Here is a 56,791-nt window from a genome sequence, read left to right as displayed (position 1 = left end):
CCACGACCCCGCCGGACGGCCCCGTCGTCACGGAGCAGACGCTGCTGGTGCGGCTGCTGGGCGAGCGCCGGCTGGCGCTGGGCGCCACGTGGCAGGCCCGTGCGTGGGGGTGGATCGGCGCCGTGCTCGTGACGCTGGTCGCGGCCGCCACCCGGCTGTGGGAGCTCGGCAGGCCCGGCACGCTCGTGTTCGACGAGACCTACTACGTCAAGGACGCCTACACCCTCGGCAAGGAGGGCGCCGAGAGGCAGTGGCCCGACGACCCCAACCCGGCGTTCGAGGCGGGCGACGTCGACACCTACCTCGACCAGGCCGCGTACGTCGTCCATCCGCCGGTGGGCAAGTGGATGATCTGGCTCGGCATGGAGGCCGGGGGCGGACCGACCGACCCGTTCGCGTGGCGCCTGGCGAGCGCCGTCGTCGGCATCCTCGCCGTGCTGCTGCTGGCCCGGATCGCGCGCCGGCTGTTCTCCAGCACCGTGATGGGGCTCGCGGCCGGGTTCCTGCTGGCGATCGACGGCCAGGCGATCGTGCACTCGCGCACCGCGCTGCTGGACCAGTTCCTCATGTTCTGGGTGCTGGTGGCCTTCGGTTGCCTGCTCCTCGACCGGGAGCAGGCCCGACGGCGGCTGGCCGCCCGGGTGGCGGCGATCTCCTCGGCGGGCGGCCCGGTCGCCGGGTGGCCGCCGGCCTGGCTGGGCGTGCGGTGGTGGCGGCTGGCAGCGGGTGTCTCGCTCGGCCTGGCCTGCGGGGTCAAGTGGTCCGGGCTGTGGTTCGTCGCGGTGTTCGGACTGCTGACCGTGCTGTGGGACATGACCGCACGGCACCGCGCGGGCCTGCGCGGCGGGGCCGCAAAGTCGCTGCTCCTCGACGCCCCCTACGCCTTCGTCCAGATCGTGCCGGTCGCCCTGGTCACGTACGTGGCCTCGTGGTGGAGGTGGTTCGCCAGCGTCGGCTCGCCCACGCCCGCCTACGACCGCACCTGGGCCGCGGACAACCCGGGCCAGACGGCCTCGTGGGTGCCGGACTGGTGGGCGAGCTTCTGGCACTACCACCAGCAGGTGTTCGGCTTCCACACGGGTCTCGACTCGGAGCACGCCTACGCGGCGCACCCGCTGGGCTGGATCGTGCAGTGGCGGCCCACGTCGTTCTTCTGGGAGCGCTCCGCCGCCGGCGAGAACGGCTGCCCGCCCGACGGCGGCGCGTGCGCCGTCGCCGTGACGGCGCTCGGCAACCCCCTGCTGTGGTTCCTCGCGGCGATCGCGATCGTCGTGACGATCGTGCTCGGCATCTGGCTGCGGGACTGGCGCGCGATCGCCGTCCTGTCCGGCACGGTCGCGGGCTGGCTGCCCTGGTTCCTGTACACGGAGCGGACCATCTTCGCGTTCTACTCGATCGTGTTCACGCCCTGGGTGATCCTCACCCTGCTGTACCCGATGGTGGTGGCCCTGGAGCGCACCGGGCGCCGGGCCGGACGCGGCGGCACCGTCGCCGTGATCGCCGGCGTGCTGCTGGCGATCACGGCGGTGTCGGTGGCGTTCTACCCGTTCTGGTCGGCAATGCAGGTGCCGTACGACTACTGGCGCGAGATCATCCGCTTCCAGAACTGGATCTGAGGGCTACCAGGCCACCTGCGGCGTCGGGTGGTACGCCCACCCGGCCGAACGCCACGCCGGCGCCTGCGCCGCCGTCCGCCTCGTGAACCCGTCGAAGTCCTTGGCGTCCCCGGCGGTCCAGGCCACCTCGGCCACGGCACCGAGCCGCGGGAGCAGCATGGAGAACAGCTCGTCGCGGGTGGTCAGCGTCTCGGTCCACACCGCGGCGGAGACACCCTCCACGGCCTCGGCGGGCAGACCGGCGATCACCTCCGTGGGCTCCCACTCGTAGGAGTCCCGCAGCTCCACGAAGCCCGCCCACTGCAGGCCCAGCGGGTGCTCGGCGGTGTACTTCATGTCGAGGTAGGCGTGGTCGCCGGGCGACATGATGAACCGGGCGCCGGCCTGCGCCGCCGCCACGAAGCGGTCGAGGTCCTCGCCCTTCGGCTCCCAGTACTGCAGCAGCGTGCCGGGCTCCACGGGGCCGCGCGCGCCCTCCTGCCAGAAGATCGGCGTCTTGCCGTGCTCGCGCACGATGCGCTGCGCCAGGTCCACGAACCGCGCGAACTCGTCGCGCTCCATGGTGAGCACCTCGTCGCCGCCCACGTGCACCCACGCGCCGTCGGTCATGCGCGCGAGGTCGCCGACGACGTCGCGCACGAACGGCTCGGTGGCGGGGTTGTCGAACCAGAGCCGCGAGAAGCCGACCTCGATGCCGTCGTAGGCGTCGGTGGCGACGCCGTCGCTGGTCAGCCCGCCGTAGACGTGCGTGGCGGCGTTCACGTGCCCGGGCATGTCGAACTCCGGCACGATCGTCACGTGACGCGCCGCGGCGTACGCCTGCAGGTCCCGGTAGTCCCCGACGGTCAGGTAGCCGGCCGAGCCGCCGCCCACCTGGTTGTCGGACGCCTTCTCCAGCTCGGGGCGTGACGGGATCTCGATGCGCCAGCCCTGGTCGTCCGTGAGGTGCAGGTGCAGCACGCGGAACTTGAACGCGGCCACGAGGTCGATCACGGCGCGGATGTCGTCGGGACCGAACCAGTGGCGCACGACGTCGAAGCTCAGCCCGCGCCAGCGGAAGCGGGGAGCGTCGTGGACGACGACGGCGGGGACGGTCGGGTGCGTCCCGGCCGGGGCGCCGTCGGCGGCGCGCACCACGAGCTGGCGCAGGCTGCGCGCGGCGTGCAGCAGGCCCACCGGCTCGGCGGCGGTGGCGCTGATCGCGCCGCCCCCCACCTGCAGCGTGTAGCGCTCGGGGCTGTCCGAGCCCTCCGGACCGGCCGCCGCGTCGAGGCGCAGCGTGAACGGCACGGCGTCCGTCTCGGCGACGGGGACGCCCGCGGCCGCGAACTGTTCGGCGACGAGCTCGGCCAGCGCCGCGTCGGGCGCGTCGATGCGCACGGCCGCCAGCTCGAGGGCGGGTGCGGCGGGCTGCGTGACCTCGGTGGGCCACGGGATGAGGGGAAGCATGCGGGTTCTCCTGGTCAGGGCCCGGCGACGAACAGCGGCGCCGGGTCCGTGGGGACGAGGTCGGCCGCCTGGTCGGGAAGGTAGGTCGGTCCCGCCCAGCCGGTGTGCACCCCGTCGGGGACGTCGTCGGACACGCGGTTCCACACCCATTCGCCCGTGGTCGGCCCGCCGGTACGGTCCGCGGCGAGGACGATCTCGACCGCGTCCGTGGCGGCGGCCACGTCGGCGAGGCGTTCACGGCCGACCACGGACTCGGGTCGCGTCTGGTGCACGACCACCGTCGTCGGGGGTAGACCGTGATTAGTAACCACCCCTTCAATATAGGTGATGACGGCCTCGACCTCGTCCACCGACACCTGCTGCGGCGGCAGCACGCCGTCGGAGACCCGGTCCTCCGGGTGCAGCGCCACCCCGACCCCCGGGCGTGCGAGCAGCTCCTCCAGCGGCTTCACCTCGTCCAGCAGCGCCGAGTCGCCCGCGGCGACGTCGAGCACCACGTACTGGCCCGCCTCCCGCGCCGCGGCGACCAAGGGTGCGAGCTCGGCGACGCGTTCCTCCGCAGGACGCCCCTGCGCCGCACCGGCCTGCACGACGACGGTCGGCACCACCGGTCCGTCGCCCAGCCCCGCGTACGCCTCGGCCGCGACGGCGGCCCGTGCCGTCACGTCGTCCGGCTCCTCCCACGCCTCGGCCTCCGTGGTCACGTAGCGCGCCGGGAGCAGCTGCTGCGTCCCCGTGGGCAGCAGGTCTCCCCGCTCGGCCGCCTCGACCCGCCACGCGAAGTCGGCGGCGTCCCCGAACGTCGGACCCACACCCACCACGGCGAGCGCCTGCGCCAGATCGATCTCCGCGATCGACTCCGGCGAGGCCGCGATGTCGCCCCCGGGCACCTCGTGGTCGACGGCCCCGGCGGCGCGCAAGGTAGCGATCGCCGCCTCCTGGCCGGGCTGCGGGTCCGTCAGCGCCAGCACCTCCCGCAGCCGCACCTCGGCCGGGTCCTGCGGCGCGGGCGACGACGGGTCGCTCGCGAGCACAGCGTCCACGTCGTCCTGCAGGCTCGCCGCCTCGGCCGCGCTCAGCGCCCCCGGCTCCTCGTCGCCGGTGTCCGGCAGTGCGCTGACCCGCAGGTGCACGACGTCGGCACCCGCCGTCGCGGCGGCCTGCTCGGCCCCGCTCAACGCGTCGGGCACCGCGGCGCCGTCGTCGGACCACGAATCGCTCTCCGCGTCGTCTCCATCGACGCGCTCTCCGGCGCCTCCCGCACCCTCCGCCATGCCCGCGCCGGGCGACTCCGGGCTCACGACCACGGCGACCTGCACCCCCAGCCGGTCCAGCTCGTCGGCCACGCCGTGGGCGGAGACCGCACCGCCGACCACCAGGGCGGGAGCACCGAGCGTCTCGGCGGCCGAGGCCTGCGCCGCCCGCACCGCTGCGCCACCGTCGGAGGCACCGTCGGAGGCACCGTCGGAGGCGCCGTCGTCGGACGCCTCGCCGCCCTTCGGCGCACCGCCGTCCGGTGTGCCGCCGTCGGCGACGACCGCCACCGGGGAGCGGTCGTAGATCTGCTGACTGGTGGTCAGCGCGAGCTCGGCGGGGTCCTCGGCGCCGAGCAGCAGGGTGTGGGCCGGCGGCGGGGAGACCACCGTCTGCACGGCCGGGCCGTCAGCAGGGTCGGGAGATGGGTCGTCGGGGCCGCAGCCCGCGACGAACGCGGCCACGCAGACAACAGGAAGGACGAATCGGGCGTTCCGTACACGCACGGGCTCCATCCTCGCGCATTCCGGGCGGAAGGTCGATGCCCCGCTCCGCCTCCCCGTCAACCGACCCGGCGCAGCGGGAGCACGGCGTCGCCGACTGGCGCCGGGCCGGGCGGCTGCTCGTCGGGCACCGGGCGGCGGGAGGGCTCCGGGACCGGTGCCGCTCCCGGAGACCGGGCGAGCCGGGACTCGGCCTCGCGGACGAGCTCCTCCGCGACGGCGGCGCCCGTCACCGACCAGACGACCGACGAGCGCAGCTCCGGCCACACCAGGACGTCGACGGCGCCAGTCGGCTCGGCCAGGTTGGCGAGCACGTGGCGGCGCAGGTGGTCGGCGGACGCGGCGGCCTGGATGTCGTCCATCGGCGGCAGCGTCGCGAGCACGGCGAACCGGTCGCCGTCGACCCGCCCGGCCTCGCAACCGCGCGGCAGCCCGCCGACGAGGCGGCTCGCGAGCTCGACGAGCACCGTGTCGCCCGTCGTGTAGCCGTGGCGGGCGTTGAGCGTGGACATGCCGTGCACGTCCAGCAGCACCAGCACGACCCGGGTCCGGGAGCCCTGCACCAGCTCGCAACGGCGCGCCAACGAGTGCCAGGTGGCGGCCCGCGTGGGCAACCGGGTCTGCGGGTCGTGCGTGGACCGCTCGGCCAGCGCGGCGACGAGCGCGCGCATCAGGTCGGCCGTCCCGGCGCTGAGCCACCGGTCGGCGGCCACCAGCACGTCGTCGTAGCGGTGGGCGTCCGTGCGTTCCATCGCGCGCGTCGCCACGGAGGACACCGGGTCCTGCGGGTGCACCACCATCGGCGACCAGTCGGTGACCGCGGACGTCGGCTTGCGCTCGAGGACGGCGCGCCCGTAGCCGAGCCGCCCCGTCAGCGCGGCCGTGAGCCCGGACCGCATGACGATCCCCGCCCGGCCGGACTCGTCGTCGGAGACCACGACGCAGCTCACGTCAGGGTTGCGGAACATCACCTCGAGCTGCCCCACGGGCATCGTCGAGCCGACGACGTCGACGGGGCGCGCCAGGTCGGACGCGACGCCCGCGAGTCGGGAGCCTCCACGGACCTGCCGGTGCCGGGCCACCTCGGTGATCTCGTCATGCACGGGGCCACCTTGGCGCACCCGGTGCCCGACATGCCGGGCCTGAGCGATATCGACCGGAGCTGTTCGGCCGTCGTTCACGCTGTTCACCGCCCGGACACCGTCCCCCTGGCTGGCGTTCGGCGGATCCTGAGGAGGCCCTGAGGCAGCGTCGCGGTGACCCTGAGACTACGCCGATAGCTTGACAGCAGACGCCCCGCCGGGCGTTATCCCCCGTCTCCGCCCGGCGGGGCGCCGACATGTCCGAGGACGCCGCGCCGGACGCGAGCGCCGCACGGAACCCGGACCGCAAGCAGCCCGAGAGCGCCGGCGCCACCCCCTGCGGCACACCTTGACGGAGTCCTGAGGTTCCGCCAAGGAGCCCCTGAGCACCCGTCGATACGTTCTTCCCAGACGTTCCGCCGGACCTGCCCCCCATGCGGTCCGGCGGAACGTCCCCAGACCGGCCGAGCGCCGCCCCACACCTGATCATCCAGGCGCAGGCAGAGCGCCGCCACCCCCTCGACAACGACGAAGGCCCGGAACCTTGGCGGTTCCGGGCCTTCTGCGGGTGGAGCTAGGGGGATTCGAACCCCCGACCTTCTCATTGCGAACGAGACGCGCTACCAACTGCGCCATAGCCCCGTGGAGCGGTAGCAAGATTAACACCCCGCCACGGCTCCTGACCAAATCGCACCGCCGGTCGGCGCGGTGACGTGCACCGCACCGCCGGCCGGACGAGCCGGCGCCCGACTCTCAGCCGGCGGCGCGGCGACGCGCCAGGATCTGTTCGAGCGGCAGCCCGAGCGTCTCGGTGCGCGGGCGGGGCTCGTCGGCGGTGAGCGAGGCGTCCTGCGGGTCGCGCGCCGCACCCGCCGGGGCGACCGGGGGCGACGCCGCCGACGACGCGGCGGCCGGTCCGCCCTCGCGCACCGGCTCCGGCGGCTCGACGTCACGCGTCTCGTGCGTCGGCACCGTCGTCGCCTGCTCACGCCGTGGCGCCGCGGGCTTGGTGACGTACGTGGGCAGCGGCACGGGCACCGGCTCCCACGGCTCGCCGCCCACCGGCTGCGCCGTCGTGCCCGAGCGCGTGGCCTGCGGTGCCCCCGGCGCACGCTCCGTGTCGTCGCTCTCGCCGGCGCCGTCGCCGGCGGTCCGCGCGCTCGCCGACGCCGTCGGCTCCCGCGAGGTCGCTCCGCGCCCGGCCGGGTTGACGGGCGCGTCGGCAGCCGGAGCAGGCCGCGCGGCGGGCTGCACGCGCGGGATCATCCGGGTGCTGGTGTCGGAGGGGTGCACGGCGCGCCCGGTGATCCGCGCCCGGTTGCGCGGGGCGTACGGCCCACCGTGCGCCAGCGTCCGCTGCTGGGTCGCGCGCTGCTGCTCCGCCCGGCGCTCAGCGCGCCAGCGCGCGTCCGAGCGCCGCGCCGCGAGCACGGCGAAGCGGCCCAGCAGGAGCACGACGGCGAGCACCGCCGACGGGACGGCCGCACCCCACCACAGCAGGTACCCGAGTCCGACGGCGACCCACGCCCCGGCGGTGACGAGCGCGAGCACCAGGGTCACCACCAGGCGACGGCGTGCTCGCGCCGCCCGGCGCTCCAGCACGGCCAGCCGCTGGGTCCGCACCCGCGGCGTGGCGCCCGACGGCGGCCCAGAGGTCCGTGCGCCCACGAGCGGCACGCTGCCGGTCACCGGCGCGATGCCGTCGCGGTCCTGTCGCATCGCACGCTCCTTCCGTCGTCGTCCTGGCCGAGCTCCACCCGCCACGTCCCCGTCCGCCACGGCGAGGACGCGCAGCCCGCCGGAGAAGCGGTCGTCGATCTGCGCGTCGATGAGCTGCTGACGGTGACGCAACCGCTGCGGGACCCAGTAGCCCAGCCACAGCACGAACAGCGCGAGGGCTGCGAGTCCTGCCGGCGACGTCTCCACACGCCGACGGTAGGCGAGGCGGGGCGAGGCGTCCCGCACCGCGCGGCGGCGTGTCCGCGACCTGACCCGTTCAGGCGCCGTCGCGCGCCTGCTGCCACCGCGCCAGCAGACCGCCGGGCACGTCCTCGGTGGTGAGCGCGAAGGTCCGGTGGTCGCGCCAGTCGCCCTGGATGTGGAGGTAGCGCTCGCGCAGGCCCTCGTCGCGGAACCCGAGCTTCTCCACGACCCGCAGGCTCGCCGCGTTCTCGGGGCGGATGTTGATCTCCATGCGGTGGAGCCCGAGCACGAGGAAGCAGTAGTCGGTGGCCATCGCCACCGAGGTCGGCACGATGCCGCGGCCCGCGTACTCGCGCGCCACCCAGTAGCCGATGCTCGCCGAGCACAGGGAGCCGTACTGGATCGAGGACACGGTGAGCTGGCCGACGAGCGCCCCGTCGAGCTCCACGACGAACGGCAGGGTGGTGCCCGCCCGCGCCTGCGCGCTGAGCGCCCGCACGTAGTCGCCGAACGACGTCGCCTCGGGCCGCTCCCCCGGGGTGGTCGCCTCCCAGGCCCGCAACCAGGACGCGTTGAGCTGACGCAGCCGCATCCACTCGCCGCCGTCCCGGCGTCGCAGCGGGCGCAGCACCACCGCGCCCGACGGCGTGTCCTCCCGGAGCGTGACCGGCCAGGGCCTGGTCACCGCCCACCTCTTCGCATCGTTCATCCCGGTTCCCTCGTCCACCCGGCGCGCCGGGTCCCCGTGGCACCGGACCCTGCCACAATAAGGACATGCACGGCGACCTCAAGGCCTCGACAGCGCATCAGCCGTACCCGGTCGTCGCGGGGATGGAACCCGAAGACGCCAAGGACGAGCTGCGGCGCGCGATCCGCCACCACCGCACCGAACGCTCCCAGCGGCTGCGCGACCAGGCGGCGGAGGCGTTCGCCGAGGTCGTCGCCGGGGTCCCCGCCGTGCAGGAGGCGTCCGTCGTCGTCGCCTACGCCGCCCGGCCCACGGAACCCGGCACCCTGCCGCTGCTGGAGCTGCTCGCCGAGCGCGGGGCACGGGTGCTCCTGCCCGTGCTCGGTGCGGGCCTGGCCCGCGACTGGGCGGACTACACGGGACCGGACGACCTCCTCGAGCGCGCCCCGGGCCGGCCGCCGGAGCCCGGCGGACCCAACCTCGGGGCGGAGGTCATCACGCAGGCCGACGTCGTCATCGCGCCGGCCCTCGCCGTCGACACCAGCGGGACCCGGCTCGGACAGGGCGGCGGCTGGTACGACCGCGCGCTGAAGCAGGTGCGCCCCGGCGTGCGGTCCATCGCCATGGTGTTCCCGGAGGAGCTCTACGACGCCGTCGAACGACCGCTGCCGGTGCTGAAGCACGACGTCGCGATCCATGCCGTCGCGACCCCGGACGGCTGGCTGCCGCTCCCGGCGGCGTAGTCGGCGGGAGCGGCAGCGGGCCCGGGTCCGGGCCTACGGCACCAGGGTGGCGGTGTCCTGCGCCGCCTCCTCGACGGCCGGGCGGCTGAAGGGCCAGGGGAACGTCTCCCCCACGGCCCAGGCCGAGAGCTGGTCGGTGTAGTGCGACGAGGCCGGGTGGCCCGACGTCCCGGTCACCGTCACCCAGGTCGAGGCGTCCAGGTCGCCCAGGTCCACGACCATCCGCATCGAGGGGCCCGTGGTCACCCGGAAGCTCCCCGTCGAGGCGTCCCACGACGTCGCGTTGACGATCGAGCTGCCGCCGGGCATCTCCACCGGCCGCGGGTTGACGTAGTCGCGCACCAGCGCCGGCACGGACTCCCCGCCGATCACCGGGTGCTCCAGCGCCAGCGTGTGCAGGGCGCCCCACCGCCACTCCGAGGCGTCCTTGGAGAGCTCCACGGTGAGGTCGCCGCGCGCGGTCACCAGCGCCTGGGTGAGCGCCTCGTCGCGGGTCTCGACCACGTTGACCGTCGAACGGTCGTCCCAGAACGGGTCCTCCGGGCGCTCGAGCATGTCGCGGACCACGACGAGCCAGCGGGACCCGCCGGTGGGCCGCATGCCCACCGGCACGTCGTCCCAGAAGGTGGTGCGGAGCAGGTTGCGCCACACCGCGCTGAAGTAGGCGGCGGCCGCCGAGTCGGTCCCCGTGGTGTAGTCCCACCCGGCCAGCAGCTCCTGGCCGGCCGCGTCGTACGGGTCCTCGATCTCGACGTCGAGCAGCACGGGCACGAGCGCGGCGGCGAACGGCGACCAGTCGTCGTTCTGCAGGGCGTTCATATCCGCGACGGTGAAGGGCCGCCCGGCGGCGACCTGCTCCGTGATCAGCCCCCGGATGCGCTCGGAGCGGAACCCGTGGTCCCAGTCGCGCGAGAGGTCCGGCCCGACGCCGCGGGGCAGCACCGCCTGGTTCGCCGCGACGATGAACCCCTCCTCGGGATCCAGCGCCCGCGGCATCTCCTCCGCGTCGACCCAGCCCTGCCACTCGTAGCGGGGGTCCCAGCCGGGCCGCGGCCAGGTGCCGTCAGCCGGCACCGGCCCGGAGACCCGCCGCCGTTCCGGGATGCGGCCCGGCGCCTGGTAGCCGATGTGCCCGTCCGTCGTGGCGAACACGATGTTCTGGGCGGGCACGTCGAACAGCGCGGCCGCCGCCTGGACGTCGTCGGCGTCGGCCGCCGTGCTCATCGCGAAGATGGCGTCCGCCGTCCGGCCCGGCTCGAGCGCGGTCCAGGCCAGCGACACCGCGTACTCGCCGAAGTCGGTGCCCACCTCCGTCGGGGAGCCGACGACGGCGCCCACGTCGAGCACCGAGGACACCACCGGCCCGTGGTCGGTCGAGCGCACCTCCAGCTCGACGGGCGCAGCGCCCGCGACCCGGATCGTCTCGGTGCGGACGTCCATGGGCACCCACTCCTCGGCGTCCGCGTCGCGCAGCCAGGTGTCGTCGCGCACGCGCTCGACGAAGAAGTCGGTCACGTCCGCGCCCATGTTCGTCAGCCCCCAGGCGAGCTCGGCGTTGTGGCCGATGATCACTCCCGGGAAGCCCGCGAACGAGAAGCCGGCCACGTCGAACGGGCACTCCTGCGACACCTGCTCGCAGTGCAGGCCCACCTGGGACCACAGGCTCGGCACGTCCAGCGCGAGGTGCGGGTCGTTGGCGAGGATCGGCGAGCCCGACTCCGTGAGGTCGCCGGAGACGACCCACGAGTTGGACCCGGCGCCGTCACCGGTGCCGACGAGCACGGGGACCGCGTCCAGCGCCGCGGCGGCGGAGGCGACGGCACCGTCGAGGGCCCCGCTGCCCCAGGCCAGGTCGGTCGGCGCGGTGCGCGAGCCCTGACGCCCGGTCTCCCGGACGAGGTCGCTCTCGGCCAGGATCGGGGTGTTGCCGCCCTCGGCGAAGCTCGGGAAGAGCTCGTCCACGAGCTCGACGTCCTCCAGCGCGCCGTACGCGAGCGCCCGGTCGAGCTCGTCGTCGTAGTTGCCGCGCAGGTCCCAGGCCATCGCCTTGAGCCACGCGAGCGAGTCGACCGGGTCCCAGGGGGCCGGGGCCGCGACGTCGACCGTGGCGCCGAGCACCGTGTACTCGAGGGCGATCTGGTCCGGGCTGCGGTCGGCGAGGTAGGCGTTCACCCCTTGCGCGTACGCCTGCAGGTAGCTGCGCGACTCCGGCGAGATGAGGTTCCACTCCTGCTCGGCCACCTCGCGCCAGCCGAAGGTGCGGATGACCTTGTCCGCGTCGATCGCGGTGGGGACGTCACCGACGAGCTCGGCGAGCCTCCCGGCCGTGACGTGGCGGCGGTAGTCCATCTCGAAGAACCGTTCCTGGGCGTGGAGGTAGCCCTGGGCGGCGAAGAGGTCCTCCGCGGTCGAGGCGTACACCTGCGGCACCCCCTGCTCGTCCCGGTGGACGGTGACCTCCCCGGTGAGACCGGGGACGTTCTGGGTCCCGGAGGTCTCCGGCAGCGGCTTGCGGACGGTGACGACGGTGAACGTCACGGTCGCGACGAGGGCGAGCGCCACGACGACCGCGACCCCCACCGCCGTCCGGCGCAGGCGCGAGCGGGGCGCCGGGGCGGTCTCGTCCTCGCCGGTGTCCTCCGTCGTGGGGGTCTCGTCGGGCTCGTTCGCTGAGGGGAGGTCGCTCGCTGACACGCAGGCGAGACTACCGTCCGCGTATGATTGGCACTCGCATCATCTGAGTGCCAGCCCGACGAGGAGAACCCGTGCCCACCTACGCCTACCGGTGCGCCGACTGCGGCCACGCCTTCGACATCCACCAGGCGTTCACCGACGACTCGCTGACCGTCTGCCCCGAGTGCTCCGGACGGCTGCGCAAGCAGTACGGCTCGGTGGGCGTGACGTTCAAGGGCTCCGGCTTCTACCGGACCGACTCGCGCAGCGGCGCCAAGAGCTCCGGCGGCTCGTCGTCCGGCGACTCGGGCTCGTCCGCCAAGAAGTCCGGCGGCTCCGACAAGGGTTCGTCCTCGAGCTCGTCGGGCTCGAGCACGTCGGGTTCCGGCTCGTCCGGCTCGTCCGGCTCCTCGGGGTCCGGCTCGAGCTCGTCGAAGGCCGCCTCCGCCTGACCCGGCCGGCCGAGGCCACCCCCGGCCGAGGTCGTCCACCGACGAGCGCCACGGCGCCGCGGCTGCCGGCTCGCCGGCCCTAGCGTGCCCGGCATGGAGCCCTCCACCACCTCCCGCCTGGCTCGTCTCGCGCGTACCCTCGCCTGGCGCGGCCGGTTCGTCGTCGCCGCCCTGTGCTGCGGCCTGGCGGCCGGCGCGACCGTCCACGCGGTGCGGCCCGAGGCGCCGCCCACCCGCGAGGTGGTCGTCACCGCCCGGGAGGTGCCGGCGGGCGAGCCCTTGCGCGCGACCGACCTCGCCACGGCCACGGTGGCGGCCGAGCTCGCGCCCGACGGCCTGCTGACCGACCCGGCCGACGCCGTCGGCCGCTCCCCCGCCGTCGACCTCGCCCCCGGCATCCCCGTGCACGCCGACCTGGTCCCGGGCGGCGGCCTGGCCGACCGGGCGCCCGAGGGCACGGTCGTCGTCGGCGTGCGGCTGGCCGAGGCCGCGTGGCTGCGCCCCGGCGACCGGGTCGACCTGCTCGGCACCGACGACGCCGCCGACCGCCTCGCGCGGCGGGCGCTCGTCCTGCCGCGGCTCCCCGCCGACGACGGCGCACCGGGCGCGGGCGGCCTGCTCGGCTCGGCGGCACCCGCCACCGCGGACGCCGCCGTGACGCTGGTGGCGGTGGATCCGGACGAGGCGGCCGCTGTGTCGGCCGCGGCCGGGTGGGGCGCCGTCGCCGCCGTGCTCGTCCCGTGAGCGTGCTCGTACCCTGGTCCGGCGGGAGCGACACGCGCTCCCCCACCTCGGGAGGACACACCAAGCATGCTGGCCGGATTCAAGACCTTCATCCTGCGGGGCAACGTCGTCGACCTCGCCGTCGGGCTCGCCATCGGGGCCGCGTTCGCCGGCGTCGTCACCGGCCTCATGGACGGCCTGCTCAACCCGCTCATCGCGGCGGTGTTCGGCCAGCCCGACATCTCCGGGGTGTGGTCGTTCGAGGTCAACGGCGCGCTGTTCAGCATCGGCATCTTCCTGCAGGCCGTGCTGAACTTCCTGCTGGTCGCCGTGGCGCTCTACTTCCTGGTCGTCATGCCGATGAACAAGCTCGCCGAACGCCGCCGCCGGGTCGAGGACGAGGTCGCCGAGGAGCCGGAGGCGGACCTCGCCCTGCTCACCGAGATCCGCGACCTGCTCGCCGTGCAGGCCCGCCGACCCTGACCTGGCCCGCGCCGGGACGGGTCACCAGTGCGGCGGCACGTCCCGGCGCAGTCGCTCGTCGTTCGAGTCGTGGCCACCTTCGTCGTCGGTGGTGGCCCCCCACACGGTCTCGCGCTCGCTGCCCCGGCGCACGGCGCGCCGCGGACCGCGCCGACCCGCTCGGGGCGTGTCCGGCCGGTCCGGTGTCCCCGGGCTCGCGGGGGCCGTCGTGTCGCTGTGCGGGGTCTCCTCGGAGGGCGTCACGGCCCCATTGTCTCCCGCGGGTCCTTGACGACCTCGTCCGGCTCGTCGTCGGCCAGCACCGGCACCACGACCTCGGGCGGCACCGGCACGCCGCCGGGGGTCCCGACCCGGTCGTCACGGACCTGCTGCACCAGCCGGCGCACGCGGTCCGCCTCGCCCTCCGGGTCCAGGAACGCCGCCGCCGACCACACCTGCGCGACGGTCCAGCCGAGGCCCTCGAGACGCTGGGCCAGCTGCCGGTCACGGACCCGCACGGACGGCTCGGCCACGTACTCGGCGTCGTCGGTGAGCACCGCCACCAGCAGCTCGCCCGGCAGGTCCGGGTGGCCCACCACCAGCGGGATCCGGTCGCCGTCGCCGGTGCCGTAGTCGGTCTCGACGAGGTAGCCCAGCCGCCACAGCCGTTCGCCCAGGTCCATCAGGAGGCGGTCCGGCACGCGGCCCGCGTCGATCCCGTTGCCCAGCTCCACCTGGTCCGCGACGCCCGAGCGTCGCTCGGCCAGCTCGAGCACGTCGCGCAGCAGCCGCGGTCCGGCGCCCCGCAGACGGTCCGGGTCGAGGGCGTCCGCCGGGAAGCAGGACACCACGTGCAGGCGACGCCGCGTCGCACCGAGCGCGCCCAGCAGCATCGCCGCCCCGCCGTCGTCCCCGAGGACGCCGAACCGGTGCAGCACGCGCCCGTGGGGTGTCCGGCCGAAGCCGAGCGAGAGCAGGATCGTGTCGCGCGAGAGCCCGGCCACCCCCGTGATGTCGGCGACGACCACGGGCTCGGCGCGCCGTCCGGAGAAGAACGGGGCGAGCGCCGGGTTGGCGCGCACCTCGGCCAGCAGCGCCTCGCGGATCCGGTCCGCGTGCGCGGCGGTGACCGTGACGATGCCCAGGGTCTCCTCGGGCCGGGTCAGGGCGTGCTCGATGGACACCTCGACGACGCGGTCCACCTCGGCCCGCGTGCTCTCGACGGCCCCGGAGGTCGGGTCCGGCATGCCCGTGCCGTCCACCACGTCGAGCTGGACGAGCGCCTCCGGCCGCGGCAGCGGGGCGGGCCGCAGCAGGCCCTCGTAGCCGTGCGCCGCGAGCAGCCGCGTGAGCTCCGGGTCGCGGCGGTTCTCGCGGGGCTGCAGGGTCACCGTGGGCAGCAGCTGCGACAGCTCGCGCACGCTCGTGCCCGACGCCGTGCGGGGGTCACCGACGACGACGACCTGCCGGCCGCGGGCCAGGCAGGTGACGACGACCTCGATCGGGACGTGCTGGACGGCGTCGAGCACCACCAGGTCGACCGTGCGGTGCGTGGGCAGCAGGTGCGGCACCAGCGTGGGCGTCGCCAGGACCACGGGTCGCAGCCGCCGCGCCACGTCGCCGTAGCTCTCGACGAGGTCGCGCAGGGAGGTCATCCGGCCCTCGATGAGCTCGGCGAACAGCGCCTCGGACCCGGCACGGTCCTCGCGCATCGCCGTCCCGAGGTGCGCGCGGGCTGCCACCCGCGCCGGCTGCGAGAGCGCGGCGAGGTGCCGTGCGTCCAGGTCGCGGAACCGGCGCGCCAGCGCGTCCAGCCCGGCGCCGTCCTGGCCCGCGAGGGTCTGGTCGCCGCCGAGGATCTGCTCGAACACGCTGGTCCACCACGCGAGGTCCAGCTCGGCGGCCACCTGGCCGGCGTCGACCCGGCGCGAGGTGAGCTCGTCCACCAGCTCCCCCAGGCCGGCCTCCCGGGCCCGCCGGAGAAGGTTGGTGCGCTCGGGCAGCGTCTCCAGGGCCTGCGGGTCCTGGGCGAGCTGGTGCAACCGCTCGGCGAGCGCGTCCAGGTCCAGGTCGAGCAGCCGGGCACCGTGCACCGTCGGGCCCAGCACGGGCTCGAGCGCGGTGAGGTCGATGCGCACCGCCTCGTAGGTGTCCTCGATGGTGGCCAGCCCCTCGGGAAGGGTCGGCCACCCGCCCCGGGGCGAGTGCTCGGCCCACACGTCGCGCTGCTCGGCCACCTCGATGAGCGCCGTGTGCAGGTGCGGCACCCGCACGCCCGGTCGCACCATGTCGCGGGCCCGCTTGCGCAGCCGCCGGCGCGTGAACCAGCCCATCTCGACGCCGTGCTCGGTGCGCCACCGGCGCGTCGCCGTCGCCTGCACCAGGTCCGTCGCGGTGCGCTCGAACACCATCGGGTGGAACACGTCCAGCGTGCTGCGCATCCCGGAGAGCATCGCGAGCTGCGTGCCCCACTCGTTGATCGTGGCGGGCGCCTCCAGGCCCGTCACCTCACCCGTGTACGCGATCTGACGGCGCAGCTGCGGCAGCGTGGCCTCCTTCAGCCGCCGCACGCGTGCCAGGGCGTCACGCGCCTCGTCCATGCTGGTCAGGTGCGCGCCGAACCACGCCGTCGAGGACGGCCGGAGGGTGAACGCGCCGAGCGCGGCCGCGCGCTCCAGCTCTGCCGCGAACCGCCGTCGGGCGTCCCCGTCGAGGGCCACGGCCGTGCGCGCGTCCAGGCGCACCGACGTCGACGGTGCGGGGCGCTCCGAGGTGAGGCGCGCCAGCTCCTGCAGCGCGTCGTAGGCGGAGACCCCCCACGGCTCCCGGCGGGCGTGCAAGGCGTCGATGTAGCCCGTGAGCTGTGCACGCGCGCCGATCAGGGCGTCGCGCACCTGCGCCGCGGCCGAGGCGTCCACGGCCTCCGGCTCCGTGGCCATCGCGGAGAGCAGCCGCTCGGCCATGTCCTCGCGCCAGGTCTGGCGTGGGGTGACGTCGAGCGAGAGACCGTCCAGCCCGAGCTCGTCGAGGCGCTGCGCCAGCCGGTCGGCGGCACGGCGATGACCGGTCACGTACAGCACCGACCGCCCGGCGGCGGCCGCCTCGGTGACCACGGCGGCCAACGTCCCGGCGACGTCCGCACCGAGCGGCGCGTCGACGAAGAAGTGCTGCCCGGTGCCCAGGACGTCCACCACGTGGCGCTGGTACGGGTCCAGGTCGCCGACGCCGCGCTCGCGGGCCGGGTCCGCGTCGCCCCGGCGGGGCGCGGGCAGCTCTGCCGTCGACACGCGCGCCACCGCCTGGTCCGCGCCCGCGAGCGCCGCCACCAGCTCGTGCCGGCCGAGCGCCGGGGCGACCTCGTCCAGGTCGTCGACGAGGGCCTGGCCGGGGTGCACGAAGGTGCCGACCAGGACCCGCTTCTCCCAGCGGAAGTCGGCCAGGTGCTCGGCGCCGAGCGCGGCGACCCGGTCGAGCACGTCGTCGGGGTCGAAGCCCGCGGCGGTGAAGGACGCCTGGGCGAGCGCGGCCAGGTCCTCCCGGACGCCCCGGGCGCGCAGGGTGCGCGCCAGGACCGGGTTGATCTCCGCCGTCGGCCCCAGCGTCAGGTCGTAGTCCGTCTCGCCGTCGCCCCGCGGGGCCAGGGTCACCGGCCGCAGCAGGATCGGCACGTGGACCGTCCGCGTGCCGGGCGTGACCTCGTCGGGCGGCGTCGGGCGGCGGGCCGGGCGGCTCTGCCGCCGTGCCACGCTCACCACGGGGATCGACGTCGTCACGGCGGGCGCCGAGTCGGTCGCCGCGTGGTCGGCGACCGCCCGCGCGGCCCGGGCGAGCTCCGCCGGGGACGCGGCGGAGGCGGAGCCGATGTCGTCGGGCGAGGCGGCGGAGTCCGGCCCGGCGGGCGCGGGCGAGGCCGCGCTGGCGCCGCTGGCCACCTCGGCGAGCGCGGTGAGGTCGCGGTGGCGGTCCTGCGCTGTCTCGCCCACCTCGACCGGCTCGGTCCAGGAGGCCACGCCGATCGCCAGCGAGGTCGGGGCCAGCCCGTACTGGGCGGCGTGCTCCGCGGAGCGCACGACGACGGCGCGCGCGTGGCGCCGTGCCCGGGGGAAGGTTCCCGGCTCGCGCACCAGGTTGGACAACCGGGTGGAGCGGCCGGCGAAGAGCTGGGCGACGCCCGACGGGTGCGCGGCCGAGAGGTCGACCACGGCCTCACCCAGCATCCCGACGTCCGTCAGGGTGGAGCCGCCCACCATCTCGGCCAGGCCGGCGCGCCAGCGGCGGACCGCGTCGACCAGCGGGGTCGTCGTGGTCGCGCCGCCCGGGGTATGGCCCGCGCGACCACCGGGCGCCTCGGAGCCGGCCGGGGCGGCGCCGTCGGTACTCGGGTGGTCGGGGCCCGCGTCCGGGGCGCTCCCGTCGGGGCGCTCGCGGGCGTCGTCGCGACCGAAGGGTCGGCGCGCACTGTCGTCCTGCGGCTCGACCGAGGGCTCGGCCGCGGCCGCGGCTGTGGATCGGCGGAGGACTCTCACGCCAGCACGGTAGACCGGCTCGCCGTGGCGACGGCGCCGGGCACGCCGAGTCGACCGGGATCGTCCATGGATCGACCGTGGATCCTCCGGGAGGGGAATCGTCGACGCCCCCTCGGCGGGGGGTCCGAGGAGGCGTCCGACCGGCAGACCGGTCAAGGACAGCGCGCACCGCGCAGGGGGCGGGCGATGCGCGCTGCCACCAGGCAGTCTGCCCCGCGCGCGGCTGACCAGTCAATACTCCGGGCACCTTCCGTAGGCCTTCCTGCGAGAACGCTCCCACGGCTGTGACGTCCGTCGACGTTCGGCACCGAGGTGGCCGCATGCGGCGCGGTCCGCCTACGCTCCAGCGGTGAGGAGAGTGCTCGAGGCCATCGTTCCCGCCCGGATGGGTGTCCCGTTCCGGTGGATGCTCGCCTCGAGCTGGACCAGCAACATCGGCGACGGCATCGCGCTGGCCGCCGGGCCGCTCCTCGTCGCGTCCCAGACCGACTCCGCCACGCTGGTCGCGCTGGCCGCGATGCTGCAACGGCTGCCGTGGCTCCTCTTCGGGCTGTGGGCGGGGGCGCTGGCCGACCGGGTCGACCGCCGGCGGATCGTCATCGTCGCGAACGCGCTGCGCGCCGTCGTCGTCGCCGTGCTGTGCGCCGCGATCGTCACCGGCGCCGCGAACGTCGTCGTCGTGCTCGCCGCGATGCTGCTCATGGGGGTCGCGGAGGTGTTCGCCGACACCACCTCCCAGACGCTGCTGCCGATGCTGGTGGACAAGCGCGACCTCGGCACGGGCAACGCACGGCTCCAGGCCGGGTTCCTCACCGGCAACCAGCTCGCCGGGCCGCCGGTCGGGGCGTTCCTCTTCGCCCTCGGGATGGCCTGGCCGTTCCTGGTCCAGGTCGTGTGCGTGCTGCTGGCGATCCTGCTCATCAGCCGTATCTCGCTGCCCCCGGTGCCCCGCCCGGCCACCCCGGCCCCGGCGCGCCGGGAGATCCGCGACGGGCTGCGCTGGCTCTGGACCCACCCCCCGGTGCGGACGCTCGCCCTGGTCATCTTCTCGTTCAACGCCACGTGGGCCGCCCCCTGGGGCGTCCTGGTGCTGTACTCGCTCGACCGGCTGCAGATGGGCCCGGTCGGGTACGGCCTGCTGATCACCGCCACCGGCGTCGGCGGGGTGCTCGGGACGCTGGTCTACGGGCGCCTCGAGCGGCGGTTCTCCCTGGCGACCCTGATGAAGACGGTCCTGTCGATGGAGGTGGCGTTCCACCTCGTGCTCGCGCTGACCACGTCGGCCTGGGTCGCGATGGCCACGGTGTTCGTGTTCGGCGTCTACACCTTCGTGTGGGGGACGGTGTCGAACACGGTGCGCCAGCGGGCCGTCCCGACGGAATACCAGGGCCGGGTCGGGTCCGTGTACCTCATCGGGCTGTTCGGCGGGATCGTCGTCGGCAACGCCCTCGGCGGCGTCCTGACCGACCTGTGGGGCATCACGGCGCCGTTCTGGTTCGCGTTCGTCGGCGCCGGGCTCACCCTCGCGCTGGTGTGGCGCCAGCTCGACCACATCGCCCACGCCGAGGCCGACTGACGAGGTAGTAGCGGCCCCGCCGAGGTAGTACTACCTCGGCCGAGGTAGTACTACCTCGCGGCGGGCGCCACTACCTCGGCGCGCCCGGCACTACCTCGCGGCGGGCGCTACTACCTCGCGGCGGGCGCCACTACCTCGGCGGCGTGGGGAGCTCGAGGACCGGCCGGCCGGCCTCCCACACCAGCGGCACCCCGTACAGCTCCCGCTCGACGTACGCCCCGTCCCACGCGTGGAACAGGAACATCTCCCCGTCCGGCGTCGGGACCACGTCCTGCCCGCCCGGCCCCCGGTACATCCCTCCGGATCCCACCGTCGAGAGCAACGGCTCCGGGTCCTTGGTCCACGGCCCCGTCAGCGACGGCGCGGTCGCGTGCCCGACGGCGTAGGTGTCGTCGCCGTAGAAGCTCGCCGAGTACAACGCGTGGTAGGTCCCGTCGCGGCGCACGACCGTCGGCGCCTCCACGAGGTCGCCCTCCCACGCCTGGTCCTGGCGGAACAGGCGGACAGGGTCGCCCGCGAGCGACAGCCCGTCCGCCGTGAGCGGGGCGGCCTGGATCCAGGTGTCGTGCCCGCAGCAGTTGCCGTCGTTCTTCCACAGCAGGTAGGTGGTGCCGCCGTCCTCGAAGGTCGCGGCGTCGATCGCACCGCCCTCGGCCTCCGGGCAGACGAGCATGCCGTCGCCGACGGCTTCGAACGGCCCCAGGGGGTCGTCCGACGTCGCCGCACCGAGGCACTGGACGCCGTGCTCGGCGCTCGCCGCGGTGAAGTAGAGGACGTACGTGCCGTCGTCGGCCCGGGTGACCTCCGGAGCCCAGGTCCTGCCGGGGATCACCCAGCGCGGGAGGTCCGGCATGGCGTCGTCGTGCTGCTCCCACGTCACGAGGTCGTCCGACGTCGCGACGCGCACGTTGGTGTGGGGCCCGTTGGTGGCGTACGCGACGTACCCGTCGTCGGTGACGAGCACGTCAGGGTCCGGGAAGTCCTGGGAGATCAGCGGCTCGGGACGCCAGGGCGCGGCTGCGGAACCGCTGTCGTCGGCGGCGCCCTCGGCGCCCGGTGCGCCGCCGCTGCAGGCCGCCAGGCCCACGACGACGGCGCTCACCAGCGCCCCGCACGCCGCCCCGCGCCGGGCCCCGGGCCGCCCGACCGACCGGGACGGCCGCCGCGCACCGGCCGTCACCCCTTGAGCCCCGACCGCGAGACCCCCTCGATGATGAAGCGCTGCAGGAACGAGAACAGCACCATGACGGGCACGCTCGCGATCACGGCGCCGGCCATCAGCAGGTCGTACCGCACCTGGTTGGCGCCCTGCAGGGTCGCCAGGCCCGCGGGCAGGGTGCGCGTCTCAGGGCTGAACAGGACGTACACGGGCCACAGGAAGTCGTTCCAGTTGGTGAGGAACGCCAGCAGGGCGAGCGTCGCCATGGCCGGTCGCGCCAGGGGCAGGACGATCTTGACGAACACCTCCCAGCGGTTGGCGCCGTCGAGCAGCGCCGCCTCCTCGAGCTCGACGGGCAGGTTGACGAAGAACTGTCGCATGAAGAAGACGCCGAACGCGGAGGCCGCCGTCGGCACGATGATCGCGAGCAGGGAGTTCAGCCAGCCGATCTCGGACACGATGAGGTAGTTCGGGATGACGAGGATGACGCCGGGCACCAGCAGCATGGCCACCACCAGCCCGAAGACGATGCCCTTGCCGCGGAACTGCATGCGCGCCAGCGGGTAGGCCGCCATCGACGCCGTCGCCACGACGAGCACGGCGTTGGCCGTGGCCGCGATCATCGAGTTCGCGAACCAGGTCAGCACGGGGGTGTCCGACGCGGAGAAGAGCGTCTGGAACGCCTGCGTGGTGAACGGGTCCGGGATCCAGCTCGGCGTGACGCCGGTGGCGTCGGCCCGCGTCTTGAACGACGTCACCAGCATGTACAGCAGCGGGCTGACGAAGACGAGCGCGAGGGCGTAGAGCGCCACGTAGCGGGCGACCCGCCGTCGGACGACGCTGCCGGCGCGGTGGCCGGCGACCCGCACGGTGCGGTCGGGGACGGGTGCGGTGGGAGGAGCGGCGGTCATCGGCGCACCTTCTTTCCTGTGCGGCGGGCGTCCTTGTCCCGGAAGAGCCAGAAGATCGCGGCGCTGAGGATCATCAGGCAGACGGTCAGGATGTAGCTCATGGCTGCCGCGCTGCCCATCTGGAACGAGCTGAGGCCCGTGTCGGCGATGAGGTAGATCGCGGTACGGGTGCTCCGGCCGGGTCCGCCCTCGGTCATCAGGTAGGACTGGCCGAACATGTTGGCGGAGAGGATCAGCGTGTTGACGACGACGAACATCAGCACCGGCTTGAGCCCAGGGAAGGTCACCGCCCAGAAACGTTGCCAGGCGCTCGCGCCGTCGACGTGCGCCGCCTCGTAGAGCTCGGCGGGGATGTCCTGCAGCGCCGCCAGGTAGATGACGGCGTTGAAGCCGAGGGTCCACCACACGGTGACGCCCACCAGCGCGACCCAGGCCCAGGGCAGGGACGTCAGCCACGCCGTGGCGTCGGGCAGCCCGACGAGGCCGAGGTAGTGGTTGACCAGCCCGATGTTGGTGTCGAGCAGGTACCGCCACAGGACGGAGACGACGGCGACGCCGAGCACGAACGGCGCGAAGTAGACGGCCCGCAGGAAGTTCCGCCCGGGGAACCGCGCGTTCATCATCATCGCGACGAGCAGCGGGATCACCAGCAGCAGCGGGACGCTGGCCAGCGTGAAGATGCCGGTCGCGCGCATCGACTCCCAGAACGGCCCGCTCGCCGTGGACGACGGGTCGATCAGGGCCTGGTAGTTCTCGAGCCCGACGAACGGGTGGTTCGGGAACGTGTAGTCCCAGTCGTGCAGGGAGATCCACACCCCGAGCGCCGCGGGGAGCAGGACGAACGTCCCGAACAGCAGGAGGAAGGGTGCGAGGAACAGCCAGGGCGTGGCCGGGGCCGGGTCGATCGGACTCCGGCGGCGGCGAGCGCCCCGGGCGGACGCCCTCGCCGTGGCGAGGGCGTCCGTCGGAAGGGTGGCGGTCATGCGTCAGCCTCCGAACCTGGCCAGGTTCTCTTCCATCAGCGCGGTGGCGCGCTCGGCCTCCTCGGTGAGGGCGACGTCGGGCGCGCGGTCACCGAGCACGCCGTCGGCCACCGCGACCTCGAGGGTCTCGGCCTGGATCGTCCCGAGGCCGGGGACCGGCGGGAGGAACCGCATGGTGTCGATCGCGTCGGCGATGGGCTCCTGCACCGTGCCGTCGAGCACGCCGCTGGTCCGCACGGACTCCCGGGCGGGGATCATGCCGGCGCCGGCCCACTCCCCCGAGTGCTCGCTCATCCACGCGACGAACACCTGGGCGGCGGCGACCTTGTCCTCGTCCGGGTCGTTCTGGTGCGGCAGGAAGAACTGGTGCGAGCTCGCCCAGGTCGCCTGCTCCCCGAGGAGCGCGGGGACGGGCACGGCCGCGTACGGCAGGCCCGACTCCTCCAGGTCGTTGATCTGCCAGATGCCGTCGAACGTGATCGAGGTCTCGCCGTTCTTGAACGCGACGTACTGGGCGTCGGCGTCGACGCTGGCCGGGCTGTACCCGTCGTCGACCATCGACCGCATCCACTCGAGGGTCTCGACGCCCTCGGCGGAGTCGAAGGTGGCGCTGGCGCCGTCGGCGGCGTACGGCTCGCCGCCGCCCTGCCAGACTCCCGAGAGGAACATGAGGTGGGCGGGCCACCGGGCGGGCATCCAGAACGGGTGCTCGTGACCGGCCTCCTGCAGCGCGTCGAGCGCGGCGCCGAACGACTCGGCGTCCGTCGGCGGCTCGGTGATCCCGGCCTCCTCGAAGTGCTCGGTGTTGTAGTACATCGCGAGCGAGTGGACGTCGAGCGGGACGCCGTAGTGCTGCCCCTCGTACTCGGTGGCGTCCCAGATCTCCTGCGTGAAGTCGTCGGCCGTCAGCCCGATGCCCTCCAGGAGCGGGTCGACGGGGTCGATCACCTGGCGCACGGCGTTCGACGAGAGCTGCTCGATGTGCATGACACCGACGTCCGGACCCTCGCCGGCGGTCACCGCGGCGGGCAGCTTCTGGTAGAACTCCGCCCACTCGATCGTGTTCGACTCGACGGTGATGTTGTCGTGCTCGGCGTTGAACTCGTCCACCATGCTCTGCATGAACGGGCCGTCGCCGCCGGTGAAGCCGTTCCAGTAGCTGAGCGTGACCTCGGGGCCGTCGTAGGTGCCGGTGAACTCGGCTGCCTGCTGCTGGCCCGGGGTGTCGCCGCCGCCGGAGCACGCAGCCAGGGCGAGTGCTCCGGTGGCGGCGAGGGCTGCGGCGCGGACGGTGCGTCCGCGCCCGGTGTGGTTCGTCATGAGTGTCGTCCTCCTCGTCGAAAACGCCTGCGCTCTGCGCGCTGGCGACGAATGTACAGCGCTGTAACGCAGGTTGTCGACCCCCGCCCCCGACGGCGGCCCCGCGGGCACTACGATCACGACAACGAGCGGGCAGCGGCGGCGGGCGAGGGAGGCGGCATGGCACGGGTACGGCTGGTCGACGTGGCCGAGCGGGCCAACGTCTCGATGAAGACGGTGTCCAACGTGGTCAACGGCTACGCCCACGTGCAGCCGGCGACGCGGGCCCGGGTGCAGGCGGCCATCGACGAGCTCGGCTACAAGCCGAACCTCACCGCACGCCGGCTGGCGACCGGCAGGACGGGCATGATCGCCCTGGCCATGCCCGAGATCGACCACCCGTACTTCGCCGAGGTCGCCCGGCACGTCGCCGAGGTCGCGAGCGACCACGGCTACCGCGTCATCATCGAGCAGACGCTGGGCGACGAGACGGCCGAGCGGGCCGTGCTGCGCGACCGGGACGCCGGGCTCGTCGACGGGGTCATCTTCCAGCCGCTGCGCATCGCCACGCTCGACATCGCACGGTTCCACCAGGATCTGCCCCTCGTGCTGCTCGGCGAGGTCGAGGCCCCGGTGACCACGGACCACGTCATGGTGGACAACGTGCGCGGGGCCGCGGACGCCACGTCCCACCTGCTCGCCGCGGGGCGCACCCGGATCGGCTTCCTGGGGCTGGTGGAGGGCGACATCACGGCGACGAACAGCCGCCGCCTGCTCGGCTACCAGGAGGCGCTCGTGGGCGCGGGCGTGCCCCTCGACCCGGGCCTGGTGCTCACCACCTCCGGGTTCGGCTCGGACGCCGCCGCCGTGGCCGTGGACGACGCCCTGTCGCGAGGACTCCGGTTCGACGCCCTCGTGTGCCGCGACGACCGCTTCGCGATCGGGGCGCTCACCGCGCTGCGCCGCCACGGCCGCGAGGTGCCCGGGGACGTCGCGCTCGTCGGGTGGGACGACTCCGCGATGGCGCAGTGGGCCTGGCCGCCGCTGACGTCGCTGGCCCCGGACAAGCACGAGCTCGCCCGCGTGGCGTTCGAGCTCCTGCTGGAGCGGATGCAGGGCACCACCGGCGTGGGCCGGCACCGGGTGGTCCCGCACACCTTGCAGGTGCGGGAGTCGGCCCCGGGCGCCTGACGGCGCTTTACAGCGCTGTATTCATGGTCCATGCTCTTGCCATGCGTGAGACCTCGACGACGAGCACCGACGACGGCACCTACCCACGACCCCAGCTCGCACGACCCCGATGGCACGACCTGTCGGGCGAGTGGGAGTTCGCGATCGGCGACGACGACGCCCCCGCACGCCGAGCCGGCGGCACCGCGCTCCCCCGCCGTATCCAGGTGCCGTACCCGCCCGAGTCGCCGCTGTCCGGGATCGGCGACACCAGCCCCTACGACGTCGTCTGGTACCGGCGCACCGTCACCGCCGACGACGTCGCCACCGCCGGTCTCGGCACGCAGGGCGACGCTCTGGTGATCCACTTCGGCGCCGTCGACCACGACGCGCAGGTGTGGGCCGACGGCCACCTGCTCGGCACCCACACCGGCGGGCAGACCCCGTTCACCCTCGAGGTGCCTGCCGAGATCGTGCAGCGGGGCGCGTTCACGCTCGTGGTCCGGGCGTACGACGACCCCCGCGACGTGACGCAGCCCCGCGGCAAGCAGGACTGGCGCGACGAACCGCACAGCATCTGGTACCACCGCACCACCGGCATCTGGCAGCCGGTATGGCTCGAGGCCGTGCCGCGTACCGCCGTCGTCCGCCTCGACTGGCGCCCCGACGTGCCGGCCGGCGCCGTCGAGCTCGGCGCGCTCCTCGCGCACCGTCCGGAGCGGGGCACCCGGCTCACCGTGGAGATCAACGCCGGCGAGGAGACGCTCGCCCGCCAGGAGATCCGGATCGACGACGCCGAGGTCTCGCTCACGGTCCCGCTGCACCGGCAGGCCAACGGCCAGGCGTACGAGGAGCTGCTCTGGAGCCCCGAACGACCCACCCTGCTCGACGCCCGGGTGACCGTCACGGGCCCCGACGGCGCGCTGCTCGACGACGTCACCTCCTACCTCGGGCTGCGCTCGACCGGGGAGGCGGACGGGAAGTTCCTGCTCAACGACCGGCCGTACTACGTGCGGTCCGTGCTCGAGCAGGGGTACTGGCCGGAGTCGCACCTCGCGGCCCCGAGCGCGCAGGCGCTCCGTGACGAGGTGCAGCTCATCAAGGACCTCGGGTTCAACGCGGCCCGCGTGCACCAGAAGGCCGAGGACCCGCGGTTCCTCTACTGGGCGGACCGGCTCGGCCTCCTCGTCTGGGGCGAGGTCGCCGCCCCGTTCGCCTTCACGCCGCGGGCGGTCGAGCGCACCGTGCGCGAGTGGACCGACCTGGTGCTGCGCGACCGGTCGCACCCCTGCATCGTCACGTGGGTGCCCGTCAACGAGAGCTGGGGCGTGCAGCACATCGCGCACGACCCGGCGCAGCAGCACCTCACCCGCGCGCTCTACCACCTGACCAAGGCCCTCGACCCGACCCGACCCGTCATCTCCAACGACGGCTGGGAGCACACCGAGTCCGACCTGCTCACGCTCCACGACTACGCCGCCGAACGAGCGGTGCTCGAGCCGCGGTACGCGACCCGCGAGGCCCTGGACGCGCTGCCCGGGTCCGTCGGCCCGGCCGGGAGGCGCGTCACGCTGCTGCCCTGCGCGGCCGAGGGCAAGCCGGTGATGGTCACGGAGTTCGGCGGCGTCACCTGGGCGCCGGACGCGGACATCGACACGTGGGGCTACTCGGTGGCGAGCTCGCCCGAGGACTTCGAGGCACGCGTGCGTGCGCTGTTCGACGCCCTCTACGCGAGCCCCGTCCTGGCCGGCGTCTGCTACACCCAGCTCACGGACACGTTGCAGGAGGCCAACGGGCTCACGGACGAGCACCGCAAGCCCAAGCTCCCTGTCGAGACCATCCGTTCGATCGTCCGGGGCGCGCCCGCCCGCTGACCTGCTGCCGCTGCCCGACTACTCGCCCGTGGCGCCGTCGTGCAGCTCGCGCGCGACGTCGAGGTGCCCGGCGTGCCGCGCGTACTCCTGGAGCACGTGGAAGCAGATCCAGCTCAGCGTCGGGGGGTCGTCGTCGAACCGGCCCCCGACGGCGCCCCGTGCGGTGAGGTCGTGCCCGGTGAGGATCTTCCGCGTGCGCTCGCCGCCCGCGTGCAGCGCGGCGACCAGCTCGTCGCGCGTGACGTCGTCGGGCACCTGCCAGGGACCGTCAGGGATGCCACCGGCGTGGTCGCCCCACGGGTCGGGGACCTGCTCGCCGAGGAAGCCCCACACGAACCAGCGGCGCTCCATGTGGACCAGGTGGATCAACAGCTCCAGCGGGGTCCAGCCGGACGGCAGCCTGCTGGTGCGCAGCTCGGCCCCGGTGAGCCCGTCGAGCTTTCGCTCGACGGCGGCGCGGTAGTAGTCGAGGTAGGCGACGAACTGCGCCTTCGGGTCGGGTGAGTCGAGGCGTGGTTCGACGGCGGAGAGCGGCATGGGTGCAGCGTACGGCGACCGTGCGCGCCCCCCGCCCTCGCCGCCGTGGCCCGCGTGAGAGCGCCCGGTGGTGGCCCGGGGGCTCAGTCCACGCCCGCGGCGAGCGCGTCGGTGAGCAGCCCGACCAGCGCTTCGAGCTGGACGTCCGTGGACGACGGGATGTCCTCGTCCGCCGCCCCGTCCAGCGCCCGGGCGGCCAGCCCCGACTTGCTGTCGATCAGCTCGGCGATCTTGGAGTCGATGGTCTGCGCGGCGATGATCCGCCATGCGGTGACGGGTTCGGCCTGGCCGATCCGGTGGATCCGGTCGATGGCCTGGGTCTGCTCGGCGTCGGTCCAGGACAGCTCCGCCAGCACGAGGTTGGAGGCGACCTGGAGGTTGAGCCCCACGCCGGCGGCCATCAGGGAGCACACGGCGATCGACACGTCGGGGTCGCCCGTGAACGCCGCGACGTTCTTCTCGCGCACCGCGGGCGTCTGGTCGCCACGGATCGAGGCAAACCGGATGCCGCGGTCGGTGAAGGTCTGCTCGGCCTGGTCCATCACGTCGACGTGCTTGGCGAAGAACACCACCTTGCCGACGTTGCGGGCCAGCTGCGCAGCGTAGTCGGCGGCCAGCCCGGCCTTGGCCTGGCCGATCCGGCGGACCATCGTGAACACGTTCTCGCCGCGGGACTGGGGGCTCGAGTCCTTGAGCTCGGCCGCCGCGACCCGCCGGGCGAGCTCGATGTCGATGCCCTCCACGGCGACGTCGTCGGGGCGGGCGGCCACGGCAGCCCGGTAGCGCTCGACGAGCCGCTGCTGGAGCGCGGTCTCGGCCGCTCGGACCGAGCGGCCGACGGCGCCCTCGAGCTCGACCGGCAGGTCCGCCACCCGACGGGCGGGGATGTCCGCCGCCACGTCGGCCTTCCGACGACGCACGATGCCCTCGTCGATGACGGTGGCCCGGGCCGAGGCGTAGAACCCCCGGTCCGCCGGGGTCAGGCCGGCCTCCTCCAGGGCAGCCATCAGCCCGCCGATCGGCTTCGTGTCGTCGATCCAGCCGAGGAACTGCCAGATCGCCCGGAAGTCCTCGACGTCGTTGATCAGCGGGGTGCCGGTGAGGGCCATCAGGAGCGGCCGGGCGGTGCGCTCACGAATCCGCTCGGAGAGCGCCAGGACGTGCTGCGACCGCTGGGAGGTCTTGTTCTTGATGAAGTGGGCCTCGTCGACGACCATCCCGCGGAAGCCGAGCTCTCCGAGCCACCCGACGTGCCGGTTCAGGATGTCGTAGTTCACGATCACGACGTCCGCGAAGGCGTCGACCCGATCACCGTCACCGTGGACGACCGTCGCTCGCCGCAGCGGCGTCCACAGCTCGACCTCGTGGGCCCAGTTCGTCTTGACCACGTTGGGCGCGACGACCAGCAGCGGGAAGGCGTCCGCCGCCTGCGCCGCGAGGAGCGCCTGGGCGGTCTTGCCGAGCCCGGGCTCGTCCGCGAGCAGGAACGTGCGGTGCCCGCGCGCCGTCGCGGCGACGACCTGGGCCTGGTGCGGCATCAGGGCGCGGCCGTGGGGAACCGGTACGGAGGCCGGGTCGGGCAGCGCCATGCAGGAGGGCGTGCCGGGAGACGCCTTCTCGAACGATCGGAAGAGGGGTTCGAGCAGCTCCCACCCGGCCAGCCGGCGGGGACGCGCGGGGACCCGCTCTGCCGCCGCCTCGAAGTCCGGTGCGAGGAAGGGGTTGGCCAGCCGCTGCGAGATCGCCGACTGGGGCACCACTCTCTTCTCGGCGCCGGGCGGCGGCGCGGCGGGGGCGGGCGGCTCCGGGTCTTCCTCGGGGGGCTCGATCCCGCCGGCGCGCATCACGCTGGCCCGGTACTCGCGCGCCGCGTCGGAGACCCGAGCATCGTCCGCGAGCAGCTCGAGCAGCGAGGTGTCGCGCGCGGCGATCTTCGCCAGCATCGTCGCCACCCCGTCGAGCCGCTTGAGCTCCTGGTCCCGCTTCGCCGCGGTCAGAGCACCATCGGCCTTCACGCGGGCCCGCTCCTCACGCACGAGCAGCGCCACCACCTGGAACTTCGTCCGGACGACGGGGCGGGTGGGAGGTCGCTTCACCGCGTTGTCGACGTCGCGAGCGATGTCGGCGAGCACGGGGATGATGCCACGCTCGGCAGGACGGGGAGCACGGCGCCGCTGAGCGCCGCCGTCAGGGCGCGCTCCACCGGACCGGCGTCGGCCTGGTCTTGCCACATGCACTCCTTCGCTGTCCTGCACCTCGGCCACGACGCGGCGCGGGTGTCCACGCGTGCTCGCGCCGACGAGTCGGGCGCAGCGTCGCCACGCCGGTTCCCCGGCGGCGACGCCGGTGGGCCTCAGGCCGACGGCGAGACGCCGTCGTACCTTTCGGCGCATCACCGCGAGCACGGTCGCGGCCCGGGGAGAGCCACGTCGCCAAGGCTGCCGGTGACCTTGACACCCTGTGCGCCTGGGCAGATTCGAACTGCCGACACCCGCTTTAGGAGAGCGGTGCTCTATCCCCTGAGCTACAGGCGCTCCCAGCGTCCTCGGACGATGGTGACCCGGCGCCGAGCACGAGGCACACGGCCCGGGTCGCCCCACAGCCTAGCGTGCATGGCGGCATCACCGAGGCAACGACAGTCCGGTGGGCTGCCGTCCCGGCGCACTCGCCGTGCACGGGGCCCGCATCGTCGTCGGCCGGCTCTCGCGAGTCACACCCACGCCGCCGGGTCGGCCACGACCTCGCGCAGCACCTCGCGCGCTCCCCCGGTCAGCGCGGCGTGCTGACCCGCCCGGGCGGCCCGCACGTCCGGCTCCGCGAAGGGCGAGGCCAGCACCCGCTCGCGCAGCACCGCGACGACGTCGTCGCGGAGCCACGGCTCGAGCTCGGCGTAGACCCCGCCGAGGACCACGGTGGACACCCCGGTGAGGTTCACGAAGTCCGCGAGCGCCGACCCCAGCGCCCGGCCGGCGCGGTGCAGCGCCGCGCGTGCGGCGTCGTCGTCGGCCTCGAGCGCGGCGAGGAGGGACCGGAGCGGGGCGTCGAGCGGCAGCCCGGCGGCGCGCAGGACGGCCTCCTTGCCGGCGTACTGCTCGAGGCAGCCGTGCGCGCCGCAGGAGCAGCGCGGACCGGCGGGGTCGACGACGACGTGGCCCACCTCGCCGTTCCAGCCCCGCTCGGCGAGGAAGAGTCCGCGGTCGACGACGATGCCGGCACCGATGCCGACGTCGCCGGAGACGTAGAGGAACGAGTCGGGCACCTCGCCGGCGAGCTCGGCGAGCGCGGCGAGCTTGGCCTCGTTGGCGACGTGCACGGGGAGGCTTGCGAGGCTCAGGAGCGGCACGGGGTCGAGCGACGACCACCCGAGGTTGGGTGCGACCTCGAGCTCACCGGTCCGGACGTCGACGAGGCCGGGCAGCGCGAGCCGGGCACCGGCGACCCGCATGCCGTCGGACTGGAGCAGCTCGACGACCTCGGCCGCGAGCGTGCCGAGCCGGCCGAGCACCGTCGCGGGCTCGGAGTCGTGGAAGGCGCCCTGCTCGACGACGTCGGCGACGGTCTGCCCGGCCAGGTCGAGGGCACGCACGCCCAGGTAGTCGACGTTCACCTCCAGCCCGAGGCCGACGACGGTCCGCGCGGCCGGCACGAGCGGCACGGCGGGGCGCCCGGCGCGCTGGGCGGCGGCGGGCGGGAGCTCGGTGATGAGGCGGGCGGCCACGAGGTGGTCGACGAGCGTGGAGACGGTGGCGCGGGTCAGCCCGGTGGCGGCGGCGACGTCGGCGCGGGACGGTGGGACGGCGTCCGGCGGTCCGGACGTCCCGGCGGCGGCGTCGTAGATCGCCTTGGCCACGAGGCGGAGGTTGCGCTCGCGCAGCGTGTGCTGGCGGGAGGCGCTGCTGCCGCCCGGGGGCGCACCGGTGGTGCGCTGCGTCGTCGTCGGCTCGGCGGTCACGTCTTGACTCTAGACCAACGACCGGCAATAGTTCAGCCGTACAACAAACCGCCGCGGCGTCGCCCGGCACCCAACTCGACGAGGAGAACCCGTGAGCGACATCAAGTACTCGTTCGGCCTGTGGACCGTGGGCTGGCCGGCGAACGACCCCTTCGGCACCGCGACGCGTCCCGAGCTGGACCCGGCCGAGTCGGTCCGCAAGCTCGCGGACCTCGGCGCGTGGGGTTTCACCTACCACGACAACGACGTCTTCCCCTTCGGCGCCTCCGAGGCGGACCGCCAGGCCGGCATCGACAGCGTGAAGAAGGCCGCCCAGGAGTCCGGGCTGGTCTGCGAGATGGTCACGACCAACACGTTCTCGCACCCGATCTTCAAGGACGGCGCGTTCACCTCGAACAACCGCGACGTGCGCCGTTTCGGGCTCAAGAAGGTGCTGCGCAGCGTCGACAACGCCGCCGAGATGGGCGCCTCCACGTTCGTCATGTGGGGCGGCCGCGAGGGCACCGAGTACGACAACTCGAAGGACCTCGCCTCCGCGCACGCCCGCTACGCCGAGGGCATCGACACCGTCGCCGCCTACATCAAGTCGAAGGGCTACGACCTGCGCATCGGCCTCGAGCCGAAGCCGAACGAGCCCCGCGGCGACATCTTCCTGCCCACCATCGGGCACGCCATCGCGCTGATCAACACGCTCGACAACGGCGACATCGTGGGCCTCAACCCGGAGACCGGGCACGAGCAGATGGCGGGCCTCAACTACACGCACGGCCTCGCGCTGGCGCTGTACTGCGGCAAGCTTTTCCACATCGACCTCAACGGCCAGCACGGCCCGCGCTACGACCAGGACCTCGTGTTCGGCCACGGCGACCTGCTGTCCGCGTTCTTCACCGTGGACCTGCTGGAGAACGGGTTCCCGAACGGCGGCCCCCGCTACGAGGGCCCGCGGCACTTCGACTACAAGCCGAGCCGCACCGAGCACCTCGACGGCGTGTGGGAGTCGGCCAAGGCCAACATGGCCACCTACGACATGCTCGCCGCCAAGGCGAAGGCCTACCGCGAGGACCCGAAGGTCCAGGCGGCGTTCGAGCACGCCGGCATCTTCGAGCTGGGCGAGTCGACGCTGGGCGCGGGCGAGTCGTTCGAGGCGTTCCTCGCCGACGAGTCCGTGGACGGCATCGACGTCGACGCCACGGCCGAGCGCGACTACGGTCTGGTGAGGCTGCACCAGCTCGCGCTGGAGCACCTCATCGGCTGAGCCGAACCACCTGTGTGATGTTGTGGGCGCGATTTCTGGCCCGGAATGCCGGCTTTGCCGGGCTTCCAGGCCCAGAAATCGCGCCCACAACGCTCGTCGTCGGAACAACCTAGGAGCGAAGATGCCCCTCGTGGCAGGCGTGGACACCTCCACGCAGTCCTGCAAGATCGTCGTGCGCGACGCCGAGACCGGCGCCCTGGTGCGTTCCGGCTCCGCACAGCACCCGGACGGCACGGAGATCCACCCCGACCACTGGTGGACGGCCTTCACCGAGGCGGCCCGCGCGGCAGGCGGGCTCGACGACGTGGCCGCGATCGCCGTCGGCGGCCAGCAGCACGGCCTGGTCGCCCTCGACGCCGAGGGGAACGTCGTCCGCGACGCCCTGCTGTGGAACGACACCCGCTCCGCACCCGCCGCCGAGGACCTGATCCGCGAGCTCGGCGAGGGTGACCGCGAGACCGGCGCCCAGCGCTGGGCGGACGCCACCGGGTCCGTCCTCGTCGCCTCGCTGACCATCACCAAGCTGCGGTGGCTGCGCGACGCCGAGCCCGACAACGCGGCCCGCGTCGCCGCCGTCGCGCTCCCCCACGACTGGCTGACCTGGCGCATCGCCGGCTACGGCCCCGCGGGCGAGTCGCCGCTCGGTCCGGACCTCACGGCGCTGTGCACCGACCGCTCCGACGCCTCGGGGACCGGCTACTACGACGCCGAGGCACCGGCCGACGACGGCGCCCCCGGGACGCTCGGCGCCTACCGCCGCGACCTGCTCGCCCTCGGGTTCGGCCGTGACGACGTCGTCCTGCCGCGGGTGCTGGCGCCCTCGGAGCCGGGCGGCGTCGCCCACCCGTCCGTGGCCGGGTCCGCCGTCGAGGGCGGCGCGCTGCTGGGCCCCGGCGCGGGCGACAACGCGGGCGCCTCGCTCGGACTCGGCATGGGGCCGGGCGACATCGCGATCTCGATCGGCACCTCCGGCGTCGTCTCGGCCGTCGCACCGCGACGCACCGCCGACGGCTCCGGCGCGATCAACGGGTTCGCCGACGCCACCGGCAACGCCCTGATGCTCGCCGTGACGCTGAACGCGGCGCGGGTGCTCGACGCCGCCCGCACCGTGCTCGACACCGACTTCGACGGTCTCGCCCGCCTCGCCCTGTCGGCGCCGCCCGGGGCCGACGGCCTCGTGCTGGTGCCGTACCTCGAGGGCGAGCGCACGCCGAACCGCCCCGACGCCACCGGCACACTGCACGGCCTGCGCCTGGCCACCTCGACCCGCGAGCACCTCGCCCGCGCCTACGTCGAGGGGATGCTGTGCGGGCTGGCCGACGGCCTCGACGCCCTGCGGGCCCAGGGAGTCCCGGTCGAGCGCGTCATGCTCATCGGGGGCGCCGCGCAGTCGCCGGCGGTCCAGGAGATCGCGCCCCAGGTCTTCGGGGTGCCCATCTCGATCCCCGCTGCCGGCGAGTACGTGGCCGACGGCGCCGCACGGCAGGCGGCGTGGGTCCTCGCCGCCGCGTCGGACCCGGACGCCGCGGCGCCCTCGTGGTCGACGTCGGTCACGGCGACGCTCGAGGCCGACCCCCGTCCGGTGGTGCGCGAGCAGTACGCGGCGGTCCGCGACCTCGTGTAGCGCCGAGAGACATGAGAGAGGTCTGAGAGAGGCCTGAGAGAGCCCGGGAGGATCTGTCCTCCCGGGCCTCTCCGCGTGCCGGCACTCCTGGTCCGGCGGGCAGTCCTAACCGTTTAGGCCGCTGACCGCGGTGGGCCTGCGTCACTACCGTGGCCGGGATCCCGCTTCCCTTCGCAGATCGGAGCCCGCCATGACGCAGGTACGACGACGAACCCGCTGGACGGCACTGCTCGCCACAGCCGGCCTGGTGACCACCGGCGCCGTCGGCGTGGTGGCGGCCACCAGCGCCGCGGCCGCCGAGGGCTGCTCGGTCGACTACCGGGTCACCAACGAGTGGTCGGGCGGCTTCCAGGCCGACGTCACGGTCACCAACCTCGGCGACCCGATCTCCTCGTGGGAGCTCGGGTGGACGGCCGCCTCCGGCCAGTCGGTGACCCAGGCGTGGAACGCCGAGGTCACCCAGTCCGGGAGCACGGTCACGGCCTCGGGCGTCGGCTGGAACTCGAACCTCGTCGCGGACGGCTCGGCGAGCTTCGGCTTCATCGGCACCTGGTCCGGCAGCAACCCCGTCCCCGGCGCCTTCACGCTCGACGGGGTGGCCTGCACGGGTGACGTGGGCGAGCCGGACCCGACGCCGGACCCCACCGACGACCCCACACCGGACCCCACCGACGACCCGACGCCGCCGTCGTCGGAGCTCTACGTGGACGTGACGAACCAGTCGTACGAGGCCTGGCAGGCCGCGAGCGGCACCGACAAGGACCTCCTGGCCAAGATCGCGCACACGCCGCAGGCGTACTGGGTCGGCAACTGGAACGACGCGACGACGGAGCGCGAGGCGGTCGCCGACTACACCGGTCGCGCTGTGGCCGACGGCACGACGCCGATCCTCGCCGTCTACGCCATCCCCGGCCGCGACTGCGGCAACCACTCCGGCGGCGGCGTGGAGCAGAGCGAGTACGCCCACTGGATCGACGAGGTCGCGGCCGGCATCCAGGGCAGCCCGTACATCGTCCTCGAACCGGATGCCCTCGCCCAGCTCGGGGACTGCGACGGCCAGGGTGACCGGGTCGGCTACCTGCGGTACGCCGCCGAGCAGCTGACCGACGCCGGTGGTCGGGTGTACATCGACGCCGGCCACTCGGGCTGGTTGAGCCCCTCCGAGGCGGCGGACCGGCTGAACCAGATCGGGTTCGAGCACGCCGTCGGGTTCGCGCTCAACACGTCGAACTACAACACCACGGCGGCCGAGCGGGCCTACGGCGAGCAGATCGCGGCGCTGACGGGCGGGGCACGGTTCGTCATCGACACCTCGCGCAACGGCAACGGGTCCAACGGCGAGTGGTGCAACCCGCGCGGTCGCGCGCTCGGTGAGCGGCCCGCGGTCGTGACCGAGCCCGGTGGCCTGGACGCGCTGCTGTGGGTCAAGCTGCCCGGCGAGTCGGACGGCACCTGCAACGGCGGCCCGTCCGCCGGCGCCTGGTGGCAGGAGATCGCCCTCGAGATGGCGGAGAACGCCTCCTGGTGACGCCCCACCGTTCGCGGGCGTGAGGCCTGCGGTCCCGGACCCCGTCCAGGACCGCAGGCCTCATGTCCGCGACGTGCGGTCGCCGGCCGGACGGCGCACGTACGTACGGATGCGGTAGCGCAGCCCGTCCGTGCCCGACGACGTCTGCCAGGCTGCTGCCGGTCCGTCGACGAACGACCACTCGGCAAGGTCGAGCTCCGGCGCGAACGCGTCCCCCGCCACCTCCAGGTCGATCTCCGTGACCACGCACCGGTCGGCGAGCGCCACCGCCTCCGCGTAGACCTGACCGCCGCCCATGACCCACACCTCGTCACCACCGGGCGCCTCGCTCGCGACGTCCAGCGCGGCAGGCAGCGACGACGCGACGACGGCGCCGTCGTCGGACCACCCGGGCTGCCGCGTCACCACCACGTTGGTGCGTCGGGGCAGCGGACGGACGCGGGGCGGCAGGGACGCCCAGGTGAGCCGGCCCATGACGACGGGGTGCCCCGCCGTCGTGCGCTGGAAGTGCGCGAAGTCCTCGGGGACGTGCCACGGGATGGTCCCGCCCGCGCCGATCACCGGCCGGCCCGCGGCGTCGCGGGCCTGCGCCCAGATCAGACCGATCACACGGCCACCGGAGCCTTGATGCCGGGGTGGTGCCGGTAGCCGACCACCTCAATGTCCTCGTACTCGTAGGCGTCGATCGAGTCGCGCGGCGCGAGCCGCAGCGTCGGGTACGGGTAGGGGTCGCGCGCGAGCTGCGTGGTCACCTGGTCGACGTGGTTGTCGTAGACGTGGCAGTCACCACCGGTCCACACGAAGTCGCCCACCGCGAGCCCGGTCTGCGCCGCGACCATGTGCGTGAGCAGCGCGTAGGACGCGATGTTGAACGGCACGCCGAGGAACAGGTCCGCCGAGCGCTGGTAGAGCTGGCAGCTGAGCCGGCCGTCGGCCACGTAGAACTGGAACATGACGTGGCAGGGCGGCAGCGCCATGTTGTCGATCTCGGCCACGTTCCACGCCGAGACGAGGTGCCGCCGCGAGTCGGGGTTGTGGCGGATCTGCTCGATCACCGCCGCGATCTGGTCCACGTGCCGGCCGTCCGGCGTCGGCCAGGAGCGCCACTGCACGCCGTAGACCGGGCCGAGCTCGCCGTCGACGTCGGCCCACTCGTCCCAGATGGACACCCCGCGCTCCTGGAGCCAGCGCACGTTGGCCTCGCCGCGCAGGAACCACAGCAGCTCGTACGCGATCGACTTCAGGTGCACCCGCTTGGTGGTGACCAGCGGGAAGCCCGCCGAGAGGTCGTAGCGGATCTGGCGCCCGAACACGCTGCGGGTGCCCGTCCCGGTGCGGTCGGCCTTGCGCGTGCCGTGCTCCAGGACGTCGCGGAGCAGGTCCTCGTACGGGGTCGGTACGGTGCCCGACGGCGCGGGCTCGCCCGCGGGCGAGGGAGCGGTCGGGGCGGTCGTTGCGTCGAGGGCCACACGCGTCAGTGTCGGCCGTCGCACCACGCTGGTCAAACACCCTAGTCGGCCGGTCCCCGCATGGACTGCGCGGCCGCCGACCTGGTGGTCAACGGGTCCCGGCCGGCCCGCATCCGCGCGTCGTCACGGTGCCCGGACTCTGCGGCAGGTCGTCGAGGCTGCGCATGCTGCCCGCGAGGCCAGCCTGGCCCGGCGGGGAGAGGGCGCCTCCACGTCAGGCTGCTCGGACGTGACGCACGCGATGTCACAGATGAGCGTGCCGCACGGTCGAGAGGGTGAGAGCGCGCACGGTGCGCGCCGTACAGGAGGCGGTCATGGAACGCATCGTCATCGTCGGCGGGGGCTACGCCGGGTTCACGGCGGCCCGCGAGCTCGAGAAGCACCTGCGGCCCGAACTGCGGCGCGGCGACGTCGAGCTGGTGCTCGTGGACCCGCGCCCGTACATGACCTACCAGCCGTTCCTGCCCGAGGTGGTCGGCGCGTCGGTCGAAGCCCGGCACGCCGCCGTGGCGCACCGCACCCACCTGCGCCGCACCCGGCTCGTCGACGGCACCGTGACCCGGATCGACCACGCCGCCCACCAGGTAGTCGTGCGCCCGCGGAGTGGGGCCGAGCAACACATCGACTACGACACCGTGGTCGTCACCGCCGGCGCCGTGACCCGGGTCTTCCCCGTGCCGGGCGTGTCGGAGCACGGCATCGGCATGAAGCACGTCGAGGAGGCCGTCGCGATCCGTGACCGCCTGCTGACGTCCTTCGACCAGGCCGCGGTGCTTCCGGCCGGCCCGGAGCGCCGACGGCTGCTGACCGTGACGTTCGTGGGCGGCGGGTTCTCCGGCGTGGAGGGGTTCGGGGAGCTGCTCTCCCTCGCGCACGACCTGCTGGACCGCTACCCCGAGATCCACGCCTCGGAACTGCAGTTCCATCTCGTGGAACGCAGCCCGCGCATCCTGCCCGAGGTCACCGACCGTCCCGGGCGCTGGGTCGTCAGCGAGCTCGAACGACGTGGCGCGAGGGTCCACCTCGGCACCGGTCTCGAGTCGGCCACCGACGGCGTGGTCAGGCTGTCCACGGGCGAGTCGTACGCGACGGGCCTGCTCGTGTGGACGGCCGGCAACGCTGCCAACCCCGTGGTCGCCACGCACACCGACCTGCCGGTCGACGAGCGCGGCTACGTCGTCGTACGACCCGACCTGCGGGTCGGCACGGACGACGTCCCGATCGACGACGCGTGGGCTGCCGGGGACGGTGCCGCGGTGCCCGATCTCGCCGTTCCGCGTCCGGGCGCGCTCGCCGTCCCGAACGCCCAGCACGCGGTGCGCCAGAGCCGCCGGCTGGCGCGCAACCTCGCCGCCACGCTGCGCGGCCGGCGCACCCGTCCGTACGTGCACGGCAGCCTCGGAGTCATCGCGACCCTCGGCCTCGGGTCCGGCGTCTTCGAGCTCCGCCGCCTCGTCGTGCGCGGCCGCCTCGCCTGGATGATGCACCGTGGGTACCACGTGCTCGCCATCCCCACGTGGGAGCGGAAGGCTCGGGTCCTGGCCGTGTGGCTCACGGCCGCCGTGTTCGGCCGCGACGTCGTCTCGCTCACGTCGGTGCAGCGACCCCGTGCCGCTTTCGTCGCTGCGGCACCGCGCTCGACCACGTCGATCCTGGCGGAGGACGGCACCCCCGGGCAGGAGACGCGGGGTGCCGCGGAGCCGGCGCACGTCGCCTGAGGGCGTGCTCACCCCGTGGCGGCGTAGCCCCCGAGCTTGTCCGGGTTGACCTGGACGTAGACGTGCTCGATCCCCCGCGTCGTCACGTCGAGCGCGAGGAGCGCGAACGGCGCGCCCTCGCGCGAGACGAGCAGCGCCGGGAGGCCGTTGGCGTCGACCTCGCGCAGCGTCGCGTCAGCCCAGTACTTGCGCCAGACGTTGTCGAAGAACAGGGAGACGCGCGCCACGCCCACGAGCTCCTTGCGCGAGGCGTGCACCTTGCCCCCGCCATCGGGTCGGGCGACGACGGTGTCGGCCAGGTACCGCTCGAACCGGCCGAGGTCACCGTCGTGCGCGGCCGCGACGAACTCGTCGAGAAGGCGCCTGTGCTCCGCCGCGTCCACCCGCGCCGGAGCACGCCGGTTGATCCGCTCCCGCGCACGGCGGGCCAGCTGACGGGCGTTGGCCTCCGACGTCTCGAGGATCTCAGCGACCCGTCGATAGGGATAGCCGAAGGCCTCGCGCAGCACGTACACCGCGCGCTCGGTCGGAGCCAGGCGCTCGAGGAGCATGAGGGTCGCGAGCTCGAGTGCCTCGGCTCTCTCCGCCCCCAGGGCCGGGTCCTGCGCGGTGTCGACAGGTTCGGGGAGCCACGGACCGACGTACGTCTCACGACGTGCGCGGGCCGAGCTCGCGGCGTTGATCGCGAGCCGTGTGGTGATCGTGGTGAGGAACGCCGCGGGATTGCTCACCACCGACCGGTCCGTGCGCTGCCAACGGACCCACGCGTCCTGCACCACGTCCTCTGCCTCGGCGACGCTCCCGAGCATGCGGTAAGCGATGCCGAACAGCTGGGACCTGGCCGCGACGAACGCCTCCAGCGCCCCGGGTTCCACGTGGACACCGGGGCGCTCGGGGCTCTCGCTCGCCGTCGTGCGCGACGTCATGCGGTCACGGTACGCCGAGGAGGGCAGCAGCGTCGGTGGTCAGCCCGAGAACCGAGCCCAGGTCACCTCGCCTCGCCGAAACTCGCCCCGGGGGACGATCGAGTCCTCGTCGAGCAGAGCACCGAAGTACGTGGCCTCGGGATCGGCGACGACCTCCCGGCCGTCGTCCTGCGCGGCGAGCGCGAGCCGGACGAACTCGTCGAAGCGCAGGCGCTCTGGTCCCGCCACCTCGAGGATGCCGTCCGGCGGCTCGCCGGTCACCACGTCGGCGACGGCGCGTGCCACGTCGGCTGAGGCGACCGGCTGGAAGGCGACCGGCGGGAGGTGGACCACGCCGTCGACCGTGGAGCCGTCGGCGATGGTCTTCGCGAACTCGAAGAACTGCGTGGCCCGGACGATCGACCACCGGCGCCCCGCGTCCTGGACGAGCTGCTCCTGAGCGAGCTTGGCGCGTAGGTAGCCCGCGTCCGTACGGTCTGTTCCCACGATGGACAGGACGACGTGGTGCCTCACCCCGGCCCGCTCCTCGGCGTCGAGCAACCTCCCGGTCGACGTGGTGAAGAAGCGCATCACGTCGTCGTCCGCGAACGACGGCGAGTTCGACACGTCGACCACCGCGTCCGCCCCTGCCAGAGCGTCGTCGACCCCCGCACCGGTGAGCGTGTCGACGCCGGTGCTCGGCGCCGCCACGACCCCGTCGTGCCCCGCCTCCCGCAGGAGCGCCACGAGCTGGCTGCCGACGAGGCCGGTACCTCCGATGACCACGATCTTCATGCGACTCTCCCTTTTCGTGTGCAGCGGCCTGCAGCCGCCTGACACCCTCATGACCGAGCAGCAGCGCGATCCGTGACAGCGCGCCGGGATCTGCGGCTACCGTGGCGCCATGGGTCCCCGACGTCTCGCGACCACCGGCGGGCTCGCCGCCCTCGTCAGCGTGCTGATCGTGCTGCTCTACGCCGCGCGGATCGGCCGCCGGATCGGCGAACCGGCCGTCGTCTCCGGCCTCGTCGTGGTGCTGCTGGTCGCGGCGGTCGCCGTCGCGGCGTGGTTCGCCGTGGTCTCGGCGCGCGTGCGCGGCCAGGTCGCGCGGGTGGCGCGGCACCGGCCCGGCGCGCCTCTGTTCGTGGGGCGCCCGACGACGGCACTGACGGCCGAGGCGCGCAACCTGCGGGCCGGGACGCGCGGCCTCCCGCCCGACTGCCCGGACCGGGAGCACGTGGTCTACGCGATCCTCACCGACCGGGTGGAGCTGTGGGTGCGCGGCGACGACGCCCCGCGCTGGTGGGTCACGCTGCCCGCCCCGGTGGCGGCCGGCACCGTCCGGTCCGGCCGGCGGGAGCTGGACGCCCTGACGGTCCGGGACGCCTCGGCCCGGCTGCAGCTCGTCCCGACCTCGGACGCCGCGCGGGCCTGGCCGTCCCGAGCGCACCGGGCTGCCGCCGTCGCGCACGCCCGGGAACTGCTGCAGCGCTGAGCGCCGGCTACTCCGCGTCGGCGGGCCGCGCGTGCTTCGGCGGGTGCGGCGGGTCGAGGGGCTCGTCCGGGACGTCGGCCGGCTCGTCGGCGCGCAGGTGGGCGCCGCGTTCCACCGAGGAGGCGTGCGAGGCGCGGTCCGCGGCCTCGGCCGCCGCGATGTCGGGCCCGGTGGCCCCGGGGCGCTCGGGGTGCACGTCGCCGTCGTCGCCGTCGTGCTCGCCGCTGTCGCCGTCGGACAGCTCGCCCGGCAGGATCTTTCCTGACCCGAAGTCGGACTTGTCCCGTCTGCTCATCCTCTGATCCAAGCACCGTCCGGCGGCACTCGCGCGGTGTGACGGACGCCGTCGCGCACGGCAGCCGTGCGGTGCGAGGATCGACCCATGACCGACCAGACCACCACCGGCGACGACATCGCCGCCGTGACCCCCTCCCCCACCGACCCGCTGTGGGTCGAGCGCACCGGCACCCGGACCTACCGTGGGCACACCGCCCGCGGGGCCAGCGTGGAGATCGGACCGGCCTCCGAGGGCGCCGTCTTCACCCCGGGTGAGCTGCTGAAGATCGCGCTCGCCGCCTGCGCGGGCATGGCCAGCGACCTGAAGTTCTCGCGGGTGCTCGGCGACGACTACGGGGTGACCATCCGGGTCGAGGACCCCAAGGACATGGCCGACGACCGCTACCCCGTCCTGACGGAGAAGTTCGAGATCGACCTGTCGGGCCTGGACGACAAGACCCGGGAGAAGACGCTCCTGCTCGCGCAGCGTTCCATCGACCGCGCGTGCACCGTCGGACGCACCCTCAAGGCCGGCGCCGAGGTCCCGCCCGCGGAGTTCGCCCAGCCGGACGAGGCCTGAGCATGTCCCCGCGACCGCCGCACCGCGTCGAGGTGTCCCGGCTGGTGCCCCTCGACGCGGAGACGGCGTTCGCCCGGGTGACGGACCCGCGCCTCCACCCGCGATGGATCCCCCTCACGCGCTTCGAGGGTGACCCGACGGTGGCACCAGCGCCCGGCGTCGCGTTCACCATGGTCAGCGGGCCTGGCGCGCGGCGCGGCCGCGACGGGTTCGTCGACCGCATGACGACGCTGGAGCACCTCGCGCCGTCGACGGAGGACGCGGTCGTCGGGCGCAACGTCGTGCGCAAGGACGGGCCGGCCCTGCTCGGCACCGCGGGCCTCGACGTCGTCCCCGTCGACGAGCACCGCTCGCGGGTCGTCTGGTGGGAGGAGGCGTACCTCGCCGGGCCGTGGCCACGGCGGCTGAACGCCGCCGCCGTGGGCGTGTTCCTGCGCGGGATGCTGGCGCTCGCGCTGTGGCGGTTCGGCCGTGAGGTCAGCAGAGGCGGTCGCAGGTAGAGTCCCGGAGGTGAGCACGCCGGACGTTTCACCGCCGAGCGGCGGCGAGGTCGAGAGCTGGACCCGCTACCGCCCCACTCCCCTGCTCGACTCCCTCCTGGACAAGGCCGTGACGATCCCCTCGGCCGCGATCCACAAGCACGTGGACGTCGTCCGGCGGCGCAACCCCGAGGCGGACCCGGCGCGTGTCATCCGCATCCTGGAGCGCGAGTACCTCACCGTGGTGGCGACCACCGGCGGCGCGGTGGGCGCAGCGGCCGCCACGCCCGCGGTCGGCACGACGGCCGCCGCCGTGCTCACCACGAGCGACATCGCCACCTTCTTCGCGACGTCGGCGGCGTTCTCCCTCGCCGTCGCTGACGTGCACGGCATCCCCATCGACGACGTCAACCGGCGTCGTGCCCTGCTGCTGGCGACCGTGCTCGGCGAGTCCGGGGCGCGCGACGTCCAGCGGGCCGCCGAGGGGTCGCAGCTCGCCTGGGGCAAGGTGCTGCTGACGTCCATGCCGCAGACGGCGATCAAGCGGGTCAACCGCGTGCTCACGCACCGGTTCCTCAAGCGGCAGGTGGCCAAGCAGGGCACGCTGGCGCTGGGCCGGATGATCCCGTTCGGCGTCGGCGCCGTCGTCGGGTTCGCCGGTGGGCGCGCCCTGGGGCACGGTGTGGTGTCGCAGTCGCGGTCCGCGTTCGGGACACCGCCGGACCACTTCCCCCGGGTGATCGAGAACGAGCGCCCGGCTCTCGAGGAGGGTGGCGGCGAGAGCCGCCGGACTGTGCGGTTCCGCCGATTCCTCCGGCGAGGTTCGGCCAACTCCGACGACGACGGCGCCCGCCCCGGCGCGTAGTCTCGTGCGCGTGAGCATCTCACCCGACCAAGCAACCGCCGTCGACCCCGCGCTCGCCGCCCGCCTGCCGGAGCTGCGCGAGCAGTACGCCGCCCTGCAGGCCCGCGGACTGAGTCTCGACCTCACCCGCGGCAAGCCCTCGGCCGAGCAGCTCGACCTCTCCGAGGAGCTGCTGTCGCTGCCCGGCGCAGGGAACCACACCTCCGCGTCCGGCACCGACGTGCGCAACTACGGTGGGCTCGCCGGGCTGCCGGAGCTGCGCGAGATCTTCGCCGAGCTCCTCGGCGTGCCGACCGAGCAGCTCCTCGCCCAGGACAACGCCTCCCTGCGCCTCATGTACGACTGCATGGTCCAGGCGATCCTGTTCGGCGTCCCGGGCGGCGACGGCCCCTGGTCCGCCGCCGAGGGGCCGATCACGTTCATCTGCCCGGTCCCCGGGTACGACCGGCACTTCGCGATCTGCGAGGAGCTGGGCATCCGCATGGTGACCGTGCCCATGACGCCGGACGGCCCCGACGCCGAGGCCGTCGCCGCCCTCGTGGCCGACGACCCGTCGGTCAAGGGCCTGTGGGCCGTGCCCACGTACGCGAACCCGGACGGCTCCGTGGTCTCGGAGGCGGTCGCCCGGCGGCTCGTGTCCATGCCCACCGCGGCCGGCGACTTCCGCATCTTCTGGGACAACGCCTACGCGGTGCACCACCTGACCGAGCACGAGACCAAGACGGCCAACGCGATCGAGCTGGCTGCCGAGGCCGGCAACCCCGACCGCGTGCTGATGTTCGCCTCGACGTCCAAGGTGACGTTCGCGGGCGCGGGCGTGTCGTTCCTGGCGTCGTCGCCGGCCAACATCGCGTGGTTCACCGAGCACCTGTCGTTCCGGTCGATCGGGCCGGACAAGGTCAACCAGCTCCGGCACGCGCAGTTCTTCGGCGACGCCGCGGGCGTGCGGGCCCACATGGCCAAGCACCGCGAGATCCTCGCGCCGAAGTTCGCGGCGGTCGTCTCGATCCTGTCCGAGCGGCTGGGCGACACGGGCGTCGCGACGTGGACGGACCCGGACGGCGGCTACTTCGTCTCGGTGGACGTGGTGCCCGGGACGGCATCGCGGGTCGTGGAGCTGGCCGGCGAGGCCGGCATCAAGCTGACGCCGGCGGGCGCGACGTTCCCCTACGGCCAGGACCCGCAGGACCGCAACATCCGGCTCGCCCCGTCGATGCCCCCGCTGGACGAGGTGCGGGTGGCGATGGACGGCGTCGCGACCTGCATGCTGCTCGCCGCCGCCGAGAAGGCCGCCGCCTGACCCGCGTCTGACCCGCTCCTCGCGCCGCCCGCCTGTGCCGTTGTGGGTGCACGACACGCCGTCCTTCCGTTCGGAAGGACGGCGTGTCGTGCACCCACAGCGGACGCCAGGGCGGGGACGACAACGGCCCGTATCGTCCCTGCGGAGGGACGGTACGGGCCGTCGGCCGTGCGGGTGAGCCTCAGCCGAGGACGGCCTTGAGGAACTCCTGGGTGCGCTCGTGCCGCGGGTTGGTGAACATCGTCTCGGGGTCGGCCTCCTCGACGATCTGACCCTTGTCGAACATGAGCACGCGGTCGGAGACCTCCCGCGCGAACTGCATCTCGTGCGTCACCAGGAGCATCGTGATGTCCGTGGTGTCCGCGATCTCCTTCAGGACCCCGAGGACGTCGGCGACGATCTCCGGGTCCAGGGCCGAGGTGACCTCGTCGAGCAGCAGGATCTCCGGGTCCATCGCCAGCGCCCGGGCGATCGCCACGCGCTGCTGCTGACCGCCCGAGAGCTGGTTCGTGTTGAAGTCCCGCTTCTCCGTCATCCCGACCTTGTCGAGCAGGCGCTCGGCGTCGGCGACCGCCTCGTCCTTGGACTTGCCGAGGACGTGGACGGGGGACTCGATGATGTTCTCCAGCACCGACATGTTCGGGAACAGGTTGAACTGCTGGAACACCATGCCGACCCGGTTGCGGACCACCCGGCGGCGCTTCTCCGGGATGGAGACCCACTTGTCACCCCGGTACTCGTGGGTGTACGGGTCGCCGTCGATGAGGATGAGTCCGCCGCTGAGCTCCTCGAGCGTCATGAGCAGGCGCAGGATCGTCGTCTTGCCGGATCCTGACGGGCCGATGAGCGTGATGCGCTGGCCCTGCGGGACGGAGAAGTTGAGTCCGTCCAGGACGACGTTGTCGCCGAAGCGCTTGACGACGTCCTTGAACTCGATGGCGGGCACGTCGCCCGAGGCAGTGGTCATGGTCTGGCTTCCTGTGGGACGAGTCGAGTCAGGCAAGACGGATCTCCATCCTGCGCACCAGCAGCGACGTCGGATAGCTCACCGCGAGGAAGAGCAGTCCGACCATCGTCAGGGCCTCGATGTAGGAGAACGTGCCGGCGCCGTACTGCTGCGCCGCCGTGTACATCTCGACCACGGAGATCGCGAAGAGGAACGGCGTCTCCTTGAACATCGAGATCGCGTAGTTGCCCAGGCCGGGCAAGGTGTTGCGGATGGCCTGCGGCAGGATGACGGCACGCCACGTGCGCCCCCGTGCCATGTTCAGGGCGGTCGCGGCCTCCCACTGTCCCCTCGGGACGGCCTCGATGCCGGCGCGGTACACCTCGGACATGTACGTCGCGTAGTGGACGCCGAGCACGATGAACCCGATGACGAGCCCGGGAACCCACGGCGGGGAGAGCAGGTAGACGAACACCAGCTGCACCAGCAGCGGCGTCATCCGGATGAAGTCCACGACGAACTTCAACGGGACCCGCACCCACCGGGTCGGGGCGCGCATCGCCAAGGCGATGAAGAGCCCGAGGATCGAGGCGATCACCATGCCGACGACAGTGGCCTCGATGGTGACCACCAGTCCCCTGAGCAGCTCGGGGAGAACCTCCCAGGCCCGCTCCCAGCTCCAGATGTCGCCCATCAGATCGCCCCCCTCGCCTCAGGGACCTTCGGGGCGTACATAGCCTTGGGCTTGAGCCCCAAGGTCTCACGCAGGCTCGGCCGGGTCCCTCGACCCAGACGCCGCTTGGCACGCTCCTCGAGCAGGTTCATCCCCCAGGTCAGCAGATAGGCGATCACGAAGTACACGAGCAGCCCCGCCGTGTAGCTGAAGATGGTGTCCGCCGTGGCCCGGCGTAGCTCGACCGTCCAGAAGTTCACGTCCTGCAGGGTGATGTAGTACGCCAGGGCAGACCCCTTGAGGAGCTGGATCAGCAGGTTCGCGAGCATGGGGATCATGAGCGCCCACGCCTGCGGGAAGATGACCCGCCGCACCTTGTGGAACCAGGTCATGTTGAGCGCCGTCGCGGCTTCCCACTGCCCCTGCGGCACCGAGGCGATCGATCCGCGCACCACCTCGGAGGCGTAGGCGCCGTAGTTGAGCCCGAGAGCGAGGATCGCGACGGCCAGCGCTTCCATCTTGAAGCCGAACTGGGGCAGCACGTAGAAGACCCAGAAGAGCTGGACCACGAGCGAGGTGCCACGGAAGAACTCCACGACGACACGGGACGGCCCGCGCACCCAGAGCGTCTGGGTGCGCGAGCCGAATCCGAGGACCACGGCGACGAGCATCGCGAGGACGGCACCGCCGAGCGTCATCTGCAGAGTGACGAGAACACCGTCTGCGAGGCCGGGGAGCCTGTCGATCAGTGTCTGGAAGTCATCTGACATGTGGTCAGTAGTCCAGCCCCAGCTCGTCCGCGAGGTCGGAGAGGTCCTGCTCCGGGTCGCAGAGCTGGTCCACCGTCAGACCCTCGGGCGGGAACTCGGCCGCGCTGAAGCCGAAGGGCTCCATGACCTCGAGCCACGCGGCCTCGTCACCGAGGTAGGTGGCGAGCTCCTCGTTGTAGGCGTCGAGGAGTTCCGTGTCGTCCTGGCGGAAGACCTCCGCACCGGCGCCGATCTGCGGCTCGCCGTTGATCGTGGCGACGAACGCCTCGGTCGCCTCGACGGGCTGGTCGGTCTCCTCGGCCATCGCCCGGATCGAGATGCCGGTGAGGGCGAAGGCGTCGGCGCGACCGGAGGAGACGGCGTCCAGACCGGCCTGGCGGTCCGGGACCTCCATGGCCTCGACGTCGGTCTCCTCGGCGTAGCCGGCCTCGATCGCGCCCGAGGTGACGGCGAGCGTCAGACCCGAACCCTCGACCGACTGCCAGTCGGTCAGACCCTCGGGGTTGCCCTCGGGCACGAGGAACGCCGTGGTGTACATGATCGTCGGGTCCGCGAACGCGACCTGCTCGCACCGCTCGGGCAGGATCGACATGCCGGCGCTGACGGCGTCGAACCGGTCGGCCGTGACGCCGGGGATGAGCGAGCCCCACTCGACCTGGGTGCCGGTGACCTCGTCGATGCCGAGCTCGCCGTAGATCTGCCGGCCGAGCTCGATGGTGGCGCCGGTGAGCTCGCCGCCCTCCTCGTAGCTGTAGGGCACCTCGCCGAAGAAGCCGACGTTGATCTCGCCGGCGTCCTGGAGCTCGGAGAGCGTCGAGCCGCCCTCTCCGTCGCCACCGCCGTCGCCGGAGCCTCCGTCGTCGACGCTCGAGCAGGCGGTCAGGGCGGTCAGAGCGAGGACGGAGCCGGCCGCGGCCAGTGCGCGGCGGCGATGCGTGGTCCTGGTGGACTGCACGGGAGTCTCCCTTCCGTGGCCCCGGCGCCTGCTGGAGTCGCGCGGGACTGAGATGTGTGGACGATTCGCCACGGTAGCGGCGATATGGACGTCCCGACAATCTGCACGTCGGTCTGTCTGATTGTCCTACAATCGCACAATCGGCGGGATCTTGCCGCTACCTGCGGGTCGACTCGTACGGCGACATGCGCCAGAAACGTCGGAGACCTGTGATCGTTGTCGTGTCGTGACCTAGGAAGGAGCTCAGATGCCCTCGGCGTCTCGCCCCGCGGTCGGAACCGCCCCCGCCCTCTCGCCCGTCACCCGCCCGTCCACCGTCGACCTGATCACGGTCGAGCTGCGCAACGCGATCTACTCGGGCGCGCTCCGGGTGGGGTCCGGCCTGCGGGAGATCGAGATGGCCCGTCAGCTCGGCGTGAGCCGGGGCGCCTTCCGCGAGGCGGCCCAGCGGCTCGTCGCGGAAGGCATCGTCGTGGCCACCCCCGGCCGCGGCCTGTCCGTGCGCACCATCGGCCGGGACGGCATCCGTCCGCTCTACACCGCCCGGACGATGGTCGAGACGACGGCCGCCCGGCTCGCCGTCGACCGTGCGAGCGAGCAGCAGGTCGCCGCCGTCCGCTCCGCGCACGACGCGCTGGTGCAGGCGGAGGCCGCGCACGACGCGCTGCGCGTCGGGGCGGCAGACCTCGCCGTGCACTGGGAGCTGGTGGCCGCGAGCGGCAACGCCTGGCTGCAGCAGTGGATGAGCACCCTCATCGTCGAGGTGCGCATCGCCAGCTTCACCGTCAGCGACGAGTACACGGTGCGCACGGACGCCGCCGAGTCGCACGCTCCGCTCGTCGAGCTCCTCGAGGCCCGGGACGCCGACGCCCTGGAGGCGGCGATCCGCGAGAACCTCGACGACGCCGTCATGCGCCTGCTCGCTCCCGACGCCGTGGGCGTCCAGACCCTCGAGGAGCCGCGCCCCCTGCCGGCCCCGCGCCTGGAGCCCCTCGACCGCTGATCCCGAGCGTTGTGGGCGCGATTTCTGGGCCGAGCACGACGACAAAGCGGACATCACGGGCCAGAAATCGCGCCCACAGCGCTCGACGCGGCCGCAGCGCTCGACGCGGCCACGACGGTCAGCGGGTGAGCGGCTCCGCCTGGGCGCGCCGCTCGCGCTCGTAGTCCGCCGCGCGCCACGACGTCATCCCGCCGACGACGACGCCGACCGCCTCGCCCGCGTCGTCCCGCAGCACCTCGATCGCTTCACCCACCGGACCGAACCCGTCGTGCACCGCCGGGCGCAGCACCGAGCCGTCCACCGACAGCTCCTCGGCGCCGACGAAGGGGTCGGCCTTGCGCGGGTCGATCAGCCACAGCTGCTCCCCCAGCCGCGCCACGTCCACCATGCCCCACAGGTTCGCGAAGCAGCCCGTCCACCGGTCGAGCGCGTGCGGTGCGGGCGAGCCGTGCGCGGCCGCAGCCTGCCCGGCCCGTGCCGCTCCGCCGTCGTCGGCGACATCGCCGAGAGCCTTGCTGACCAGGGAGAACAGGCCGCCGGCGATCTGGTCGGCGGGGCCGTCGACGGCGTTGGTCAGGACGGCGACGGCGATGCCGCGCTCGGGGTCGAACCAGGTCCGGGTGATCTGTCCGGGGAACCCGCCCGAGTGCCCGACGACGCGACGGCCGGCGATCTCGCGCGACTCGAACCCGAGCCCGTACTCGCGGCGCGGAGCGCCCGGGAGCTCCACCACCGACTCGGCCCGCTGCAAGAGGCGCCGCGTCGCCGGGCTCAGCAGGTCGGACCCGTCGCAGTGCGCGGCAGCCCACCGGACCAGGTCGCGCGCCGTGGAGCAGAACCCGGTGGCGGCGGCGAGCGCTCCGGTGGTCGCGGCGGCCACGGGCAGCCGCCCGTCGGCGAACCGGACGGGCAGGCCGGGCTCGGCGAGCACCGGCGCCGAGTGCCCGACGACGGCGCGCCGGTCGATGTCGTCGTCCAGCTCGGGGTGGGTGTCGGCCAGGCCGAGCGGCTCGAGGAGGTCGGTGCGCACGTGCTCGGCGTACGGGGTGCCGGTCACGGCCTCGATCGCGAGGCCGAGCAGCCCGTAGGCGAGGTTGGAGTACTTGAACGCCTCCCCCCGATCCAGCACGTCGCCGCTGGTCAGCACGGAGTCGAGCAGGTGGGCACGGTCCGGGAACGGCGCCGCCAGCTGCCAGAAGTCGGCGTCCTCGCCGTCGCGCCGCAGCCCGCCGGTGTGCCCGAGCGCCTCCCGCACGGTGACCTCGCCGGCCCGCGAGCCGCCGAGCTCGGGCACGTGAGCGGCCAACGCGTCGTCGAGGCGCATCTCTCCTCGCTCCACGAGGCGCGCGACGGCGGTGGCCGTGAACGTCTTGGAGTGCGACGCGACGCGGAACAGGTGGTCGCCGCGCAGCGGGGTGCCGGACGTCAGGTCGGTGACGCCCCATGCGCCGTCGAGCACGACCTCGCCCCGGACGAGCACGGCGTACTGCACGCCGGGCGTGCGGGCGATGCCGGCCTGGGTCGCGACCCAGTGGTGGAGGTAGGCAGGGTCGAGGTGATCGACACGCGTGAGGGGCATGCGCGGCACTGTACTGACAGGGACCGGCCACGACGACCGGTACCCGTCTGCCGAGCGATGAATTCCCTGTCGGTACCGAGTCGTAGGTTCTAACGTGAGGACGAGGCGACCGAGGAGACCCCTGAGATGACCGACACCCCTGACTCGAGTCCCGCCGTCCAGGCGACCGGGCTCGTCAAGCACTTCACCTCCGGCAAGAAGACCACGAAGGCCGTCGACGGCGTCGACCTGACGATCCCCACCGGGAGCGTCTTCGGCCTGCTCGGACCCAACGGCGCGGGCAAGACGACGGTCGTGCGCATGCTCGCCACGCTCCTGCGGCCCGACGGCGGCTCCGCCCGCGTCCTGGGGCACGACGTCGTGCACGACGCGGACGCCGTGCGCAGCGCCGTCGGGCTCACCGGCCAGTACGCGTCGGTGGACGAGGACCTGACGGGTACCGAGAACCTCCTCATGCTCGCCCGGCTGTACGGGTTCCGCGGGCGGGCCGCCACCGATCGCGTGGCGAGCCTGCTCGAGGCGTTCAGCCTGACCGACGCCGGCCCGCGTCAGGTCAAGACGTACTCGGGCGGCATGCGCCGTCGCATCGACCTCGCCGCGTCGCTGGTGCTCTCCCCGCGTGTGCTGTTCCTGGACGAGCCCACCACCGGGCTCGACCCACGATCGCGCAACCAGGTGTGGGACATCGTGCGGGTGCTGGTCGACGACGGCGCCACGGTGCTGCTCACCACGCAGTACCTGGAGGAGGCGGACCAGCTCGCCGACCGGATCGGCGTCATCGACCACGGCAAGCTGATCGCCGAGGGCACGTCCACCGAGCTCAAGCGTTCGGTCGGCCAGGGCGCGGTCGAGATCCGCCTCGCCGACGCCGCACAGCGCGCCGAGGCCGTCGCCGTCGTCCAGCGTGTGCTCGGGACCGCACCGACGCTGCCCACCGACCCGTACGCACTGAGCGCACGCGTGCCCGACGACGGAGCCCACCTCGTGGCGCAGGTCCTGCCCGCGCTCGGCGAGGCAGGGATCGCCGTCCCGGAGTTCTCCCTCGGGCAGCCCAGCCTGGACGAGGTGTTCCTGACCCTCACCGGCGCACCGTTGCCGGCGGACGAGACGAGCGACGGCGCGGCCGTCGAGCAGGAGGTGGCACGATGAGCGCCGTCGACATCAGCACGACCACGATGCGCGAGGCCGTGGCGCTGGAGGAGCGGCCGGCACGCCCGTCGGCCGTCTCGACCTCGCTGACCTTCGCCTGGCGGGCCCTGCTGAAGATCAAGCACGTGCCGGAGCAGCTCTTCGACGTGCTGGTCTCCCCCGTGATCTTCACGCTGATGTTCACGTACCTGTTCGGCGGGGCGATCGCGGGGTCCACGGACGCCTACATCCAGTTCCTGCTGCCGGGCATCCTGGTGCAGACGATCATCATCGTGACCGTGTACACGGGCTACACGCTCAACACGGACATCACCAAGGGCGTGTTCGACAGGTTCCGGTCGCTGCCGATCTGGCGTCCGGCACCGATCGTGGGGGCGCTGCTGGGTGACACGGTCCGGTACACGATCGCCTCGATCATGTGCATCGGGCTGGGCCTGCTCATCGGGTTCCGGCCGGACGGTGGGGTGCTCGGCGTGGTGGCCGGCGTGGCGCTGCTGCTGGTCTTCGCCTTCGCGCTGAGCTGGATCTTCACGATCCTCGGCCTGCTGCTGCGCACCCCGAACGCCGTCATGGGCGTGTCGATGATGGTCCTCATGCCGTTGACGTTCGCGTCGAACATCTTCGTGGACCCGTCCACGATGCCGGCGGGTCTGCAGACCTTCGTGGACCTCAACCCGGTGTCTCACCTGGTCACCGCGGTCCGTGGCCTCATGGCCGGCACCGCGGGCTGGGGCGACGTGACGACGGTGCTGATCTCCGCCGTCGTGATGACCGCGGTGTTCGCCCCGATCACGATGTACCTCTACCGCAACCGCCACTGACCGCCCGCCGCGTGCCGCGTGCCGGGCGCCGGCTCGCGCCGAGCACCGTGCGCGCGTCGTTGTGGGCGCGATTCTTGGCCCGTTATGCACCTTATGGGCGCATACCGGGCCCAGATATCGCGCCCACAACGGTTATCGGAGGGCTCGGCGCGTGCGCTCCACCAGCCTGGTCCCGTCCCGGACGATGTCGTCGGCCACCGCGACGATGACCGTCAACCCGAGCTCCTCGAGCCATCGGCGACGACGGACGTCGTCGCGCCACTGCTCCTTGTCCGTCCGGTGCTGGTCGCCGTCGTACTCGATCACCACCTGGTGGTCCGGGTAGAGCAGGTCGCACCGTTTGACGTAGGTGCCGTCAGCCAACCAGACGACCTCGTTCACCTGGGGGCAGGGTAGCCCCGCGCCGGTGAGGAGCATGCGCGTACGCGTCTCCATCACGGAGTCCGTGCCCGGCCGGACCCGTGAGAGCTGCTCGCGGACCTGTGCGATGCCCTTGACCTTGCGGGTCGACTCCGCCTTGCGGGCCATCTCTGCCACCGAGGTGAGCATCCGCTTGCGGCGGAGGAACGAGTCGCCGAGCACCACCACGTCGTCCGGGCGCCGCAGACCGACGCCGACATGGACGAAGGTCTGTGCCGGTGCGGTCACCCGCAAACCGCCGACGTCCACGACGTCGAGACTCTCCTGCCTGCTGCGGTGCGCGACCACCCCGGGCCTCTGAGCGCGTTCCGCCGGGTTCGACGAGATCACGTGCAGCGCGTCCTCGCCGGCCATCGTCCAGGGCAGGTCGACCCCGAGCAGACGGAGCGCGGTCCCGTGACTGAACGCGACGGAGTCGTCGAGCACGGTCGCCAGGGCGCGGCAGCGCGTCAGGAAGTCGTCGCGCCGTGGACCCGGGACACGGACACCTTGGAACGGGGCCGTGAGGGCGTCGCCGACGCGCAGCGACTCGGCCGACGTACCCCGGGCCAGCGCTGACCGCACGGAGAACGGCGAGGCAGCTCCTGGATCGGGCGTCGGCATGCACCGACCGTGCCAGAGCCGACGCCACGGGGTGAACGCTCGTCCACAGGCCCGCTCCCGTTTCGTGTTGTGGGCGCGATTTCTGGGCCGAAGATGCCCCCTTAAGGGGCATATCGGGCCAGAAATCGCGCCCACAACACCGCACCGGGGGGTCAGGCGGCGGGGTCGGCCTGCATCTCCTCGTCGCACCGGCGGGTCACCACGAGCACAGGGCACTGCGAGTGGTGCAGCACCGCCTGGCTGGTCGAGCCGAGGAGCAGACCGCGGAAGCCGCCACGGCCGCGGGAGCCCACCACGACGAGGTCGGCCGCCGCGGAGAACTCGGTGAGCAGCTCGGCCCCCGACCCGTCCAGCACGTGGCGCTTGATCTTGACGCCGGGGTGCTCCGCCTGGATGCGGTCGACGATGACGTCCAGCCCGGCCTCGACGTCGGCCAGCACCTGCTCGTGATCGATCTGGGACGGCAGCCAGGCGAGCACCCCGGCACCGGAGCCGAGCGGCACGCCGGCGACCGCGACCAGCTCGGCGTCCCACGACTCCGCCTGCCCGACGGCGTGCCGCAGGGCGACCTCGGACGTCGGCGAACCGTCGACACCGACGACGATCCGACTCACCTCGTGCACCGTGTCACCGTCGCGACGCTGCGGGTCGTCCGCGCCGGCACGGTGCGGGACCACGACCGTCGGGCAGTGCGCGTGCGCCGGGAGGGCCGAGGACACGGTCCCGAGCAACCGCTCGGTGAAACCGCCCCGGCCGCGGGTCCCCACCACGGCGAGCGAGTGCTCGGAGGACATGTCGACGAGGACGCCGGCCGCGTCCCCCGTGGCGACCGTCCCCTGGACCGGGATGCCCAGCGGGGCGACCCGCGCCTCAGCCTCCGCGAGCACCGCCTTGGCCCCCTCGGCGATGGCGGTGTCGTCGAGCGCCGCATAACCACCGTCGAGCGACGCCGCCGTGAAGGAGGGCAACGAGTAGCTGCACACGATGTGCAGCCCCCACCCGACCCGCTGGGCGTACGTCGCGGCCCAGTCCAGGGCGTGCAGGCTCGCGGTCGAGCCGTCGACGCCCACCAGGACGACCTCTGGACGTGTCATGTCGCGCCTCCCGTCACGTCCGGACCTCACCGTCCGGAACAACCTTGGTTCAAGGGTAACGAAAGACGCCCGCAAGGTGTAGCAAAGGGAAGCACGACGCCCCGACGTTCACGAGGAACGTCGGGGCGTCGGTGGTGCTGCAGACGGAAGCCTCAGCCGGTGACCCGCAGGAAGGTGGGGCTGGACTGCCAGATGGCGGACTGGCGCACGACCCAGCCGCCGGGCCGCGTGGCCTCGATCTGCTGGCCGTTGCCGATGTAGATCGAGATGTGGCCGGGCGACCAGATGAGGTCACCGGGCTGTGCCTCGGCCGCCGAGACCACCGTGGTGGCCGAGGAGCCGTACATCTCGCTGGACGAACGCGGCAGCGACGTCACCCCGACCTGCGCGTACGCGTAGGTGACGAGGCCGGAGCAGTCGAAGCCCGACGGCGAGGCGCCGCCGACCACGTACTTGACGCCGATGTAGCGGGCCGCGATCGAGGCGACCTGCGCTCCGCGCGAGCTGTCCGCGGCGGGAGCCGCAGGCGCCTCGGAGGTCGACTCGGTGCTGGTGCTGGAGTCGATCGCGGTGCGCTCTGCGGAGCGCGACGGGGCCACCTCGCGGACGGGCTCCGGCGCCGCCTTGATCTCGGCCGCCTTGGCGATCTTGGGGGTGACCTTCTCGACGGTCATCGTGGCCTCGGCGTCCACGGTGACCACCGGGGCCGACTCGAGGGCCGTCCGCGCCTGGTCCGTCAGCGCGCCGAGGTCGACGGTGCTGAGCTTCTTGGCGGCGTCGTGGTCGACCGGCGCGGCGTGCGCTGCGGTGGCGCCACCGATGGTCGAGACCAGCAGGCCACCGGCGGTGGCCATGACGGCTGCCCGACGGCCGGCAGCCGCGGACGGCGCGGCCAGCATCGGACGACGTGCGGCACGGTGCTTGCCGCGCGCCCTGGTTGTTGCGTTCACGTGTTCCCTCTCCTGTCGCCTACGAGGTCAGCTGTCGGGTTCGGGTGGGAGAAATCACCCGGCCGCACAGCGCTTGCGCCCTGTGCGACTTCACCCCAAGGACACCGTGTCGATGCCCGGAAGTGGGTCCCCCGCTCCTGCCGGCGGTCTTGGTTCCCTGACCGGTGGCAGGACTCGGCGTCCGGTCAGGGTCCGGAAGAGTGCTCTACCGGACGGGGAAACCGTAGCGGATCCCGGCGGGCATGTCACGTTTAGGTCACGGCGACGTGCGACACGTGCCCCCATACCCCTCCCGGAGCCTCTGGGCGTCCCGCTGAGGCCCTCGATCTCACCGCCCGGACGACCCCTCGTCGGAGCGGCGTCGCCGCGCCGAGCGACCCCTGCGGGCCCCGGGACGCGACGAGGCCCCGCCGCACACTGGCAGGTTCTATCGATCCCCGCAACACCCAGAGTTTCTGGGGGTTGCGGGGACCGTGTCGTTTCGGGACGGGCGTGGGGCGCTCAAGGAGAGGTTCTTCGAGGTCTTCGATGAGGTGGGTAGCGCCACGGTCGCGGCCCGAAGAGTCGGGGTGAACCGGCATACCGCGGCAGGTTGGGTCCGCAAGGCAGGACGCAGGTCGGACCCGCCGTTGCGACGTCATCCACGGCGGAGCGAGTACGAGCAGTTGCGTGCGCAGGGGGTATCCCGGCGGCGGGCAGCGCAGCAGGTCGGGGTCCATGTGCGCACCGCGAAGGACTGGGACTACGGGGTCCGCAAGACTCGCAACTCGCGCACGTAT

At 73.3% G+C, this 56,791-nt stretch carries 48 protein-coding genes, 2 tRNA genes and 1 riboswitch (1 of these 51 cut by a window edge); of the genes, 20 read left to right on the top strand and 30 right to left on the bottom strand.

Annotated features, from left to right (window positions below; all coding sequences use genetic code 11):
• Positions 1–1,616, top strand: the 3' portion of a protein-coding gene (locus BCL65_RS09785) for a dolichyl-phosphate-mannose--protein mannosyltransferase (RefSeq protein WP_243400998.1). 370 nt of this gene lie to the left of the window's left edge; only the last 1,616 of its 1,986 coding nucleotides appear in the window; the start codon falls outside the window, past its left edge; the stop codon is at positions 1,614–1,616.
• 3 nt (positions 1,617–1,619) lie between these two features.
• Here BCL65_RS09785 and BCL65_RS09780 read toward each other — a convergent pair whose 3' ends face one another.
• From BCL65_RS09780 to BCL65_RS09755, 6 genes are all read right to left on the bottom strand, one after another.
• On the bottom strand, positions 1,620–3,065 hold the full coding sequence (locus BCL65_RS09780) for a family 20 glycosylhydrolase (protein WP_106267525.1): 1,446 nt from the start codon (positions 3,063–3,065) through the stop codon (positions 1,620–1,622).
• A gap of 14 nt (positions 3,066–3,079) precedes the next feature.
• Positions 3,080–4,783, bottom strand: coding sequence for a hypothetical protein (locus BCL65_RS09775; RefSeq protein WP_125206530.1), 1,704 nt, complete (start codon positions 4,781–4,783; stop codon positions 3,080–3,082).
• Between the two features lie 98 nt (positions 4,784–4,881).
• Positions 4,882–5,925 carry a diguanylate cyclase domain-containing protein gene (locus tag BCL65_RS09770; RefSeq protein ID WP_106267522.1) on the bottom strand — a complete coding sequence of 348 codons (1,044 nt, stop codon included), beginning with the start codon at positions 5,923–5,925 and terminating at the stop codon, positions 4,882–4,884.
• A gap of 548 nt (positions 5,926–6,473) precedes the next feature.
• A tRNA-Ala gene (locus tag BCL65_RS09765) sits at positions 6,474–6,546 on the bottom strand.
• A gap of 111 nt (positions 6,547–6,657) precedes the next feature.
• A complete protein-coding gene (locus BCL65_RS09760) occupies positions 6,658–7,830 on the bottom strand; it encodes a hypothetical protein (protein ID WP_125206531.1) in 1,173 nt (390 codons plus the stop codon).
• 70 nt (positions 7,831–7,900) lie between these two features.
• Positions 7,901–8,536, bottom strand: coding sequence for a GNAT family N-acetyltransferase (locus BCL65_RS09755; RefSeq protein WP_106267519.1), 636 nt, complete (start codon positions 8,534–8,536; stop codon positions 7,901–7,903).
• 65 nt (positions 8,537–8,601) lie between these two features.
• On the opposite strand from BCL65_RS09755, the gene BCL65_RS09750 reads away from it, so the two are divergent.
• Positions 8,602–9,258, top strand: coding sequence for a 5-formyltetrahydrofolate cyclo-ligase (locus BCL65_RS09750; protein WP_106267517.1), 657 nt, complete (start codon positions 8,602–8,604; stop codon positions 9,256–9,258).
• Positions 9,259–9,291: 33 nt separating this feature from the next.
• Here BCL65_RS09750 and BCL65_RS09745 read toward each other — a convergent pair whose 3' ends face one another.
• Complete coding sequence (locus BCL65_RS09745) at positions 9,292–11,838, bottom strand: penicillin acylase family protein (protein ID WP_243401008.1); 2,547 nt, start codon at positions 11,836–11,838, stop codon at positions 9,292–9,294.
• A 185-nt stretch (positions 11,839–12,023) separates the two neighbouring features.
• Here BCL65_RS09745 and BCL65_RS09740 point away from each other — a divergent pair, with 185 nt between their 5' ends.
• From BCL65_RS09740 to mscL, 3 genes are all read left to right on the top strand, one after another.
• Positions 12,024–12,383 carry an FmdB family zinc ribbon protein gene (locus BCL65_RS09740; RefSeq protein WP_106267515.1) on the top strand — a complete coding sequence of 120 codons (360 nt, stop codon included), beginning with the start codon at positions 12,024–12,026 and terminating at the stop codon, positions 12,381–12,383.
• A 93-nt stretch (positions 12,384–12,476) separates the two neighbouring features.
• Positions 12,477–13,127, top strand: coding sequence for an SAF domain-containing protein (locus BCL65_RS09735; RefSeq protein WP_106267513.1), 651 nt, complete (start codon positions 12,477–12,479; stop codon positions 13,125–13,127).
• 66 nt (positions 13,128–13,193) lie between these two features.
• Entirely contained in the window at positions 13,194–13,589 is a 396-nt protein-coding gene (gene mscL, locus BCL65_RS09730) for a large conductance mechanosensitive channel protein MscL (RefSeq protein ID WP_106267511.1), read from the top strand.
• A gap of 21 nt (positions 13,590–13,610) precedes the next feature.
• On the opposite strand, the gene BCL65_RS09725 is transcribed toward mscL, so the two are convergent.
• Both BCL65_RS09725 and BCL65_RS09720 read right to left on the bottom strand, forming a co-directional pair.
• The gene (locus tag BCL65_RS09725) at positions 13,611–13,832 is read right to left on the bottom strand and encodes a hypothetical protein (protein ID WP_106267509.1); all 222 of its coding nucleotides are present in this window, start codon (positions 13,830–13,832) and stop codon (positions 13,611–13,613) included.
• Positions 13,829–18,094: a hypothetical protein gene (locus BCL65_RS09720; RefSeq protein ID WP_243400999.1), complete on the bottom strand. Its 4,266-nt coding sequence runs from the start codon at positions 18,092–18,094 to the stop codon at positions 13,829–13,831. Before BCL65_RS09720 ends, BCL65_RS09725 begins: the two co-directional genes overlap by 4 nt.
• A gap of 385 nt (positions 18,095–18,479) precedes the next feature.
• Here BCL65_RS09720 and BCL65_RS09715 point away from each other — a divergent pair, with 385 nt between their 5' ends.
• Positions 18,480–19,670 (top strand): MFS transporter, encoded by a 1,191-nt coding sequence (locus BCL65_RS09715; RefSeq protein ID WP_106267822.1) that lies wholly within the window; start codon positions 18,480–18,482, stop codon positions 19,668–19,670.
• A 130-nt stretch (positions 19,671–19,800) separates the two neighbouring features.
• On the opposite strand, the gene BCL65_RS09710 is transcribed toward BCL65_RS09715, so the two are convergent.
• The 4 genes from BCL65_RS09710 to BCL65_RS09695 all read right to left on the bottom strand — a co-directional run bounded on the left by BCL65_RS09710 (position 19,801) and on the right by BCL65_RS09695 (position 24,043).
• Positions 19,801–20,772, bottom strand: coding sequence for a glycoside hydrolase family 43 protein (locus BCL65_RS09710; protein WP_165799990.1), 972 nt, complete (start codon positions 20,770–20,772; stop codon positions 19,801–19,803).
• Between the two features lie 74 nt (positions 20,773–20,846).
• Positions 20,847–21,740: a carbohydrate ABC transporter permease gene (locus BCL65_RS09705; RefSeq protein ID WP_106267505.1), complete on the bottom strand. Its 894-nt coding sequence runs from the start codon at positions 21,738–21,740 to the stop codon at positions 20,847–20,849.
• Complete coding sequence (locus BCL65_RS09700; protein ID WP_106267503.1) at positions 21,737–22,723, bottom strand: carbohydrate ABC transporter permease; 987 nt, start codon at positions 22,721–22,723, stop codon at positions 21,737–21,739. Before BCL65_RS09700 ends, BCL65_RS09705 begins: the two co-directional genes overlap by 4 nt.
• A gap of 3 nt (positions 22,724–22,726) precedes the next feature.
• On the bottom strand, positions 22,727–24,043 hold the full coding sequence (locus tag BCL65_RS09695) for an ABC transporter substrate-binding protein (RefSeq protein WP_106267502.1): 1,317 nt from the start codon (positions 24,041–24,043) through the stop codon (positions 22,727–22,729).
• Positions 24,044–24,202: 159 nt separating this feature from the next.
• Between BCL65_RS09695 and BCL65_RS09690 the strand changes: the two genes are divergently transcribed.
• Together BCL65_RS09690 and BCL65_RS09685 are read left to right on the top strand one after the other, a co-directional pair.
• A complete protein-coding gene (locus BCL65_RS09690) occupies positions 24,203–25,213 on the top strand; it encodes a LacI family DNA-binding transcriptional regulator (RefSeq protein WP_106267500.1) in 1,011 nt (336 codons plus the stop codon).
• A gap of 41 nt (positions 25,214–25,254) precedes the next feature.
• Positions 25,255–27,066, top strand: coding sequence for a glycoside hydrolase family 2 protein (locus BCL65_RS09685; RefSeq protein WP_106267498.1), 1,812 nt, complete (start codon positions 25,255–25,257; stop codon positions 27,064–27,066).
• A gap of 18 nt (positions 27,067–27,084) precedes the next feature.
• Here BCL65_RS09685 and BCL65_RS09680 read toward each other — a convergent pair whose 3' ends face one another.
• The 4 genes from BCL65_RS09680 to BCL65_RS09665 form a co-directional block, all read right to left on the bottom strand.
• Positions 27,085–27,603 (bottom strand): DinB family protein, encoded by a 519-nt coding sequence (locus BCL65_RS09680; RefSeq protein WP_106267496.1) that lies wholly within the window; start codon positions 27,601–27,603, stop codon positions 27,085–27,087.
• Positions 27,604–27,686: 83 nt separating this feature from the next.
• Positions 27,687–29,834: a DEAD/DEAH box helicase gene (locus BCL65_RS09675; protein WP_106267494.1), complete on the bottom strand. Its 2,148-nt coding sequence runs from the start codon at positions 29,832–29,834 to the stop codon at positions 27,687–27,689.
• Positions 29,835–30,064: 230 nt separating this feature from the next.
• Positions 30,065–30,137, bottom strand: a tRNA-Arg gene (locus tag BCL65_RS09670).
• Between the two features lie 176 nt (positions 30,138–30,313).
• A complete protein-coding gene (locus BCL65_RS09665) occupies positions 30,314–31,555 on the bottom strand; it encodes an ROK family transcriptional regulator (protein ID WP_106267492.1) in 1,242 nt (413 codons plus the stop codon).
• A 91-nt stretch (positions 31,556–31,646) separates the two neighbouring features.
• Between BCL65_RS09665 and xylA the strand changes: the two genes are divergently transcribed.
• From xylA to BCL65_RS09650, 3 genes are all read left to right on the top strand, one after another.
• Positions 31,647–32,810, top strand: a complete 1,164-nt coding sequence (xylA, locus tag BCL65_RS09660; RefSeq protein WP_106267490.1) for a xylose isomerase — start codon at positions 31,647–31,649, stop codon at positions 32,808–32,810.
• 121 nt (positions 32,811–32,931) lie between these two features.
• Positions 32,932–34,434: a xylulokinase gene (locus BCL65_RS09655; RefSeq protein WP_106267488.1), complete on the top strand. Its 1,503-nt coding sequence runs from the start codon at positions 32,932–32,934 to the stop codon at positions 34,432–34,434.
• A 190-nt stretch (positions 34,435–34,624) separates the two neighbouring features.
• Positions 34,625–35,962 carry a glycoside hydrolase family 6 protein gene (locus BCL65_RS09650; RefSeq protein ID WP_106267486.1) on the top strand — a complete coding sequence of 446 codons (1,338 nt, stop codon included), beginning with the start codon at positions 34,625–34,627 and terminating at the stop codon, positions 35,960–35,962.
• Positions 35,963–36,022: 60 nt separating this feature from the next.
• Here the strand turns inward: BCL65_RS09650 and BCL65_RS09645 are convergent, their stop codons facing one another.
• Entirely contained in the window at positions 36,023–36,571 is a 549-nt protein-coding gene (locus BCL65_RS09645; protein WP_106267484.1) for a dihydrofolate reductase, read from the bottom strand.
• Entirely contained in the window at positions 36,568–37,341 is a 774-nt protein-coding gene (locus BCL65_RS09640; protein WP_243401009.1) for a thymidylate synthase, read from the bottom strand. The genes BCL65_RS09645 and BCL65_RS09640 overlap by 4 nt, the downstream gene beginning before the upstream one ends.
• Positions 37,342–37,745: 404 nt before the next feature.
• Here BCL65_RS09640 and BCL65_RS09635 point away from each other — a divergent pair, with 404 nt between their 5' ends.
• Positions 37,746–39,149 (top strand): NAD(P)/FAD-dependent oxidoreductase, encoded by a 1,404-nt coding sequence (locus tag BCL65_RS09635; RefSeq protein WP_106267480.1) that lies wholly within the window; start codon positions 37,746–37,748, stop codon positions 39,147–39,149.
• Positions 39,150–39,157: 8 nt separating this feature from the next.
• Here BCL65_RS09635 and BCL65_RS09630 read toward each other — a convergent pair whose 3' ends face one another.
• Positions 39,158–40,075, bottom strand: coding sequence for an RNA polymerase sigma-70 factor (locus BCL65_RS09630; protein WP_106267478.1), 918 nt, complete (start codon positions 40,073–40,075; stop codon positions 39,158–39,160).
• Between the two features lie 39 nt (positions 40,076–40,114).
• Positions 40,115–40,849, bottom strand: coding sequence for an SDR family oxidoreductase (locus BCL65_RS09625; protein WP_106267476.1), 735 nt, complete (start codon positions 40,847–40,849; stop codon positions 40,115–40,117).
• A gap of 109 nt (positions 40,850–40,958) precedes the next feature.
• On the opposite strand from BCL65_RS09625, the gene BCL65_RS09620 reads away from it, so the two are divergent.
• Positions 40,959–41,549 carry a hypothetical protein gene (locus BCL65_RS09620; RefSeq protein ID WP_106267474.1) on the top strand — a complete coding sequence of 197 codons (591 nt, stop codon included), beginning with the start codon at positions 40,959–40,961 and terminating at the stop codon, positions 41,547–41,549.
• Between the two features lie 7 nt (positions 41,550–41,556).
• On the opposite strand, the gene BCL65_RS09615 is transcribed toward BCL65_RS09620, so the two are convergent.
• Positions 41,557–41,844: a hypothetical protein gene (locus BCL65_RS09615; protein WP_106267473.1), complete on the bottom strand. Its 288-nt coding sequence runs from the start codon at positions 41,842–41,844 to the stop codon at positions 41,557–41,559.
• 87 nt (positions 41,845–41,931) lie between these two features.
• On the opposite strand from BCL65_RS09615, the gene BCL65_RS09610 reads away from it, so the two are divergent.
• From BCL65_RS09610 to BCL65_RS09595, 4 genes are read left to right on the top strand one after another with little or no spacing between them, the layout of a single operon-like run.
• A complete protein-coding gene (locus tag BCL65_RS09610) occupies positions 41,932–42,405 on the top strand; it encodes an OsmC family protein (RefSeq protein WP_106267471.1) in 474 nt (157 codons plus the stop codon).
• Between the two features lie 2 nt (positions 42,406–42,407).
• Entirely contained in the window at positions 42,408–42,905 is a 498-nt protein-coding gene (locus BCL65_RS09605; RefSeq protein ID WP_106267469.1) for an SRPBCC family protein, read from the top strand.
• Between the two features lie 10 nt (positions 42,906–42,915).
• A complete protein-coding gene (locus BCL65_RS09600; protein WP_243401002.1) occupies positions 42,916–43,749 on the top strand; it encodes a hypothetical protein in 834 nt (277 codons plus the stop codon).
• Between the two features lie 10 nt (positions 43,750–43,759).
• On the top strand, positions 43,760–45,049 hold the full coding sequence (locus BCL65_RS09595; RefSeq protein ID WP_106267820.1) for an aminotransferase class I/II-fold pyridoxal phosphate-dependent enzyme: 1,290 nt from the start codon (positions 43,760–43,762) through the stop codon (positions 45,047–45,049).
• A 181-nt stretch (positions 45,050–45,230) separates the two neighbouring features.
• On the opposite strand, the gene BCL65_RS09590 is transcribed toward BCL65_RS09595, so the two are convergent.
• From BCL65_RS09590 to BCL65_RS09575, 4 genes are read right to left on the bottom strand one after another with little or no spacing between them, the layout of a single operon-like run.
• On the bottom strand, positions 45,231–46,016 hold the full coding sequence (locus BCL65_RS09590) for an amino acid ABC transporter ATP-binding protein (RefSeq protein WP_106267467.1): 786 nt from the start codon (positions 46,014–46,016) through the stop codon (positions 45,231–45,233).
• A gap of 28 nt (positions 46,017–46,044) precedes the next feature.
• Positions 46,045–46,689: an ectoine/hydroxyectoine ABC transporter permease subunit EhuD gene (gene ehuD, locus BCL65_RS09585; RefSeq protein WP_106267465.1), complete on the bottom strand. Its 645-nt coding sequence runs from the start codon at positions 46,687–46,689 to the stop codon at positions 46,045–46,047.
• Complete coding sequence (gene ehuC / locus BCL65_RS09580; protein ID WP_106267464.1) at positions 46,689–47,438, bottom strand: ectoine/hydroxyectoine ABC transporter permease subunit EhuC; 750 nt, start codon at positions 47,436–47,438, stop codon at positions 46,689–46,691. Before ehuC ends, ehuD begins: the two co-directional genes overlap by 1 nt.
• 4 nt (positions 47,439–47,442) lie before the next feature.
• Complete coding sequence (locus BCL65_RS09575; protein ID WP_106267462.1) at positions 47,443–48,393, bottom strand: transporter substrate-binding domain-containing protein; 951 nt, start codon at positions 48,391–48,393, stop codon at positions 47,443–47,445.
• A gap of 247 nt (positions 48,394–48,640) precedes the next feature.
• Here BCL65_RS09575 and BCL65_RS09570 point away from each other — a divergent pair, with 247 nt between their 5' ends.
• Positions 48,641–49,396 (top strand): GntR family transcriptional regulator, encoded by a 756-nt coding sequence (locus tag BCL65_RS09570; RefSeq protein WP_106267460.1) that lies wholly within the window; start codon positions 48,641–48,643, stop codon positions 49,394–49,396.
• A 118-nt stretch (positions 49,397–49,514) separates the two neighbouring features.
• On the opposite strand, the gene BCL65_RS09565 is transcribed toward BCL65_RS09570, so the two are convergent.
• Positions 49,515–50,975 (bottom strand): serine hydrolase domain-containing protein, encoded by a 1,461-nt coding sequence (locus BCL65_RS09565; protein ID WP_106267458.1) that lies wholly within the window; start codon positions 50,973–50,975, stop codon positions 49,515–49,517.
• 126 nt (positions 50,976–51,101) lie between these two features.
• Between BCL65_RS09565 and BCL65_RS09560 the strand changes: the two genes are divergently transcribed.
• Positions 51,102–52,124, top strand: a complete 1,023-nt coding sequence (locus BCL65_RS09560; protein WP_106267456.1) for an ATP-binding cassette domain-containing protein — start codon at positions 51,102–51,104, stop codon at positions 52,122–52,124.
• Positions 52,121–52,945 carry an ABC transporter permease gene (locus tag BCL65_RS09555; RefSeq protein WP_106267454.1) on the top strand — a complete coding sequence of 275 codons (825 nt, stop codon included), beginning with the start codon at positions 52,121–52,123 and terminating at the stop codon, positions 52,943–52,945. Before BCL65_RS09560 ends, BCL65_RS09555 begins: the two co-directional genes overlap by 4 nt.
• Before the next feature lie 132 nt (positions 52,946–53,077).
• Here BCL65_RS09555 and BCL65_RS09550 read toward each other — a convergent pair whose 3' ends face one another.
• The 3 genes from BCL65_RS09550 to BCL65_RS09540 all read right to left on the bottom strand — a co-directional run bounded on the left by BCL65_RS09550 (position 53,078) and on the right by BCL65_RS09540 (position 56,012).
• Positions 53,078–53,968 carry a DUF559 domain-containing protein gene (locus BCL65_RS09550; RefSeq protein WP_106267452.1) on the bottom strand — a complete coding sequence of 297 codons (891 nt, stop codon included), beginning with the start codon at positions 53,966–53,968 and terminating at the stop codon, positions 53,078–53,080.
• 152 nt (positions 53,969–54,120) lie between these two features.
• Complete coding sequence (locus BCL65_RS09545) at positions 54,121–55,062, bottom strand: universal stress protein (protein ID WP_106267451.1); 942 nt, start codon at positions 55,060–55,062, stop codon at positions 54,121–54,123.
• A gap of 152 nt (positions 55,063–55,214) precedes the next feature.
• Positions 55,215–56,012, bottom strand: coding sequence for a C40 family peptidase (locus BCL65_RS09540; RefSeq protein WP_243401003.1), 798 nt, complete (start codon positions 56,010–56,012; stop codon positions 55,215–55,217).
• Positions 56,013–56,202: riboswitch (cyclic di-AMP (ydaO/yuaA leader) on the bottom strand. It lies immediately after the preceding gene.
• Between the last annotated feature and the right edge of the window lie 589 nt (positions 56,203–56,791).

This window comes from Isoptericola halotolerans, from assembly GCF_003003075.1.
Lineage (GTDB): Bacteria > Actinomycetota > Actinomycetes > Actinomycetales > Cellulomonadaceae > Isoptericola > Isoptericola halotolerans_A.
Note: the sequence above shows the minus strand (reverse complement) of the source record. Positions and strands in the feature narration are given on the sequence as shown.

Coding starts and splice junctions, on each gene's coding strand:
- BCL65_RS09780 (WP_106267525.1), bottom strand. CDS start 3,065: ATGCTTCCCCTCATCCCGTGGCCCACCGAGGTCACGCAGCCCGCCGCA.
- BCL65_RS09755 (WP_106267519.1), bottom strand. CDS start 8,536: ATGAACGATGCGAAGAGGTGGGCGGTGACCAGGCCCTGGCCGGTCACG.
- BCL65_RS09750 (WP_106267517.1), top strand. CDS start 8,602: ATGCACGGCGACCTCAAGGCCTCGACAGCGCATCAGCCGTACCCGGTC.
- BCL65_RS09735 (WP_106267513.1), top strand. CDS start 12,477: ATGGAGCCCTCCACCACCTCCCGCCTGGCTCGTCTCGCGCGTACCCTC.
- mscL (WP_106267511.1), top strand. CDS start 13,194: ATGCTGGCCGGATTCAAGACCTTCATCCTGCGGGGCAACGTCGTCGAC.
- BCL65_RS09715 (WP_106267822.1), top strand. CDS start 18,480: ATGGGTGTCCCGTTCCGGTGGATGCTCGCCTCGAGCTGGACCAGCAAC.
- BCL65_RS09705 (WP_106267505.1), bottom strand. CDS start 21,740: ATGACCGCCGCTCCTCCCACCGCACCCGTCCCCGACCGCACCGTGCGG.
- BCL65_RS09700 (WP_106267503.1), bottom strand. CDS start 22,723: ATGACCGCCACCCTTCCGACGGACGCCCTCGCCACGGCGAGGGCGTCC.
- BCL65_RS09695 (WP_106267502.1), bottom strand. CDS start 24,043: ATGACGAACCACACCGGGCGCGGACGCACCGTCCGCGCCGCAGCCCTC.
- BCL65_RS09690 (WP_106267500.1), top strand. CDS start 24,203: ATGGCACGGGTACGGCTGGTCGACGTGGCCGAGCGGGCCAACGTCTCG.
- BCL65_RS09685 (WP_106267498.1), top strand. CDS start 25,255: ATGCGTGAGACCTCGACGACGAGCACCGACGACGGCACCTACCCACGA.
- BCL65_RS09680 (WP_106267496.1), bottom strand. CDS start 27,603: ATGCCGCTCTCCGCCGTCGAACCACGCCTCGACTCACCCGACCCGAAG.
- BCL65_RS09655 (WP_106267488.1), top strand. CDS start 32,932: ATGCCCCTCGTGGCAGGCGTGGACACCTCCACGCAGTCCTGCAAGATC.
- BCL65_RS09650 (WP_106267486.1), top strand. CDS start 34,625: ATGACGCAGGTACGACGACGAACCCGCTGGACGGCACTGCTCGCCACA.
- BCL65_RS09635 (WP_106267480.1), top strand. CDS start 37,746: ATGGAACGCATCGTCATCGTCGGCGGGGGCTACGCCGGGTTCACGGCG.
- BCL65_RS09630 (WP_106267478.1), bottom strand. CDS start 40,075: ATGACGTCGCGCACGACGGCGAGCGAGAGCCCCGAGCGCCCCGGTGTC.
- BCL65_RS09625 (WP_106267476.1), bottom strand. CDS start 40,849: ATGAAGATCGTGGTCATCGGAGGTACCGGCCTCGTCGGCAGCCAGCTC.
- BCL65_RS09620 (WP_106267474.1), top strand. CDS start 40,959: ATGGGTCCCCGACGTCTCGCGACCACCGGCGGGCTCGCCGCCCTCGTC.
- BCL65_RS09615 (WP_106267473.1), bottom strand. CDS start 41,844: ATGAGCAGACGGGACAAGTCCGACTTCGGGTCAGGAAAGATCCTGCCG.
- BCL65_RS09610 (WP_106267471.1), top strand. CDS start 41,932: ATGACCGACCAGACCACCACCGGCGACGACATCGCCGCCGTGACCCCC.
- BCL65_RS09605 (WP_106267469.1), top strand. CDS start 42,408: ATGTCCCCGCGACCGCCGCACCGCGTCGAGGTGTCCCGGCTGGTGCCC.
- BCL65_RS09590 (WP_106267467.1), bottom strand. CDS start 46,016: ATGACCACTGCCTCGGGCGACGTGCCCGCCATCGAGTTCAAGGACGTC.
- ehuD (WP_106267465.1), bottom strand. CDS start 46,689: ATGGGCGACATCTGGAGCTGGGAGCGGGCCTGGGAGGTTCTCCCCGAG.
- ehuC (WP_106267464.1), bottom strand. CDS start 47,438: ATGTCAGATGACTTCCAGACACTGATCGACAGGCTCCCCGGCCTCGCA.
- BCL65_RS09570 (WP_106267460.1), top strand. CDS start 48,641: ATGCCCTCGGCGTCTCGCCCCGCGGTCGGAACCGCCCCCGCCCTCTCG.
- BCL65_RS09565 (WP_106267458.1), bottom strand. CDS start 50,975: ATGCCCCTCACGCGTGTCGATCACCTCGACCCTGCCTACCTCCACCAC.
- BCL65_RS09560 (WP_106267456.1), top strand. CDS start 51,102: ATGACCGACACCCCTGACTCGAGTCCCGCCGTCCAGGCGACCGGGCTC.
- BCL65_RS09555 (WP_106267454.1), top strand. CDS start 52,121: ATGAGCGCCGTCGACATCAGCACGACCACGATGCGCGAGGCCGTGGCG.
- BCL65_RS09550 (WP_106267452.1), bottom strand. CDS start 53,968: ATGCCGACGCCCGATCCAGGAGCTGCCTCGCCGTTCTCCGTGCGGTCA.
- BCL65_RS09545 (WP_106267451.1), bottom strand. CDS start 55,062: ATGACACGTCCAGAGGTCGTCCTGGTGGGCGTCGACGGCTCGACCGCG.